The sequence below is a fragment of the Mesorhizobium sp. GbtcB19 genome, assembly GCF_019091085.1.
Taxonomy (GTDB): domain Bacteria; phylum Pseudomonadota; class Alphaproteobacteria; order Rhizobiales; family Rhizobiaceae; genus Mesorhizobium.
The window spans coordinates 1-55,963 of the sequence record NZ_JAGXJY010000005.1; the positions used below are offsets into that span (position 1 = coordinate 1).

Genomic DNA, 55,963 nt, shown 5'->3' on the forward strand with positions numbered 1-55,963 from the left:
AACCAAGGGCACTCTTAGAAGCGAACTTCTTCGTCGCCAGCGGCGCACCGCCCTCGTTCGTGGGGCGTATATAGTCGGAGCTCCCTCGACGCGTCAACACCGATTTCGAACTTTTTTGAATTTTTTGCGACGAATTTTTCGGCCAGCTTTTTCCGATAGCCGACTGCCCTGGCGGCAGCCCTTGGGTCATCCACAACGAGGCCCTATTGCCGCCGCATTGAGGCGTGAAACCGGCCCTTATATGGAAGGCGCGCGCGTATATACGAGGCACGCCGGCGACAGACGACAGGGCGTCCTGCACAAGGGGCGCATGATTGGGGATATCGGCCCCGGCCTGCCGCTTCGTTGACTTCAACCGCCGTGACAGGCAATTGTCATGGCCGCAACGACAACGACAAGCCGTTTCGCCTGGGGAAGAAGCAGCCTTTCTGGATGCCAGACACCGAAGAGGTCATAGCCGAACTCGGCAACGAGCCGCCGCTGATCGCGGACGGCCGCAGCGGTCCGCCTGACCGCCGCGAGGTCTCGGCGCGCTGGCTGTCGGGCACTTTCCTCACCGGTGTGACCTCGAGCGTGTTGATGGGCGTGGCGCTGTTTGCGGCGCTCGACGGGCGCCAGCAACTGGCAACGCCGCCCGAGATTGCCGAGCTCATCAGCCTTGCCGGCGGCGGCGATGATTCCGGCGAGCAGGCAAAGACCACAAGGCTGGTCGCGCCGCGCCAGATCGCCAGGGCAAAAGACCGGCGCCGCATGGAAGTGTCGATGGTCACCAAGGTCGGTGACCGCGACGTTATCCACACCATGCCTTTCGTACAGATCAAGATGGCCCTGGCGGCCGGTCACACCACCAACCGTCCCTACCCGCCTTTCGACCCGATGCAGGTCTTCGGCGACGACGGTGACGACAATCCGCAGCCGGCAACGGCCGCCGCCGTCGCCGGCCAGATCTACGGCGCCAAGGTCGAAAGCGAGATGAGCCTGAAGACGGTCGACTTCCCGGTCGAGACGGCCTCCTTCGACGAAAAGAGCGACCTTTCCGCCGACGAGGTGGAAAAGGTGGTGCGGGACGCCCGCAATGGCCTGAGCGACGGCGCCGTCCAGGTGGCGGCATTGCATTATGTCGATCCGCAGCGGTTCGGCGATGCCTTCGCCGAATCGATGGCCGGCTCCTATGACGTGAAGATCACGCAGGAAAACGTTTCGGTCGCGCCGCGCGCCACGCCGGACGACCAGGCGCCCGCCTTCGCCGAGGAAATCATTCCCTTCACCAAGGACACCGACATCGCCGAGGCCTATGCCGATTCGGGTTATACCGGCGAAGACGCCACCGGCATGGCGGAGGCAATCAGCAAGCTGTTGAACGCGCCGGCGCTGAAGGCTGGAACGGTGCTGCGCGTCGGCCTCGAAGTGCGCGGCGACATCGCCAAGGTCGTGCGCACCAGCGTCTACGACAAGACCACGCACATCGTGACCATCGCGCTCGACGACCGCGGCCAATATGTGCCGGCGCAGGAGCCGGAGGCCAACCCCGAGCTTCTGACGGCGTTCGATGATTCGCAGCCCGTCGTGGTGCGTGGCAACCTTCCCAACGTCTATGACGGCATCTATCGCGCCGCCTATTCCTACGGCATGTCGAAAGCGATGACGCAGAAGCTGATCAAGCTTCTCGCCTCCGACGTCGATTTCCAGTCGCGGCTTTCGCCGGCCGACCGGCTCGAGGTCCTGTTCTCGCAGCCCGACGGCGAAGACCAGACCTCCGACGATTCTGACCTTCTCTACGTGTCGTCAACCTTCGGCGGGCAGGTGAAGAACTTCTACCGCTTCCAGATGCAGGACGGCAGCATCGATTATTTCGACGAAAATGGGAGCAGCGCCAAGCAGTTTCTGTTGCGCAACCCGCTGCCCAACGGCCGTTTCACTTCGGGCTTCGGCGCACGCCGGCACCCGATCCTTGGCTATGTGCGGATGCATACCGGCACTGACTGGGCAGCGCCGATCGGAACACCGATCATTGCCGCCGGCAATGGCGTGGTCGAGAAAGCCGGCTGGGCCGGCGGCTACGGCAAGCAGATCATCATTCGCCACGCCAATGGCTATGAGACCTCCTACAATCACCAGAGCGCTTTCGCCAAAGGCATCGAGCCGGGCGTTCACGTCCGCCAGGGCCAGACGATCGGCTATCTTGGCCAGACCGGCCTCTCCACCGGCCCGCATCTTCACTACGAGCTGATCGTCAACGGTACCAAGGTCGATTCGATGCGCGTGCGCCTGCCGGTCGGCAAGGTGCTGAAGGGCGACGATCTCGTCGCCTTCAAGCGCGAGCGCGAGCGAATCGACGATCTTTTGAAGCAGGAAGACGGCAACTCACTGAAAGTTGCCAGCGCCAAGACCGATTCGCAGCTTCCGAACTGAGCAGTTCCGGGAACCGCTCGATCGCTTTGTCTTGACGCAATTCCGGACGGAAAACCGCTTCACACTTTTCCTGGAATTGCCCTAGTCACGCGAATCGTTTGACTGCCGCGGCCAGGGCGACGCCTGCCCGGGCACGGTGAACCACGCGATAACTGAAGAAAGCACGCAAAGCAGCGTCGTGATCGCCGCGACTGCTGTGAAGGCCGCATCGCTTGCCGCGACCCTCACCGCGTCGGCATTGGCCGCAAGGCCGGACGCGGGCGGCTCACCGAAACCCGGCACCCCAGAAGCATTACCGGTGATCCGCGCATAAACCCAGGCCGCCAGCGAGCCCATCGCCGCCACCGCGATCAGGCCGCCGACACGCGAGACCGCATTGTTGATGCCGGACGCCGCCCCGGTGTCCTTGTCCTCGACGGACGTCATGACCGCGGTCGACAATGGCGAAACGACCTGCGCCATGCCCAGCCCCATCAGCGCCATCAGCGGAAAGGTCCCGGTCCAGAAATTGTGGACGCCGAAATGCGTGAGCATAGTGAGGCCGGCGAAGGCGATGGCGACAACCAAGCTGCCGCTGGCGATCGGAAAACGCGGACCGATCCGGTCCGACCATTGGCCGACCGGTCCGGACAAAAGCGCGATCGACGCCGACAGCGGCAGGAAAATGAAGCCGACCTCTGCCTCGCTCAGCCTCCAGCCGGCGATCAGGAGCATCGGCAGATAGAACAGATTGGCCGACAACGCGAAGTAAAGGAAGAATGTCGCCAGATTGGCGCCGGCAAAGGCGCGGATGCGGAACAGGCCGAGATCGATCATCGGGTCGCGCTGCCAGCGCTCATAAGCGATGAAAACGAAGAGCAGAATCACACCGACAATGATCGAAGGCGTCGACAGCATTCCGCCGCCTTCGGCATTCATTGCCGTCAGCCCGTAGGCCAGCGAGCCGAAAGCCAGCGTCGCCAGCGCGGCGCCGCCGAGATCGAGGCTGCGTTTTTCGGTCGGCTTGTCGGCCGGCACCTTGGCCAAAAGCAGATAGATCGAGATCAGCCCAAGCGGCAGGTTGATGGCAAAGATCGCGCGCCAGACCCCATTGCCGAAAGTCGTGAGCACGAAGCCGCCGAGCACTGGCCCGAGCGCCGTGGTCAGCGCCGAAGCGGCGGCCCAGATGCCGATCGCCCGGCCGCGCTCTATCTTCGGATAGGCTTTGGCGATGATGGCAAGGCTGCCGGGCACCATGATCGCCGCACCGATGCCCTGGATGGCGCGGAAGGCGATCAATACAGCCGGATCGGGGGCGACCGCGCAGGCGAGCGAGGCCGCGATGAACAGCGCAATGCCGGTGACGAAGGCGCGCCGCAGCCCAAACCGGTCGCCGGCGGCGCCGCCGGCCAGGATCAGCGCCGAGAGCGTCAGCGCATAGGCGTTGGAAATCCACTGCGCTTCCGCCAGGCTGGCGCCGAGATCGGCACGCAGTGCCGGCATCGCGATCGCCAGGATCGAACCGTCGATGAAGCCGAGCGCCGAGGCAAGGATTGCCGCGACCAGCACGAATTTGCGCTGCGTCTGCGGGCAGAACGTACCGTTCGCTCGCGCGGGCGAGTGCGAATCAACAGTCGTTTCGTTCGCGGATGACATGATCCCTGCTTAGTCCTCTGGCGTGAGCACAACAACAAGCCAGAGCATCGTTGTTCTTGAACCCAGACCACACTGGCCGCATGGCGAGGTAAGGTCCAATCCTGATGCAAACCGCCAATCGCGTGCTAGGTTCCAGCATTACGTGTGGAGGGGGAAACCATGAAGCGGCCGCTCGAACCGTCGGCGGAAGGACGCGGACGCATCGTCGGCATAACCGACGGCGTCTTCGCCATCGCGCTGACCTTGATCGTGCTGGAGATCCGGGTGCCGTCGCATGAGGCAGTGCATTCGGAAGGCGAGCTGCTTGCCGCCATCCTCGCGCTGGCGCCGCGCTTCCTGACCTATGCGCTGAGCTTCCTGACGCTGACCATCTTCTGGTTCGGCCAGCAGGCGCAGCATGGCCTGATCGCGAAGTCGGACCGCAGGCTCGCGACATTGAACCTGTGCTTTCTCGCCTTCATCGCGCTGCTGCCCTTTTCCACCGACCTCCTTGCCGATTTCCTCGCGTTCAGGATCGCGGTGCTGGTCTACTGGCTGAACCTGCTGATGCTGGGCGCGACGCTGTTTTCAAGCTGGTGGTATGCCGACAGGAACGGCATGATCGCCGAGGACGTCGACGCTGAAACGCGGCGCACCGTCTACACTCGCATCGTCAAGGCACAGGCGCTGTGGGCGGTCGGCGCAGCACTTTGCCTGATCACGCCACTGCTCAGCATCGGCTTCATCCTGCTGGTGCAGCTCATCTATGCCGCCGCGCCGCGCGCCTCACTGCTGCGTAAACTCATCGGTTGAGGTCCCGCCGACTTCCGCGATTGTTGGTCCGCCGACGAATTCCACGGTGACGCCCGGCGACACCAGCTTGGCGAGTTCCCGCGCGTCCCAGTTGGTCAGGCGCACGCAGCCATGGCTCTCGGTCTTGCCGATCTTGGAGGGTTCAGGCGTGCCGTGGATACCGTAGGTCGGCTTGTCGAGCGCGATCCAAACCGAGCCGACCGGACCGTTCGGCCCCGGCGGGACGGTCAGGATCTTGTCGTTCTGACCCTGCTTGAAGTTTATGTTCGGGTTGTAGGTGTAGTTCGGGTCGAGCGCGATGCGCGACACGGCGTGGACACCGGTGGGCGACGGCGTGTCGGCCGAACCGATCGTTGCCGGATAGGCCGCGACCAGCTTGCCGCCGGCATCATAGGCGTAGACTTCCTTCTTGGTCTTGTCGGCGACGATGCGCGCCACAGGCGTCGAGACCAGCGTGCCGAAATTGGCGACCTTGATCGTCGTGCCGGGGCGGTTGAAGTCAACGCCCTTGTTGATCGACTTCAGATAGGTCTCGTCCATGTGGAAACGTTCGGCCAGCGCCTCGGTGACCGAGGTGTAGCACATGCAGTCAAGCTTGGCCTTCTGGCTATAGTCCTCCGGGATCGACGCCACGTAGTGGCCAGCCACATCTTCCGGCGTGATCGTGTATGAGGCGAAGGCGTCGCCGCCGGACTGGGCAAGCGCCGCTTGGATGCCAACGGCATCGGTCGATTTCAGATTGGTGCCGTTAATCTCATTGTAAGCGGCCAGCGCCTTGTCGACATTCGAGCCGAAGCGCCCGTCGATCACGCCCGGCGAAGCGCCGCCGCGGTCGAGCAGCACCTGCAGCGCGGCAACATCCTGGCGCACCCCGAGCGACAGCGATGGATCGACGGTCGCCTTGCCGCCTGTGTTCGGCGGCAATGACGCCTCCGGATTGGTCTGCAGCACTTCGCCCTGGCCCGGCTGTCCCGGATCGATCGCCGCCTCGTTCAGCGGCTGGCGCTTGATCGTGTCCGACTTCGGCGCTTCCGGATAGGTGGTCGCATAGCCTTGATCATTATCGGGCGCCGGCGGATATGCATCGGCGGAATTGTCGTTGCCGTTCGGGTCATATTCGTCGACCGGCGGCGGGATGACCCGGCCATTCTCCTCCAACTGCCGGCGGCGGAAGCGCGCCATGTCTTCGGGGTTGTCGAGGTAGTAGCGGTCGTCATCGGCCGGCGCGCGGCCGAGTTCCTGCATGCGCATCTGCCGACGCAGCGCACGGCGGTCGAGCCTGCTCCCCGGCGGCTGGATAGCGATCACCTTGCCGGTGTCGGCATCGACCAGCACCCGGTTGCCCCTGGCGTCGTAATAGATGTCGATATTGCCTTCCTGCGCCAGCATCAGCGCGCCACGCTGGGCGGGCCGTGTCGCCTGCGGCGCGCCACCCACACTCGGCGTTGCGAACGCACTGGAAGACACCAGCCCGGCCGCGAGTGCCGAAAGGGTAAAAATCAAGCGCAGCATGGCGGTCGAGCTCTCCGGTCCACTAGGCCCCTGCGGGCGAACCCTTCGCCAGCAAACCAGTTACCAAAATTAAGGTTCCAATATGAACCGGGCATGAAGATGGCGGCTTTCCGGCGTTTCACGATGATCCCGAACGAATGTCAGCGCAGCCCTAACTCGCCGCGCACCAGTTTCGTCAGCTTCAGCACCACCAGGCGATGGCTCTCGCGCAGATAGTCTTCGAGCGCGGCATCATCCATGCTTTGGCTTGTCTGACGCTGGATCCATTTCATGCCGCGCGAGGCAAGGTAGGGCGCCGGCCGGCAGCCCGGCTGATCCTTGAGCACGTCAAAAGCAATGTCGGAGCATTTGAAGGTGACGAATAACTGGCCGCCTTCGTTCCAGCCGCCAATGGCAAACACCTTGCCGCCGACCTTCCAGACATGGGCGCCGCCCCACTGCACCACATGCGTTGTCGCGGGCAACGAAGCGCAGAAGCCGTTATAGTCGTCGAGCGTCACCGGGGCCCCCCAGCATTTCCGAATCGGCAGTCGATTATGCGCAGCCGCCGCAAATAACAAAGCGCGCCGCACCGGTCCGGTGCGACGCGCTTGCCTTCATTCCAATTTGTCCCGAGGTCAGGCGGCGGCTTCCGTCGCCACCACGGTCGGCTTCGAGCGGAAGTTCAGCCGGTCGGAGCCCGCGGTGACCTTGACGGTCGAGCCGTCGAGAACCTCGCCGAGCAGGATCTTCTCCGCGAGCGGATCCTGCAGTTCCTTCTGCATCACCCGCTTCAGCGGCCTGGCGCCATAGGCCGGGTCGTAGCCCTTCGAGGCCAGCCACTCGATCGCGTCATGATCCAGCGACAGCGCGATCTTGCGGTCGACAAGCAGGTTCTCCAGCCGCTTGAGCTGGATTTCGACGATGCGGTCCATGTCCTGCCGGCGCAGCCGGTGGAACAGGATCACCTCGTCGACGCGGTTGAGGAACTCCGGCCGGAACGAGGCCTTCACCACGGCCATCACCTCGTCGCGCACGGCATCGACATCCTGGTCGTCGTTGAGACCGACCAGATATTCGGCGCCGAGGTTGGACGTCATGATGATCAACGTGTTGCGGAAATCGACCGTGCGGCCCTGGCCATCGGTCAGGCGGCCGTCGTCGAGCACCTGTAAGAGCACGTTGAACACGTCCGGATGCGCCTTCTCGATCTCGTCGAACAGCACGACCTGGTAGGGCCGGCGCCGCACCGCTTCTGTCAGAGCGCCGCCTTCCTCATAGCCGACATAGCCGGGCGGCGCGCCGATCAGCCGGGCGACGGAGTGCTTCTCCATGAACTCCGACATGTCGATGCGCACCAGCGCCGTCTCGTCGTCGAACAGGAAGCTGGCCAACGCCTTGGTAAGTTCGGTCTTGCCGACGCCGGTGGGGCCGAGGAACATGAACGAGCCGATCGGCCGGTTCGGATCCTGCAGCCCGGCGCGGGCGCGCCGCACGGCCTTGGACACCGCCTGCACGGCTTCGCCCTGGCCGACGACCCGCTTGCCGATCTCGTCTTCCATGCGCAGCAGCTTCTCGCGCTCGCCTTCCAGCATCTTGTCGACCGGGATGCCGGTCCAGCGCGACACGATATGGGCAACGTGGTCGGCTGTGACCACCTCTTCCACCATGCCGGCCTTGCCGTCCTGCGCTTCGGCTTCCTTGAGCTTCTTCTCGAGCTCCGGGATCTTGCCGTAGGCAAGCTCGCCGGCACGCTGGAACTCGCCCTTGCGCTGCGCGATCGCCAACTCGTTGCGCGTCTCGTCGAGCTGCTTCTTGAGGTCGGCGGCGAGGCCGAGCTTCTGCTTTTCGGCCTGCCACTTCGTGGTCAGCTCGGTCGATTCCTCTTCGAGGCCGGCGAGTTCCTTTTCCAGCCGGGCAAGCCGGTCCTTCGAGGCCTCGTCCTTCTCGACCTTCAGCGCCTCGCGCTCGATCTTGAGCTGCATGATGCGGCGGTCGATCTCGTCCAGAGCCTCGGGCTTGGAATCGACCTGCATCCTCAGCCGCGACGCAGCCTCGTCAACCAAGTCGATCGCCTTATCCGGCAGGAAGCGGTCGGCGATGTAGCGGTTGGACAACGTCGCCGCCGACACCAGCGCGGAATCGGAGATGCGCACCTTGTGATGCTGTTCGTACTTCTCCTTCAGGCCGCGCAGGATCGAAACCGTGTCTTCCACTGTCGGTTCGTCGACGAAGACGGGTTGGAAACGGCGGGCAAGTGCCGGATCCTTCTCCACATGCTTGCGGTATTCGTCGAGCGTGGTGGCGCCGACGCAATGCAGCTCGCCGCGCGCCAGCGCCGGCTTCAAGAGGTTCGAGGCGTCCATCGCGCCGTCGGCCTTGCCGGCGCCGACCAGCGTGTGCATCTCGTCGATGAACAGGATGATGTTGCCGTTGGCCGACGTGACTTCGTTGAGCACGGCCTTCAGCCGCTCCTCGAACTCGCCGCGATATTTGGCGCCGGCAATCAGCGCGCCCATGTCGAGCGCCATCAATTGCTTGTCCTTCAGCGATTCCGGCACGTCGCCATTGACAATGCGCAGCGCCAGGCCCTCGGCGATCGCCGTCTTGCCGACGCCCGGCTCGCCGATCAGCACCGGGTTGTTCTTGGTGCGCCGCGACAGCACCTGGATCGTGCGGCGGATCTCGTCGTCGCGCCCAATCACGGGATCCAGCTTGCCCGCGCGGGCATCGGCCGTGAGGTCGCGCGCGTATTTCTTCAGCGCGTCATAGCCCTGCTCGGCGCTGGCCGAGTCGGCGGTGCGGCCCTTGCGGATATCGTTGATAGCCTGGTTGAGCGCCTGCGCGGTGACGCCAGCCTTGGACAGGATGTCGGCGGTCTTGGCCGACTTCTCCATGACGAGCGCCTGCAACAGCCGCTCGACGGTGACGAAGCTGTCTCCGGCCTTCTTGGCAAGGTCCTCGGCGGTCGAGAACACCTTGGCGAGCGGCTGGGCAAGATAGAGCTGGCCATTGCCACCTTCGACCTTGGGCATGGCTTCGAGCGCCGCCTCGACGCCGAGCTTGACGTCACGAGCGTTGCCGCCGGCACGCTCGATCAGGGACGCGGCAAGGCCCTCGTCATCGTCGACGAGCACCTTCAGCATATGTTCAGGCGTGAATTGCTGGTGGTTGCGCGAGAGCGCCATGGTCTGCGCGGACTGGATGAAGCCGCGCACGCGCTCCGAGTATTTTTCAAGATTCATATCTGTCTCCTTCCATCACCGGCCCGCTTTGCGGCACCGGATCAGATTGCGGTGACGGACCCGCCCATAAGAGCCGAGCCCAGTTTCCTGGCGAGATATGGTGCGCGGGCGGCAGGCTCTCAAGACGTCTTTCTATCGGTGGGGCATATTATTCCACCCTCCCCAAAAACAAAAACGGCGGAGAAATTTCTCCGCCGTCTGCAATGCCTGGAATGGCGTTTCGATCAGTTGTCCGCGTCGGCGGCGACAGGCTCGCTGGGAGCTTCGCTGGCGACCGGCTCGCTCGCCGGCCTCACCGCTTCGACGGGCTTGGCGCTGGCCTCATCACCATTGCTCACGCCTGAATTTTCGGGATTCGACCCTTCGGGGCTCGCGGCTTCCGCCTGGTCGCCCTGCTCGCCATTGCCGGCCTGGTCGGCATAATTGCCGCGCGGGCGACGCGGACGCCGCGGCCGGCGACCGCCGCCATTATCCATGGCGGCTTCGTTGAGCTCGGCCTGGGCGGCAAGCGCTGCCGGCGAGAAACTGTCGAACTGCGGCGCGGCCTGCTCGGCCTGGGAACCCGCCTCGCCGGCGGCCTCGGGCTGCGCCTGCGCCTCGTTACGGCGGTTCTGATCGAACTGCTGGCCGCCATGATCGCCGCGCTGGCCGTTTTCGCCACGCTGACCGTTCTGGCCATACTGGCCGTAGCCGCCATTGCGGCGGTCACGATGCCGGTCGCGGCCGTTGTTGTCACGCTGGTTGTTGTCGCGGCGGTTGTTGTTGTCGCGGCCGTTTTCCTGGTTGTAGGCGAGTTCCGCCGGCGTGCCTTCGATCACCGGCTGCGGCCCGGAGCCGTTCGCCGCGGCCGGCGCCTCGGCGCCATTGCCGCCGGTGTTGCCGGCATTGTCGAACTCGTCGCGATCCTCGTCGAGATCGTCGTCGAAGTCGTCGCGGTTCTGCTGGGTGTTCTGGATCGGCATCTGCGCCTGCGCGGCGGCAATGATGCGATTGTAGTGTTCGGCGTGCTGGAGATAGTTCTCCGCCATCACCCTGTCGCCGGAGCTCTGCGCGTCACGGGCGAGTGTGGCGTATTTTTCGGCGATCTGCTGAGCCGATCCGCGGATCTTCACGTCCGGGCCGTTGCTCTCGTAGGTGCGGGTCAGGGGGTTCGGCCCCTTGCGGTTGTTGTTGTTGCCACCGCCGCCGCCATTGTTGTTGCGACCGCGCATGCGCCTGTTCTGCTGTTGTGGCCTCATTAGACTCTCTTCATAGTGAAATTTTCGAAAAACTCTTCGCGAACGGAGGCGCTCATGCAGCCAGCCGTTTCGTTTCTTCACCGGCGTTCGCCCGCATCAATTGCGTTGGCGCCACGTGCCATCCTGTTCCGGTTACATCACTTGCCGGACGATTCCCGCACGAAGCTTGGGCGTCGTTTGCGCAAGAAGGCAGCTATTTCCAAGGAAAACCGAATCGCTGGGAGCACTGCCTGCTTCGTCTCATCCGGTTGAGCCGGACCCTAACTGCATTCCCCGGTGTTGCCAAGCGGTTTTTTCGCACTGCATCAGGGCTTTCACCGCTCGAACACCAGAACTCTGTCGTTGCCGCCGAGGTCGCTATGGGCGCCTGCCAGCCGATAGCCGGCTGCCGCGAATATCCCGGTGACCTCGTTTTTCTGCGTGTGGCCGATCTCGACCGCTACCTTGCCTTGCGTTTCCAGAAATCCTGCCGCCTCTGCGGCGATGACCCTGTAGGGGTCCAAACCATCCGCACCGCCATCAAGGGCCTGGTGCGGGTCGAAATCGCGGACCTCGTCCTGCAGATTTCCGATGTCTCGACTGGATATATAGGGAGGGTTCGAGGCAATTACATGGTAGGACCCCGAAACTTTTTCGAACCAGTTGGAATGCAAGGCTTTGAAGCGCCCGCCGAGCCCCAGATTCCGGGCGTTTCCGACTGCCGTTGCCAGCGCATCGAGCGAAATGTCGACGCCTGTCGCGGTGGCTTGCGGGATAGAATGCAGCAACGCCAGCGCGATGGCGCCGGTGCCGGTGCCGAGATCGAGAAGGCGGCATTCGCCCAGCCTTTCGGCGGTTGCCCTGGCAAAGGGCAGGACGGCGTCAACCAATGTCTCGGTATCCGGGCGCGGCTCCAGCGTCTCCGGCGAGAGCGACAGGCGCAAGCCGTAGAATTCCCGATAACCGAGGATGCGGTGCACCGGTTCGCCTGCGACGCGACGCCTCAGGGCCGTTTCGATGACCGAAAGCGCCGCGGAAGCCACCTGTTGCCCCGGTTCGGCAATAGCCTGGGTGCGGGTCGTGCCGGAGAAATGTTCGACGATCAGCCGCGAATCGAGCGCGGGGTCGGCAATGCCGGCGGCGGCCAGCCGCTCGCGCGCTGCCCTGAGCAGCGGCCCGAGCGCGGCGGGCAGATGGTCAGCCATCGAGGCTCATATCGGCAAGCAGCTTCGACTGATGGTCGGCGATCAGCGCGTCGACCACCTCGTCGAGTTCACCCATCATCACCCGGTCGAGCTTGTAGAGCGTGAGGTTGATGCGGTGGTCGGTGACCCGCCCCTGCGGGAAATTATAGGTGCGGATGCGCTCCGAACGGTCGCCCGAGCCGACCTGCGATTTGCGCGATTCCGAGCGTTCTTCGTCCGCCCGGCTGCGTTCGAGATCGTAGAGCCGGGCGCGCAGGATCTGCATGGCCTTTGCCCGGTTCTGGTGCTGCGACTTCTCCGCCTGCACCACCATGATGCCGGTCGGCAGATGCGTGATGCGGACCGCCGAATCGGTGGTGTTGACGTGCTGGCCGCCGGAACCCGAGGCACGCATCGTGTCGATGCGGATATCCTCGGCGCGGATTTCGATGTCGACCTCTTCGGCTTCCGGCAACACGGCAACCGTGGCGGCCGATGTGTGGATACGTCCGCTGGCCTCGGTCGCCGGCACGCGCTGCACGCGATGCACGCCCGACTCGAATTTCAGATGGGCAAAGACACCCCTGCCTGAAACCGTGGCGATGATTTCCTTGAAGCCGCCGGCATCGCCGTCGCTGGCCGACACCGTTTCGAACCGCCAGCCGCGCTCGGCCGCATAGCGCTCATACATGCGGAAAAGGTCGCCGGCGAACAAAGCCGCCTCGTCGCCGCCGGTGCCGGCGCGGATTTCGAGGATGGCGTTCCTTTCGTCGGCCGCGTCCTTGGGCAGAAGCAGTATCTGGATATCCTTCTGCAGCGCCTCGATGCGCTCCTCGACCGCCGGCAGGTCCGCTTCGGCCAGCGCCCGCATGTCGGCATCGGTCGCCTTGTCGGCGAGCATCGCCTCGAGGTCCGCCTGCTCCTGTTCGGCGGCGCGCAGCGCCCGGATCTTGCCCACCATCTCCTGGATGTCGGCATATTCGGAGGCCATCTTCACATAGGCATCGGCGGCAGGTCCGGCCGCCATCTGCGCTTCGAGCATGTCGAAACGCTTGACGACTTGATCCATGCGGTCGCGGGGTAGATTGATCATGAGGCGATGCTACAGCGGAATGGAGCGGTCGTCGGCAAAGGCCTGAAGAAGAGCCCGCATCGGCAGCTTCTGGCTGGGCGCCATCAGATTGTCGTTGAAGAAGCCTTCCAGTTCCTGCAGCGGCAGTTCGGTCAGCATCGCCTTGACCGGGCCGATCGATGCCGGCGACATCGAGATCGAGCGGAAGCCGAGGCCGATCAGCGCCATGGCCGATATGGGTTTGCCGGCGAGTTCGCCGCAGAGCGTCACCGGCGTGTGGTTGCGCGCGCCGGCGTCGGCGATCATCTTCAGCACTCTGAGGAACGGCGTCGACAGGTTGTCGAAGCGGTCGGCAAGCTGGGTGTTGCCGCGGTCGACGGCCATGACGAACTGGAACAGGTCGTTGGAACCGACCGAGACGAAATCCACCGCCTTCATCAATTCGTCGAGCTGGAACAAGAGCGACGGCACTTCAAGCATCGCGCCGAGCTTGAGGCTGGTGGGCAAATGATGGGCAAAGCGCGACAGGTGCCGGACCTCGCGGTCGATGATCTCGCGCGCCTGCGCGATTTCCGACAGCTCGGTCACCATCGGCAGCATCAGCTTCAGTTCGCGGCCGCCGCAGGCCTTCAGCAGCGCCCGGATCTGCGTCCGTAGCAGCCCTGGACGATCAAGTGTCAGCCGGATCGCCCGCCAGCCGAGCGCCGGGTTCTCTTCCTGGATCGCGCCCTTGAAGTAAGGCAGCACCTTGTCACCACCGATGTCGATGGTGCGGAAGGTGACCGGCTTGCCGCGCGCGGCGTCGAGCACGTCACGGTAAAGCCGCTCCTGCGCCTCAGCTCGCGGGAAGGTCGAGGCGACCATGAACTGCAATTCGGTGCGGAACAGGCCGATGCCGGCGGCGCCCGACTCGGTCAGCTGCGGCAGGTCGACGGCAAGGCCGGCATTCATCAGGAGATCGACCGCAACCCCATCCTTGGTCACCGACGGCTTCTTGCGCAGCTCGCGATAGACTTCCTGCCGCCGCGCCCGGAACCGGACTTTTTCGGCGTAGGCGGCCTCCAGGTCGGATTGCGGCCTGAGATGGATGGTGCCTTCCTCGCCGTCGACGATGATGGCATCGCCGTTTTCCGCCATGGAAACAGCGCCCTTTACTTGGCCCGCGACGGGAATACCCATGGCGCGCGCGACGATGACGACGTGGCTGGTCGCGGCACCATCCTCCAGCACCAGGCCGCGCAGCTTGTCGCGCGGATAGTCGAGCAATTCGGCCGCGCCCATCGAACGGGCGATCAGGATGGCGTCCTTGGGCAGCGAAGCCGCGACATCCTCAGGACCGCGCCCCATCAGCTGGCGCAACAGCCGGTTGGCGAGATCGTCGAAATCGCTCATCCGCTCGCGCAGATAAGGGTCGGTCATATGCAGCATGCGCGCGCGCATGTCGCTCTGCACCTTTTCCACCGCCGCTTCCGCCGTCAGGCCGTTGCGGATCGCCTCTTCCAGCCGCCGCACCCAGCCGCGATCGTTGGCGAACATGCGGTAGGCCTCGAGCACCTCGCGATGCTCGCCCTCGAACGCGACGTCGCGGCGCTCCAGCATGTCGTCGATCGACAGTCTGAGCGAACCCAGCGAGCGGTCGAGCCGGCGCACCTCCTCCTCGCTGTCCTCGTTGAACAGATTGGTGACGACGATGCGCGGCTCGTGCAGCACGACATGGCCGAGCCCGACGCCGTCATTGAAAGAAAGGCCGGTGAAGCTCACCGGGCGGCGCAGATCGAGCTCCAGCCCCGGCTTGGTCAGGCGGGCGAGATCGCCGGTGGCGATCATCTCGGCGATCACCATCGCCGTCGTTTCCAGCGCCTCGATCTCGTCTTCGCGATATTGCCGCATCGTCTTGTTCTGGACGACCAGGACGCCGAGCGTGCGCCCTGCCCTCAGCACGGGGACACCGAGGAAAGAATGGTAGATCTCTTCGCCGGTCTCCGGCAGGTAGGCGAAGGCCGGGTGCTCCTGCGCGTTGGACAGGTTGAGCGGCCGCGCGCTGGCGGCGATCGTGCCGACCAGGCCCTGACCGAGCCTCAACTGTGCCAAGTGCACGGAGGTCGGGTTCAGACCTTCGGTGGCGTAGAGTTCGAGCACCGAGTCGGCGCGCAGCACATAGAGCGAGCAGACTTCGGCGACCATGTTGGAGGCGATGTCGCGCACGATGCGGTCGAGCCGCTCCTGCGGCTCCAGCGGCTCCTGCATGAGCTCGCGAAGCCGTTTGAGCAGAACGCGCGGGCCACTGGCCGTATCACGCATCGCGGCTTGTTCTCCAATGGGCATTCCGCCCGCCGCAGTTTCTCCCGCGGCCGGCGCTCACGCAACAACTGACTCAGTTCTTGCTATTGCTTATCGAGCCCGTAGACGGAATGCAAAGTACGAACTGCAAGTTCCGTATAGGGACCGTCGATCAGTATCGAGATTTTGATCTCGGAAGTGGTGATGGCGCGGATGTTGATCGCCTTGTCGGCCAGCGCCTTGAAGGCGGTGGCGGCAACGCCGGCATGGCTGCGCATGCCGATGCCGATGACCGAGACCTTCGACATGCCGGCTTCCGACTGCACGACATCATAGCCGACTTCGGGCTTGAGCTTTTCCAGGACGGCAAGCGCCTTGTCGACGTCGCCGGAGGGCACGGTGAACGTCATGTCGGTGAATTTGCCGTCCTCGGAGATGTTCTGGACGATCATGTCGACATTGATGTTGGCCTCGGCCAGCGGCCCGAAGATGCCGGCGGCAACACCTGGACGATCGCCGACGCGGCGCAGCGAAATCTGCGCTTCGTCCTTGGCGTAGGCAATTCCGGTGACGACCTGCTGTTCCACGATCTCTTCCTCGTCGCAAATGAGCGTTCCGGGCGGATTGAGCAAATCCCCCATTCCGGGCGCATCGGGATCGTCGAAGGACGACCTCACGAAGGTACGCACCCTGTGTACCATGGCAAGCTCGACCGAGCGCACCTGTAAGACCTTGGCGCCGAGCGAGGCCATTTCGAGCATTTCCTCGAACGAAATCTTGGCCAGCCGACGGGCTTTCGGCTCGATGCGCGGATCGGTGGTGTAGACGCCGTCGACATCGGTATAGATGTCGCAGCGGTCGGCCTTGACCGCGGCCGCGATCGCCACGGCGCTGGTGTCGGAGCCGCCGCGGCCGAGCGTGGCGATGCGGTTGTCGGGGCCGATGCCCTGGAAACCGGCGATCACCGCCACCTGGCCTTCGCCGAAGCGCTTGATCAGGAAGGCGCCGTCGATGTCGAGGATGCGCGCGGCGCCATGCGCGTTGTCGGTTTTGATCGGGATCTGCCAGCCCTGCCAGGATCGTGCATGAATGCCCATGTTCTGCAGCGTGATCGCCAGAAGACCGGCGGTGACCTGCTCGCCAGAAGCGACAACGGCGTCATATTCGCGCGCGTCGTGCATCGGCGAGGCTTCGCGCGTCCAGGCGACCAGTTCGTTGGTCTTGCCGGCCATCGCCGAGACCACGACGGCGACGTCGTGGCCGGCATCGACCTCGCGTTTCACATGCCGCGCCACATTGCGGATGCGGGCGATGTCGGCGACCGATGTTCCGCCGAATTTCATCACGATACGCGCCATGGGAGCGAAATGCCTTTGACTGAAGCCGGCTCAAGGCCGGAACGGAAGAAAACGCCCGTATGACCGAGCGCGGAAAATGCGCGGCCTCCTTAGCCAAAACAGCAAGGCTTCGCAAGCGAGCGCGGCAATGGCAGGCCCGATGCCGCTCATCCTGACGCATTCCTGCCGCCGATCATGCCATAAGACGGCCGAAACACCCTTTGGAGATTCTCATGGCCGAAACCCTGGAAATCGTCACTTTCCGGCTCAAGCCCGGCACCGAAGCCGGCTTTGTCGGCAATAACGGGATCATGAGCGACTGGCTTGCCCGGCAGCCGGGCTTTCTCAGCCGCGATCTCGGCAGGCGCGAGGATGGAAGCTGGGTGGATGTCGTGCGCTGGCAAAGCATGGAACAGGCCCGCGCGGCGGCGGACCGCATCATGACCGAGATCGGCGACAGCGAAGCCTTGCAAGCTATCGAGCCCGCCAGTATCGACATGAAACATGCCGAGGTCGCCCTCTCGCGCTGAAATTAACCGGTCCTTTGATCCGCTGTCGAAATATCCCACTCCGGATCGACCTTGCCCAGCCCGGCCACGACCCGGTCGCGGCCGTCCGCCTTCGCCTGATAGAGTGAACGATCGGCCGCGTTGACGATCTCGACCCATGAGGCGCCGAGTTCGGGGAAGGCTGACACTCCGAACGACGCGGTGATGGTGCCCAGGGTGCGGCCGCGATGCGTCAGATGCAGATGCTTGATGGCCTTGCGCAATGCCTCGGCCCGCTCGGCGGCATCGGCGAGAGTGGTTCCCGGCATCATCAGCGCGAACTCCTCGCCGCCGTAACGCGAGACCACGTCGCTTTCCCTGGCATGGTCGAGCAGCGTGGCGGCGACCTGCTTGAGCACGAGATCGCCGGCCTCGTGACCGAAGGTGTCGTTGAACTGCTTGAAATGATCGACATCGAGCATGATCATGGCCATGGGGTGGCCCGAGCGCTCCAGGCGCCTCAGTTCGCGGGCGCTGGTTTCCTCGAGATAGCGGCGGTTGTAGAGGCCGGTGTTCGGATCGCGGATCGATTGCTGCCGCAGCGTCTCGCGCAGGCGCAGATTGGCGAGCGCCAGCGCCAGCGTGTCGACGACGCCGCGCAACACCTGTTGCCGCCGGGAAACCCAATCCGGCCTGTCGGCGGCATTGGGCTCGCATAGATGCACGATGCCCAGCGTTTCGCCCTGCGCCGCCAGCGGCACGCAGACATAGCCGCGACCGCCATTCTCGCTGATGTGGTTGCAACGCGGTGTCAGCATGCCCGGACCTGCGGCATGCTCCTGACCACGGCGCAGGGCCCAGCAGTCTTCAGGCGCGAATTGCCCGACGCTGGAGCGGATTTCGCCCCAATGCGCCATCTCCTCGACCAGGTTGCGCGAGGCGCTGGTCAGGTGGACGCTTCCGCTCAAGCCGCCGAAAAAGTCCGGCATTGCCGAACCGACGACCGAAAACGCCTCCTGAAAGGTGACGCAGGCCTGCAGCAGTTCACCGAGCTTGACCAGGCGGTTGGTGGCTTCCGAGGTTTGTTTCAGCTCCCGGTTCAGCACTGCCAGTTCCTCCGCGCGGTCATTGACCGCCCGCTCGGCGCTGCGCAGCTCGCTGATGTCGCTGAGCGTCAATACGATGCCGCCGCCGGCCCGGTTGAGCGGGTTGCAGCTGGCGATCACCGGCAGTTGCGAGCCGTCGGGCTTCACCAGCCGCACCTCTCCCTGATGCCGGCGGCCGGTGGCAAGCGTCAGGTCGACCGGGGAGGTTCCGGGCGGAAGCCTGTCGCCGGACATTCCCCGCATATCCAGGATCGAGCGCCACTCCTGCCCCTCGATCCGGCTGGCGTGCCGCCCGGCAAGGTCGGCCGCGGCCGGGTTGACGGACACGATCCGCCCCTCGCCATCGATGACGGCGATGCCTTCGGCGACGGTGCGCACGATATCCTCGATATAGGCCTTCTGGTCGACGAGCTGCAGCCGCGAGGATTCCAGCTCCGACGCCATGCTGTCGAAGCCTTGCGCCAACTGCCCGAACTCATCCCTGGAGATGAGCCCGATGCGGGCCCCGGCGTCGCCGCGCGTCAACGAGCCGATGCCCCGGTTGAGGCTCGAAAGGCCGGCGCCGAAACGATTGAGCAGCAGGACAGCCGAAAACGCGGCGATCAGCATGGCCGCCGCAGTGCAAAGGCCGACAAGCCAGAGCATTGCGTTGGTGCGGTCCTGGGCGGCGCGCAACAGTGGCGTGTACTCGAACAGGACCGCGCCGACGGTCTTGCCGAGCGTATCCTTGATTGGCACCGCGACCAGGTTGATCGGCTCCGGCACGTCGGCGCTGTCCTCGACGAAGGCAAGCGGCTGATTGTCCTCGAGCACGCGGCCGACTTCATTGTCGTGATCGTGACCGAACGGCTTGCCGACATTGTCTTCCTCGCCCGGTATGTCGGCAAGGATGGTCTTGTTGCGGTCGACGACGACGAGATCGCGATTCGAACTACGGTGCTGCAAGGCCACGAAGTCCCGTAACGCATCGGGCCTCTCGAACAAGGACCGTGGCGCATCGGAAGCCTTGAAGGCTATGGCGTCGGCCAGTTGCCGCCCCACACTCGTCGCTTCGGCGAGCGCCGCGGACTTGGTCAGCGACATCTGGGAGACGACCGCGACAGCACCCACAAGGCCGATAAGGGCCGCGGCGCTCAGCAGCGTGGCAATGATCTGGGTCTTGATGCGCATCAAGCCCTCTCTCTCGACACACGGCCGGCAATGTACATGCCAAAGGGCGGCCATGTCCGTGGAAATCGTCAATCCAGTAAATTTGATGTTAAAGGCCGCCGAATCCGGCTCGTCACAACCCGGTTACGCCACACCCGGGCGATTTGTTTCGACGGCGCGGCAACCAAGCTGCCAGGTGCTGACTGAATGCGGGACCGCGCTCTCCGCATCACCTGGTTGCCGGCGCACATGGCAGCAGCCAAAAAAACCTGCCTTGACTTTCTTGGGCCGGGACCCGAGTTCTTGGCGTTCGAGGAGACCCGCCATGCCAGAGCCCCGCCGATCGACCATCGACGCCGGAGAAGTCGAGCGCTTCTCCGCCCTTGCCGCCGAATGGTGGAATCCGAACGGCAAATTCCGTCCGCTGCACAAGTTCAATCCGGTGCGGCTTGCCTATATCCGCGACCAGGTGGCGGCGCGCTTTGGCCGCGATCCGCGCGCGGCGCGGCCTTTCGAAGGCCTGCGCTTCCTCGATATCGGCTGTGGCGGCGGTTTGCTGTGCGAGCCGATGGCCCGGCTCGGCGCCGAAGTGGTCGGCGCCGACGCTTCCGCCACCAACATCGAAGTGGCGAAGCTGCATGCGGCGGAAGCCGGCGTCGGCATCGACTATCGCGCCACCACGGCCGAAGCGCTGGCGGATGCCGGCGAGACCTTCGATGTCATCCTGAACATGGAAGTGGTCGAGCATGTCGCCGATGTCGACCTGTTCGTCGCCAAATGCGGCCAGATGGTCCGCCCCGGCGGCATCATGTTCGTCGCCACCATCAACCGCACGCTGAAAGCGCTCGGGCTTGCCATCATCGGCGCCGAATACGTGCTGCGCTGGCTGCCGCGCGGCACGCATCAGTTCGGCAAGCTGGTGCGACCGGAAGAGCTTGGCAAGGCGCTGGGCGCCGCCGGTCTCACGGTGATCGACCGCACCGGTGTCATCTACCATCCGCTGGCCGACCGCTGGCAGCGCTCGAAGGACATGGACGTCAATTACATGGTGCTGGCCGAGAAAGCTTCGGTCTGATGCGCCCCCTCCCGGAAGGGAGTGCCGAGATTCAGGTCAGGCCGAGTCGAAAATTGTGACTTCCGAGAACCGGAGCGGAGCGTACTTGACGTACGCGAGCACCGGAAGCGCAGGAAGTCACAATTTGCAGGCCGGCATCACCTGATATTGGCATTCCCTAAGCATCCAATGGTCTGTAGCCGCCCCGCCAGTAGATCAGCGCCTGGCCGGCATCCTGGGTCCTGACCGCCTCGACCGAGCCGATGACGATCGAGTGCGTGCCGCGGTCGATCATCTCGTCGAGACTGCAGTCGAAGGCGGCCACCGCGTCGGTAAGCAGCGATGCGCCGGTCTTCAGCGTCGTCCACTCGGCACCCTCGTAGCGGTCCTTGCCCTTGACGCCGCCGAAGCCCGAGAACCGCTCGGCGATCCGCTGATGCTGAGGCCCAAGCGAGTTGACGCCGAAATGCCGGTAGCGCTCGATGATCGGCCAGGTCGACGAAGAGCGGTTGACGCAGGCGATCACCTTCGGCGGCTCGGCCGACAGCGACACCACAGAAATGACGACGAGGCCGGAACGGTCATCGCCGACGCCGGCGGTGATGACGCTGACATTACCGACGATGAGCCGCATGGCGGCGCGGAAGTCTGTGACGCTGACCGTAGCTTCTGGCGTGGACATGGCCTTCTCCTCTTTCGCCGAAAGCAATCCCGGCAAGAATGCGCAGCGGTTTTCCGTCCGCAATAGCGTCAAGACGGACTTAAGACTGGGTCAGCGAAGAGCTGAGCCGCTCTACGCCGCCGACTGCATCGCCGCCGGCGCAATGCGAATGCCTCTTTCTTCGAGAATGGGCAGGACCGTGTCGCGGAAATAGGGAAATTCCTCGACATAATCGACGAAGGACAAGGTCGAGCCGCGGAAACCGGCCTCGTGCAGTTGCGTGATGCCGTCAGCCACCTGCTCGGGCGTGCCGGTCAGCGGGAAACCGCCATGGCCGGCCGCCATGCGGTCGCGGATCAGCGCCAGAAGGTCGTGCGGAAAGGACTGCGCATGCGCGAATTGCAGCCGCACCAGATTGTCGACGGCCGCCCAATCGGCATTGGCGCGGCCGAAATGTTCGAGATAATCTTTTGCCTCCTTCTCGGTCGGCCGGCAGACGACATGGGCGAAAGTCAGCACGTCGACAGCCCTGCCCGCCTTATTGCCCTGTTCTTTCAGCGCCGAGATCTCATCCTTTGAGCGCGACAGGTCGATGGCCGGCGTGAACAGGAAATCGGCATTGCGCACGGCGAATTTGCGGCCTTCTTCCGAGCCGGCCGCGTTGAGGATCGGCAGCGGCGAGGACGGACGCGGATCGCCGAGCACATCCTTGAGCTTGAACCAGGTGCCGTCCCAGTCGAAGGCTTCCGCGCGGCTCCACAAGGCGCGCACGATATCGAACCATTCCTGCGCGTAGCCGTAGCGCGTCGTATGGTCGTCGGGCAGCGTCAGCCCAAGTGCCTCATATTCCGGCTTGTTCCAGCCGGCGACGATGTTGAGGCCGATGCGGCCGCGGCTGATCCGGTCGATGGTCGCCAGTTGCTTGGCCACGACCACCGGATGGTTCGCCGCGGTATGGGTGGTGGCAAAGACGGTGATGTTGCGTGTGAGCGCGAGCAGCCCCGCCGCCCAGGTGATCGTCTCCAGCACGTTGCCGTGGAAGTTGGTCTCCCCGCCATAGCCGATCCAGCGCGCGATCGGCAGCATGAAGTCGATGCCGGCATCGTCGAGAAGCCGGGCGAGCTTGAGATTGTTGTCCCAGGAATTGTCCCAGCGCTCGGCGACTTTCGTGACGGTCATGCCGCCGGAACAGTTGGATGCGAAGGTGCCGAGAAAGAAGGGCTGCGTGCCAGGCGCGGACTTGTCGAGCATGCCCATGACGATGTTCTCCTCCGTTTTTCATTATAATTTATGATAGAAAGTCTATCATAAATTCATGTGGACGCAATCGCCTCGCTCAGCGCATGCTGTCGGTGAAGGACAGGCGGATGACCGAACGGCGCAGATCTTTGGAAACACAGGACAAGTTGCTGGACCGCGGCTGGCATCTGGCGCGCACGCCGCTGGAAATCGACGTCACCGAGGTCGAATATGCGCTGATGCGCTCCTACGAGGCGTTCGGCCACTGGCAGGCGGAGTGCCTCGCCACGGTGATCGAGTTTTCGGCCAGCGGCCCGGAAAACGCGCTGCTCCACATCATCAGGATGAACGACCGCCCGAAAAGCGTCCGCGATCTCGCCCAGATGACCAATCGCGACGACGTTCCCAACATCCAGTACAGCCTGCGCAAGCTGTTGAAGGGCGGGCTGATCACGCGCACCGGCAGCGGCAGGGCCGGCGTGACCTATGAGGTGACGCCGCTCGGCCATCGGGTCACCGAACGCTATGCCGATATCCGTTCGGTCCTGCTCATCGAGGCGGTGAAGCGCATCCCCGAAATGGCCGAAAAGCTCGAGGATGTCGCGCGCACCCTGGAACTGATGACGGGCATCTACGAGCAGGCGGCGCGCGCCGCCGCCACTCATCGCCGGCGCCATCCGCGGCCGGAACCCGCCGGCAAAGAGGATTAGCTGCGCGACGACGCAGCCTCGATCCGAACCGGCGCCGCCGCGCCATTCTGGCTCTGCGCCTTGGTCGTGATGAAGACCCCGGCGGTGATGATGGCGGCGCCTGCCCAAGTCAGCAAATGGTAATGCTCGCCGAGGAAGATCGTGCCGGCGAACAGGCCGACCGCTGCCGCGACATAGCCGATCTGGCTGAGATAGACCGGGCCGCCGACCGCCTGCAGGCGGAAGAAGAAGGCAAACATCGCCGAGGCCGAGGCGACCTGTCCAACGATCACCAGAGGCACGCCGGCGAGCGGCACAAAGGCCTGCCAGCCCAGAAGCGCCAAAATACCGATAAGCAGAAGCGTGGCCGAGGCCAGATGGCTGCCGACGGCGAGTTCGATCGGGCCGGTGCCTTCCGGCCAGTCGACGGTGCGGTAGATGTTGCCGGCGGCAAGGCTGACCGGGATGAAGAGCCCGATCGCGACCCAGAAATAGTCGGCCGGCTGGCCGGCCTCGCCGCGGGTGAGCGCGACCATCACCGCACCGACGAAGCCGACGGCGATGCCGATGACGCCGAGCAGATTGGGGCGCCTGACGCCGAGCAGGATCGAGAACACCAGCGTGACGACCGGCGACAGCGTGAACATGATGCCGGTGTAGCCGGCGCCGAGATGCGGAATGGCCGAGAACATCAACAAATTGGGGATCGCATAGGAAATCGCGGCGGTGATGATGAAATAGCGTAGCTTGCGCGGCGTCAGCCGGATGCGCTCGCCGCGCAGCAGAAGCGCCAGCAACAGCACGCCGCCGGCGCCCAGCGAAATGACGAAGGCCCAGACCATGGCCGGCACTCCGGCGGCGGTCGCAAGCTTGCCGAACGGCAGCGTCATGCCGAGCAGTCCGCCCGTCACGACCAGAAGTCCGATCGCCGAATCCCAGAGAAATTTCATCGAGCTGTCCTGTCGCTGCATGACCGCTTGGCGGTCGGTTCTTCTTGCGATAAGATAGCGTAAAGATTCTTTATGTCAAGATACTTTGCGGTGAGCAATATGGATCGAGCGGGCAGGGCCATGGAACAGTGGCGGCGGGAGCGGCCGGATCTCGACGTGTCGCCAATGGGCGTCATCGGGCGCTTGAACGAGGCCTCGGCACTGATCGCCCGCGACCGCCTTGCGCCGGTCTTCGGCCGCTTCGGGCTGCAGTCCGGCGAGTTCGACGTCCTGGCGACATTGCGCCGTTCCGGCGCGCCCTACGCGCTGACGCCGACCGAACTCTACGAGGCGACGATGGTCACGTCCGGCGCCATGACCGCCCGCCTCGACCGTCTGGAAAAGGCGGGACTGATCCAGCGCGCGCCGCACCCCAGCGACCGGCGCGGCGTTGTCGTGCAGCTCAGCGCGAAAGGTCGCGAGATCACCGACGAGGCGCTCACCGCCCACGTCGCCAACGAGCATGATATCCTTTCCGGTCTGACGCGCGAGGACCGGGAAATGCTGGCGAAACTGCTGGAAAAACTGATCGGCAGCCTTTGACCGGAAGCAATTCCAGGAGAAGTGAAGCGGCGCTCACCCTCTTCCTGGAATTGCTCTAACGATGGGCTGCAAGCCCCAGCCGGTCGGCCATCCATGGCCGATCAGCCGCCTGCGCGCTGTGCGACCCATCGCTTATGTTGCCATCGCCGATACGATACCATCAGACTGACCAGCCAAGCCGGCATGTTGAGGTAGAGCAGCGCGTCTCGCAAGCCATCGAGGTGGCGCTCGCTCATTGCCTTGTCCGAGAAATCCGGCATCGCTTCAAGTGTCGCTTCGGCTCGCTGACCCGTGTCCGCCCCTGTCGGCAACCTGGCTGCAAAGGCGATCTCTCGACGAAGACAGACCCGCTCGACGCGGTCCCTGATCTCTTCTTCGTACCCGACTCCGCATCGCATCAGTCGCGCATGCGTGGCTTCATGGACAATGGTCGAAGCGACATGTTTGGCCGTCATTGCGTCATCGATGAGGTAGCGTTCGTCCAGCTCGCAAGCCTTTGACGCCTCTGCCCACTGAGCTACCGAGGCCGGGAGGACCGTGACCAAAATCTGCCTGACATCGCGCAGCAAACGCCTGTATCGCACGGGGTCGAAATCTCGAATGAGCCCAAGCGCCTCGACTATTTTATCCGCGCCCTTGTCGGCGACGACTTGCAGGCCATCGATTGTCAGTTTGCGGCTGAGTTTGACAGCTCCTTGTCGCGCCAAGCGATCTACGAACGAGCGCATATCGCGTTGCGGCTCGACCGCTCTCTTTTGGCGCAAGGTTTCTTCGGAACTCAGTTGCGGTCGTCCGGAAAGCTTGGGATCGGCATGAACTCGACGCCGTCCTCGACGAGGCTCTGCGCCTCTTCCGGCGTCGCTTCGCCATAGATGCCGCGCGCATCGGTTTCGCCGAAATGGATCTTGCGCGCTTCCTCGGCGAATTTGTCGCCGACATAGTCGGCATTCTCGCGCACCTTCTCGGCCAGCACCTTCAGTTGCGCCAGCGCCTGCTTCTGCGCCTCGCCCATGGCGAGCGCGACCTTTTCCTGTTTGCGGGAGGTCGAGACCGCAGGCGCCATCAGCGCCTTTTCGACCTTGTGCGAGCCGCAGCTCGGGCAATCGACGAAGCCGCGCTTCTTCTGGATATCGAAGTCGTCATTGCTGCGGAACCACGCCTCGAATTCGTGCTCGTGCTCGCAGATCAGGGAAAAACGGATCAAGAGGCTGCACCCCTGAGACGCGGCGCCTCGCCGGCATTGACTGTGAAGTCGCGCGCGTTCTTCAGATTGGGGATCTTGCGGCGCGCGGCGAGCGACTGCGCGGGATCGATCTCGGCGACGATTACGCCCGGCTCGTTATGCGCCGCCTCGGCAATGACGCGTCCCCACGGATCGACGATCAGCGAATGGCCATAGGTCTCGCGGCCGTCCTCATGCAGTCCGCCCTGCGCGGCGGCGACGACATAGGCGCCGTTCTCGATGGCGCGGGCGCGCAGCAGCACGTGCCAATGCGCCTCGCCGGTCTGGCGCGTGAAGGCGGCAGGCACCGTCAGCACCTCGGCCCCGGCCATCGCCTCGGCACGGAACAGCTGCGGGAAGCGCAGGTCGTAGCAGACGGCAAAGCCCAGCTTCGTGCCGTCGATATCGGTCACGACCGCCTCCGTTCCCGGCTCGTAAGCAGCGGATTCGCGCCAGCTCTCGCCATTGTCGAGATCGACATCGAACATATGGATCTTGTCGTAGCCGGCGATCATGGCGCCGTCGGGCGAAAACAGGAAGGCGCGGTTGGCGAGCTTGCCGTCGGCGCGGCGGATCGCCGTCGAGCCGACATGCAGGTGGATGCCGAGCTCCTTCGCCAGCCGGCGCGCCGTGGCGACGACGATGTCCTTGTCCTCGGTGGTAAAGGCGGCCGCGCCCGCTTCCTTGTCGCGCACCAGTGCACCGGTCATTTCCGGCGTCTGGACATAGGTTGCGCCCTGGCCGGCGGCCTGGCGGACGAGGATCTCCATGTCGGCGGCGTTGCGCTCCGGGCTGGTGCCCGAACGCATCTGCACGGCGGCGGCCTTGAAAATACCCATGATCAGCTCCCGTTGACGAGCATCGCGTCCAGCCGGCCCTGCGACTCCAGTTCGTGGAGGTCGTCACAGCCGCCGACATGCGTGTCGCCTATGAAAATCTGCGGAAAAGTGGTTCGCCCATGCGCCTTCGAAATCATTTCCTGGCGCAGATCAGGCGAAAACGAGGCATCGTGCTCGGTATAGGCTACGCCCTTGCGGTCGAGCAGCCGCTTGGCGGCATTGCAATAGCCGCACATCATGCGGGTATAGATCGTCACATCAGCCATTGGCCGGCAATCCTCGCGCATGCCGTCCAGTGAGGTACGAAAACGACGTGCGGCAAACAACAAACTCAAACCTATATAGTCGTGGACTCATCGGGCCGAAAGTCCCCAGGCAGGACGCGGGCGAAAGTGAGGATGTCGACCGCTCCGGCGCCGCCCTTTTTCAGCGCCTTGGCGACCGCCCGCACCGTGGCGCCGGTGGTGTAGACGTCGTCGACGACCAGCACCCGGCGGCCCGAGATTTCGATTTCGGCCTCCGGCGGCACGCGGAAAGCGGCGCGCACGTTCTCCTCGCGCTCATGCCGTTCGAGCCCGACCTGCTGGCGCGTCAGCTTCACGCGCCTGACCGCCGATGGCGAGAAAGGCAGCCCGCCGAGCTTTGAAACGGCGCGTCCGAGCTCGGCCGATTGGTTGAACTGGCGCCGGAAGAAGCGCCGCCAATGCAGCGGCACCGGCACGACAAGGTCGGCCTCCGCGATCAACTCTGCTCCGGCGCGGACCATCCAGTTGGCCATCCACGGCGCGAGATCGGTTCGGTCCTGATATTTCAGCCCCTGCACCATCTGCCGCGCGACGCCCGAATAGAGGACGGCGGCCCGCGCCCGCTCGAAGGGCGGCGGATCGGCAATCGCCTCCGCGGACAGAAAGCCCTCGCCCATGTCATGCGTGAAAGGCGTGCCCATCACCGGGCACCAGGGCTTCTCCAGCAGCCTCAGCTTCGGCCAGCAGGCGCCGCACAGCACGCCAGGTTGCGACACATGGCGGCGGCAGCCGGCGCAAACCGGCGGAAACAACAGCCGCGCCGGCCAGGCAAGCGCCTGCCGCGTCATATCCTGGACCGCGCTGGTCTTGATCTTGCGCACCGGATCGGCCACGTGATTGGAACCCCCGCGCCACCTTAACACCACAGCGGCACGCAGGGACAACAGGAAGCTTTTCATTGCAGCCCTTGGTCGACACAGAGCTCTGGCTCGCGCGCAAGCGCCGCGCGCTCGCCCACCCCGTCGAAGGCGCCGATTTCCTGATGCGCCGCGTCGCGGAAGATCTTGCCGACCGGCTGGACGCAGTCGAACGCCGCTTCGGCAAGGCGGCCGCGCTGTTTTGCCAGACTTCGGCGACCGCCGAGGTGCTCGCCGGCAGCGGCAAGGTCGGCGAAATCGTGCGCGTCGAGATGGACGAAACGCTTCTGGCCGGCGACCCGGGCCTGGTGGTGCCGCCCGAGACGGTGCCCTTCGAGGATGCCAGCCTCGATCTCGTCGTCTGCCTGCTCTCGCTGCATGCGATGAACGACATTCCCGGCGTGCTCGCGCAGATCCGTCGGGCGCTGAAACCCGACGGCCTGTTCCTCGGCGCCCTCGCCGGCGCCGGCACGCTGGCGGAATTGCGCGAAAGCATGCTGGCGGCCGAGACGGAGCTCTACGGCGGCGCGAGCCCGCGCATCCTTCCTTTCACTGACGTGCGCGACGCAGGCGCGCTGTTGCAGCGCGCCGGCCTTGCATTGCCCGTCGCCGATGTCGAAACGGTCACGGTGCGCTACGATACGCTGTTCGATCTCGCCGCCGATCTGCGCGCCATGGGCGAAACCAGCGCGCTCGTCGATCGCAGCAGGCGGCCGGCAGGCAGGCGCCTGTTTGCCCGCGCCGCCGAAATCTACGCCGAACGGTTCGCGGACCCGGACGGCCGTATCCGCGCGAGCTTTTCGATTGTCTGGATGTCCGGCTGGGCGCCGGATGCCTCGCAGCAAAAGCCGCTCAAGCCCGGATCGGCCAAGGTCTCGCTGAAGGCGATCCTGGAGAACCCGCCGAAGAGCTGAACTGCGCCAGGTGAACCCTCTAGGCTAATGAGCGAAGGCGTTGGCCAGCTTGCTGTTGTTGTCGCTGAACAGCCACACCAGCCCGTCGGCGGCCTGTTGGACGCCGGCGATGATGGCGAGCGACAACACCACGACGATCAGGCCATATTCGATGGCCGTGGCGCCCGTCTCATCTTCAATGAATTGCTGCAACAGGTTTTTCATGGTCATCGATCCCTCATGCAGAAATTCTAATGTCCCACCCGTTAAGAAAGGTTAACGGTAAAAGCTTAACAGCGAGTGAAACGCCGCTGTCCCTGAAAATCATTAACCACGTCAGCACTCGCCGCTGCGGCTGCCGTCATTGCGGATGACGCAGACTGAACTGGGCATTGGCTGCAGAACGCTGCGGCGCACCGTATATGTATTGGTGCGATGGCCGATCGATCCGGTCGCGGTCATGTCGAGCCCGCCGACGAAGCCGTCGCGGGCACTCTGCGGCCTTGTCTGATTGTCCAGGAAGGGCGTTGCGATCAGGGCCAACGCCACCGCGGCCGAGCCGAACAGCAGCGTGATCCGCAGAATGCCCATGCCGGCGTCCATCGCGCGAAAGCCGCGGTCGGACCGGATCGAGTCCCACTCTCTTTCAAGGCTCATGCCTGTGTTTCCCAGTCGTCGACGGTCTCGCCGCGCGAGACGGCTCCGCGCAATTTTTCACGCCGAGATAAATCTTCCATTAACGCTGGCTAAAGCACCTGCAGGAAAAAGCGTGAACACTCACCGTCTTCGGGAAACGCTGAGTTGCCGCAAAGGCAGGTCGCGAAATTACAAAAGGTCGATGAGGAACTGGATCAGCGGCGCGTCGGCCGGCGGCATCGGATAGTCGCGCATCTGTTTTGGCCGGACCCACTTCAGCCCCTGGCCTTCCTTCGGCTGGGCGATGCCGCGGAAGCGGCGGCAGACATAGAGCGGCATCAACAGATGGAAATCGTCATAGGAGTGGCTGGCGAAGGTGAGCGGCGCCAGGCACGGAATCTCGGTCTCGACGCCCAGTTCCTCCTGCAGCTCGCGGACCAGGCACTCTTCCGGCGTCTCGCCGGGCTCGACCTTGCCGCCTGGAAACTCCCACAGGCCGGCAAGCTGCTTGCCCTGAGGACGCTGCGCCAGAAGCACGCGCCTGTCGGTGTCGACCAGCGCGCAGGCGGCGACCAGCAGCAGGCGCTTCCCGGTTGGCTTGACCTCGCTCATGCGCCTGGCGGCCGTCGATAGTGGTAGCGATAGACTTCCTCGAAGCCGAGCGACCGGTAAAGCGCGAGCGCCGGCGCGTTGCTGGCTTCGACCTGCAGCCAGGCCTCGCGCGCGCCGCGCAGCCGCGCCCACTTGAGCGCGGACAGAATGAGGTTGCGGCCATGGCCCTTTTTGCGCGCCGACTTTTCGGTGGCGACTTCGAACAGCCCGGCAAGGTCGCCGTCGTGAACGCAGATCAGCGTCGCCAGCGGCTCATTCCCGTCCTCGAGCGCGAACAGCCCTGCTTCCGGCTGGATCGCGCCGATGACCTCGGACAGGCCGGGCCGCAGCGAGGCGTCCGCGCCGCCGGTCTTGAGCGATGCGCCGATGAAGCGGCTGATGTCCTTGAGCGGGATCTGATCCATGGCCGCGCCGAGCTCGAGCTCTTTCAGCGGCAGCCGCATGACCAGGGATTCGTCGAACCTGTTCCATCCGGCCTTGTCGAGGTGGGTGGACAGCACCTGCCCCGACAGCGGCGACATGCGGAAGGTCAGCGGCCGGCCATAGGCGTCGAAGCGCCGCGCGGCGCGGCCGATACGCTCCTCGATGGCATGCGTGTCGCCGGGATCGAGCGGATTGACCGAGTTCAGGCGCTTGGCGGGGTGCCCGGCGGTGAGCCGCACCACCCAGGTCCCGTCATAATGGACGGCCGCCGCCGGCCAGGCGCGAAATCCCGCCGCCTCGTAGCGGCGCACGACCGCCAGCACGCTTGCCGGATGCCTCGACACCGGCGCCATCAGCTCCGGTAATCGCCGTTGATGGCGACATATTCCTTGGTGAGGTCGCAGGTCCACACCGTTGCCTTGCCGCGGCCGATGCCGATGTCGGCGCGGATGCGGATATCGTCGCGCTTCATATAGGCCGACGTCGCTTCCTCGGAGTAGGCCGGATCGCGCTCGCCCTCATGCGCGAGCCGATTGTCGCCGAACCAGATCGACAGCCGGTCGCGGTCGGCCGGCTCGCCGGCCTTGCCGACGGCCATGACGACGCGGCCCCAATTGGCGTCCTCGCCCGCGACCGCCGTCTTGACCAGCGGCGAGTTGGCGATCGAAAGTGCGATGCGCTTGGCCGAGCGCGCCGACTTGGCGCCGGTCACCGTGACCTCGACCTGCTTGCGCGCGCCCTCGCCGTCGCGCACCACCTGCAGCGCCAGCGACTTCAGCACCTTGCCGAGCGCCCGGCGGAACGCGCCGAGCCGCGCATCCTTTGGATCGCTGATTGTCGGGGCGCCGCGCGCGGCGGCCTTGCCGGTGGCGAAGAAAAGCAGCGTGTCGCTGGTCGAGGTGTCGCTGTCGACGGTAACGGCATTGAAAGTCTTGGCCGTGCCGCGCGACAACAGGTCCTGAAGCACGGAAGCCGCGATCGGCGCGTCGGTGGCGATGAAGGAGAGCATCGTGGCCATGTCCGGCGCGATCATGCCGGCGCCCTTGGCGATGCCATTGATGGTGACGTCGGCATCGCCGAGCTTGACCGTCGCCGTCGCCACCTTGGGGTAGGTGTCGGTGGTCATGATGGCCTTGGCCGCCTCGGTCCACAGGTCGGGCTTGCCGTCCTTGACCAGGCCGGCGAGCAAATGGCTGAATTTGTTGGTGTCGAGCGGCTCGCCGATGACGCCGGTCGAGGCCAGGAACACTTCGTTCTCGGAGCATTCCGCGGCCTTGGCCGCCGCCTCGCCGGTCAGCGCGGTCGAAGCCTTGCCCTTCTTGCCGGTGAAGGCATTGGCATTGCCGGAATTGACCACCAGCACGCGCGCCTTGCCGGCGGGCAGGTTCTGGCGGCAAAAGTCGACCGGAGCCGACGGACATTTCGACCTGGTGAACACACCGGCCACGGCGGTGCCCGGATCGAAGACCATGGCGAGCAGGTCGGTGCGGCCCTTGTACTTGATGCCGGCTTCCGCGGTCGCGATGCGGACACCCTCGATGACCGGCATCTTCGGATATTTCTTCGGTGCGAGCGGCGAAATCGTAGCGGACATCATGACCCCGGAGCGGCAATAAAGCGAAAGGAAGGCCGGTTTGCCCGATAGCGCGCCCCGGCGCAAGGGCGTTCTGGCCGCGCCTCACCGGCCGGACCAAGCGCCTCGCGACCGAAAACGCATCGTTTCGTTTCACCGGCGAAGTCAATATGATTGGCGACAGATTCACCGGCTAAGGAAGAACGGAATGGGCGAGGCCGCCGCTCGCGGGCGCAAGTCGATCGGCGCGAAACGCAATCCCGAGAGCGCCGACGCCATTGTCGAGGCGGCCGAGGCGGTGCTGCGCGAGGCCGGCTATGCCGGCTTCTCGATCGAGGCCGTTGCCCGGCGGGCGCGGGCGGGAAAACCGACCATCTATCGCTGGTGGCCGAGCAAGGCGGCGCTGCTGATCGAGGTCTACCAGCGCCAGAAGCGCGTCGAGACGCCCGACACCGGAAACGTCGAGGATGATCTGGCCGGCTTCCTCAGAAACCTGTTCGCGCATTGGCGCGACACTCCGTCCGGCAACATCTTCCGCTCGCTGGTCGCCGAAGCGCAGTCGGACGAGACGGCCGCGGCCGCGCTTGCCGAATATTCTTGGGCGCGCCGTGGCCACACCGGGCTGATGATCGAGCGCGCCAAGGCGCGCGGCGAGGTGGCGGCGGATATCGATGCCGGGATCGTCGCCGACCTGATCGCTTCCTACGCCTGGCGGCATCTGCTGAGCAATCGCCTCGATGAGGATGAAGCCGCTATCCGCGCCGCCGTGCGCTATGTGGTGCGAGGGATAAGCCGGGCCTGATAACGAAAGGGCGCCCACAGGCGCCCTTTGCAGAACTGTCAGCCGGCGGCGATTACTTGCTGCCTTCCAGCGCGTCGATGTCCTTCTTGAGCTTCGCGTCCGGGATCTCGACCTTGGCGGCGGCGCGCAGGTCCTTGACCATGGCGAAATATTTGTCGCGGATCACCGCCTGCTTGGCCTGGTCCTTGACGTCGTCGAAGGCCGGCGGCTGCTTGGCGCGCTTGTCCTCGACCTTGATGACGTGCCAGCCGAACTGCGACTGCACCGGCTCCTTGGAATATTTACCGACCTCGAGCGCGAAGGCCGCCTTGTCGAATTCCGGCACCATCTGCCCCGGGCCGAACCAGCCGAGGTCGCCGCCGTTGGTCTTGCCGCTCGGATCGCTGGTATGCTCGTTGGCTAGCTTCTGGAAATCGGCGCCGCCGTCGAGCTGCTTGATGATCGCGTCCGCCTCTTCCTTCGTCTTCACGAGGATGTGACGGGCGTGGATTTCATTGACCGGCGGCGTGTTGGCGATTTCCTGGTCGTAGCGGGCGCGCACTTCGGCGTCCGTCACCTTGTCGACCACTTCCTTCTCGACGACTGCGCCATGCAGGGCGCGCGCCTGCAGGAAAGCCATGCGGCGCTGGAAGTCCGGATCCTTGTCGAGGCCTGCGTCGACCGCCTTCTTGGCCATGACGCGGATTTCGATCGCCGCCGAAAGGGCGGCCGCGCGGCGCTGCTCGGCCGGCAGCTGCGCGAACTGTTGCGACAGTTCGCCTTCGGCGAGCTGCAGGTCGGCCTCGGTCAGCTTCTCGCCATTGACGGTGGCAACCACGGCATTGGGATCGACCGGAGCCGCGGGAGCAGCAGCAGGCGCTGCGGCATCCGGCTGGGCCGGCGCGGTCTCCTGTGCCATCAGCGGCGACAGGCAGAGAGCCGAGAGCCCGAAGGCCAGGCCGAGGCTGGCGAGCGAGGCACGGCGGAACGACAAGGACATCAAGATAACTCCAATGGGATTGCCAATAAGGATCGCGTGAGCGAAAGGATTCCAGATCAGTCGGATTGTGGCGGAATTTGGCGCTGCCCATAGGGCTAACGCGGCGTTGACATCGATTGAGCCCCCTCTTATCTGTCCAACGACTTGGCGTCCAGAACCGTTTTCCGGGCGCTTTTTGCGTTTGTCCGCATTCACGCGGATTTGATGGGCCCGCCCGGTGCCTGTCGCAAACGGCTAAAATTGCTATCGAAAGGGCCATTGGATGGTCAGTCTCGGCGGTCTCGCCCGTAAGGTTTTCGGTTCCTCCAACGACCGCCGTGTCAAGTCGACCCGGCCCCGCGTCGAGGCCATCAACGCCATGGAAAACGAGATGCGGGCGCTTTCCGACGCCGATCTCAGGGGCCGAACCGAAAAATTCCGCCAGGATCTCGCCAATGGCGCTTCGCTCGACGACCTGCTGGTCCCGGCCTTCGCCACCGTGCGCGAAGCGGCCCGCCGCGTGCTCGGCATGCGGCCTTTTGACGTGCAATTGATCGGCGGCATGGTGCTGCACAATGGCGGCATCGCCGAGATGCGCACCGGCGAGGGCAAGACCCTGGTCGCCACCTTGCCGGTCTATCTCAACGCATTGGCCAGCAAGGGCGTGCATGTCGTCACCGTCAACGACTACCTCGCCAAGCGCGACGCCGAATGGATGGGCCGCGTCTACAAGTTCCTCGGCCTGAGCGTCGGCATCATCGTCCACGGCCTTTCCGACGACGAGCGCCGCGATGCCTACGCCTGCGACGTCACCTATGCCACCAACAATGAGCTCGGCTTCGACTATCTGCGCGACAACATGAAATATGAGCGCGCCCAGATGGTGCAGCGCGGCCATTCCTACGCCATCGTCGACGAGGTCGATTCCATCCTGGTCGACGAGGCGCGCACGCCGCTGATCATTTCCGGTCCGCTCGAGGACCGCTCGGAAATGTACAACACCATCGACGCCTTCATGCTGAAGCTCGGCCCGGCCGACTATGAGGTCGACGAGAAGCAGAAGACGACGATCTTCACCGAGGACGGCACCGAGAAGCTGGAGAACATGCTGCGCGACGCCGGCCTCTTGAAAGGCGAGTCGCTCTACGACGTCGAGAACGTCGCCATCGTCCACCACGTCAACAATGCGCTGAAGGCGCATCTGCTGTTCCAGAAGGACCGCGACTACATCGTGCGCAATGGCGAGATCGTCATCATCGACGAGTTCACCGGCCGCATGATGCCCGGACGCCGCTATTCGGAGGGCCTGCACCAGGCGCTTGAAGCCAAGGAGCATGTGCAGATCCAGCCGGAGAACCAGACGCTGGCCTCCGTCACCTTCCAGAACTACTTCCGCCTCTACAAGAAGCTCGCCGGCATGACCGGCACGGCGCTGACCGAGGCCGAGGAGTTCGGCAACATCTACGGCCTCGAGGTCACCGAGATCCCGACCAACTTGCCGGTCGTCCGCAAGGACGAGGACGACGAGGTCTACCGTACGGTCGAGGAGAAGTACAAGGCGATCGTCAAGGAAATCCGCGAAGCCAGTGCCAAGGGCCAGCCGACGCTGGTCGGCACGACCTCGATCGAGAAATCCGAGCAGCTGGCCGAGCGCCTGCGCAAGGACGGCTTCAAGAACTTCGAAGTGCTGAACGCCCGCCATCACGAGCGCGAGGCGGCCATCGTCGCCCAGGCCGGCAAGCCCGGCGCCATCACCATCGCCACCAACATGGCCGGCCGCGGCACCGACATCAAGCTTGGCGGCAACGCCGAAATGCGCATCGCCGAGGAATTGGGCGACATGCCCGAGGGCCCCGAGCGCGCGGCGCGTGAAAAGGAGATCAATGACGACGTCGAGCGCCTGAAGGAAAAGGCGCTGGCCGCCGGCGGCCTTTATGTTCTGGCCACCGAGCGCCATGAATCGCGCCGCATCGACAATCAGCTGCGTGGCCGCTCCGGCCGCCAGGGCGACCCGGGCCGCTCGAAGTTCTTCCTGTCGCTGCAGGACGATTTGATGCGCATCTTCGGCTCAGAGCGCATGGACGGCATGCTGCAGAAGCTCGGCCTCAAGGAAGACGAGGCGATCATCCATCCCTGGATCAACAAGGCGCTGGAGAAGGCGCAGAAGAAGGTCGAGGCGCGCAACTTCGATATCCGCAAGAACCTGCTGAAGTATGACGACGTCTCCAACGACCAGCGCAAAGCGGTGTTCCAGCGCCGCATCGAACTGATGGACGGCGAAGGCCTGTCGGAGACGATTACCGAGATGCGCGAAGGCGTCATCGAGGAGATCGTCGCCAAGAACATCCCCGAAAACGCCTATGCCGAGCAGTGGAACGTCGCCGGCCTCAAGGAGGAAGTGGCGCAGTATCTCAACCTCGACCTGCCGGTCGAGCAATGGGTCAAGGAAGAGGGCATCGCCGAGGACGACATCCGCGAGCGCATCACCACTGCCGCCGACGCCGCCGCCAAGGAGCGCGCCGACCGCTTCGGTCCAGACGTGATGAACTATGTCGAGCGTTCGGTCGTGCTGCAGACGCTCGACCACCTGTGGCGCGAGCACATCGTCAATCTCGACCATCTGCGCTCGGTCGTCGGCTTCCGCGGCTACGCCCAGCGCGACCCGCTGCAGGAATACAAGGGCGAAGCTTTCGAGCTGTTCCAGGGCCTGCTCGGCAATCTCGGCCAGGCCGTGACCGCGCAGCTGATGCGCGTCGAGCTGGTGCGCCAGGCAGCGGACGCGCCTCCGCCCGAAGCCCCCGAGATGTTCGGCAGCCATATCGACGGCACCACAGGCGAGGACGACTTCCAGGGCGGCGAGACGGCGCTTCTGATGCGCCAGGAAACCAGCGCCGTCGTCGCGCCGGAAAACCGCGACCCGAAGAACCCGGCGACCTGGGGCAAGATCGGCCGCAACGAAGCCTGCCCTTGCGGCTCCGGCAAGAAATACAAGCACTGCCACGGCGCCTTCACCTGACCCTTTTCCTTCTCCCCGATTGCGGGGAGAAGGTGCCCGAAGGGCGGATGAGGGGCAGCGCCAACGTTCCGCCATATCAGCGGAACGCCGGACTTGTTCCAGGCTTTCCTATCGACTGACCGTCACACCAGCCCCGACGCCCGCGCCGCCGCGGCCGCCTCGCCGCGCGAAACAGCCTCCAGCTTCTCCAGCACCGCCGAAACATGGTGATCGACAGTCTTCGGCGAGATCGCCATGTGCGCGGCGATCTTCTTGTTGGAAAAGCCCCGCTCGATCAGCTGCAGAACCTCCATCTGGCGCTGCGTGAGGCCGGCCTGGTTGGCGCGTGTCGCCTGCCTCGGTCCCCTGGCGATGTGGATCAGCCCGCTCTGCCGCATCAGGCCGCGCACATGCTGCGCCACCGGCCTTGCGCCGAGCGCCTCGAAAATGTCGAGCGCCGCGCGCCGCGCGGCCTCGTCGCCCATGAGCAGGGCAAGCGCGCGTTCGAAGGGCGCGTCCATGTCCGCCCAGAGCGCCGCGGCATCGCGCCAGTCGCCAGCCAGTTGCAGGCGGTGAGGTTCCGCCATGCCGTCGATGTCGCCGGGATCGCTGTCGGGCGATAGAAGCTGTCGCCATATCGCCAGTTCGCCGAACACCGCCCGCGTCGGCGCAAGGCTTTCGGCAAGGGCGATCAGGCGCAGTGCTTCGTCCCTGTCGCCCTCGCCCAGCCACGCCAGTTCGGCCATCACCGCGGCGAAGGGCACGAGCCGCTGCAACTCCATGCCCTTGTCGAGGAACAGCTTCATCTCGTCGAGAACCGGCTCGGCCGATGGATCTCCCCGCCGGATGCGCAGCCGCGCCAGCGCGACCAGCGACGGATAGCGCACCAATGGCGTCGTTGCCTCGTCGTCGACGACCTCATGCGCCATGGCCGCGGCGTCGTCCCAATGGCCGAGCCGCAGCAGAAGCTGCGCCTGCACGCCGCGCATGTAATCGCGCCAGGTCGCGAGATCGTTCTCGACGCAATAGCCGATGCCGCGATCCAGGAACGCCGCCGCTTCGTTGAGGTTGAACCTGTTCATCTCGACACAGGCGCAGTTGGTGAAGGCGCGCGCGGCATGCTCCTGAAAGTTGCCCGTAAGCGCAAGTCCAAGGCTGCGGGCGAGATCGCGCCGCCCCTTGGCGAAGTCCAGCCATTGCCCGGCCGCTCCGACATTGTTGAGGGCATGGCAAAGGATGTCCGGCCGGTTGAGCCGCTCCGCCAGTTCGACGGCTTTGCCGCCGAACACAAGCGTCTCGTCGAGCCGCTCGGCCAGCATCGCCAGCTGCGAGAGATTGGAATAGGCCATGGCGAGTTCGGCACTGTCGGGCGCCGTTTCCAGAAGCTCCACGGCCTGTGCTCCGAACCGGTCCGCGGCCGCGCGATCGCCGAGCAGATAGGCAAAGCGCGACAGGCATCTCAGAGCGTCGCCCTCCTTGATCCGGTCGCCCAGCGCCTGGCGCAATTGCCGCGCCTGTCCCTGCGCCTCGATGGCAGCATCGACCCGGCCGATCAGGTGGCACTCGAACGCATGACCTTCATAAAGCTCCGCCCGCTCCTCGGTCGGAAGCACATCCGCGTGCCGCAGGGCGACTTCATAATAGCCGACGGCGTCTCGGTGCGCGCCGACGCGCGAGGCTTCGCGCGCCGCGACCGGCGCGAGCTCGCGCACCGCTTCGATGTTCTGTGCTTCGACCGCATGATGCACCAGCCTTGCCTTGGCCACATCCGGGTTTTCCCGCAACGCCGTGAGCGCCCGCTCGTTATACGCGCGGCGCTGGCTCGGCGTCAGAGCCATCTCGATTGCCGTGCGGGCGATCTCGTGTCGGAACGCATAGGCATCGCCCATATCCTCGAGCAGGCCGTTGGCGACGCATTCGGCGAGTTGGCCGGCGGCGGCAATTCCGCAAAGCCCGCTGAGCGCCCAGGCATCGGCGCGGCGCGGAAACACCGAGACAGCGTCGAGCATCGAGCGGGCGCCCGGCGACAATCTTTCGGCCCGCGCCAGCACGGCGTCGCGCACGCTGGCCGGCAATGCGCCATCGCCCTCCGCGGCGAGCAGCTCGGTGACGAAGAAGGCGTTGCCGGCGCTCGCCCGGTAGATGGCGTCGCCGTCGCGCTCGGCTGCCGCCGCAAGCGAGAGCACCGCGCGTTCGCTGAGCAGCGGCACGTCGATGCGCTGGATATTGCCGGCAGGGATCTCGCCGAGCGCGCGGCGCACGCGCATCTGCCCTTCGCTGCGGTCGGTGCGTGCCGTAACCAGAAGCAGGATATGCGTGTTTGCAATGCGCCGGCCGAGGAAGCGGACGAAATCGAGCGTCGCGTCATCCGCCCAATGCAAGTCTTCGATGACGAGCAGGCAAGGGCCTTTCGCCTCGAACACCTCGAGCGCCTCGGAAAACAGCGGCAGTCGATGCACCTGGCGGTCTTCGATCGCCCGCGGCGGTTCCCACCGCGCGTCGCGTGCCAGGTCGTAAAGCGGTCCCAGCGGATCGGGAATCGAGAGGTCCTCGCAGGCACTGCGAAGCACGCCAAGGCCGTCGTCCAGCCGGCTTGCAAATGCCTCGGCCAGCGCCGTCTTACCGGCGCCTGCCTCACCCGACAGGACCACAACGCGGCCGCGGCCCGCTGTTGCGTCCGCCAGCAAGGCATCCATCTGCTGCAACTGCGTCTGTCGTTCCAGAAGCATCGTCACTCTCGCGAAATCGGAATTTCCATCGTGGCGGCCCGCCGCCGCGATAGCCTGGGATCGGGCACCGCAATGTGACCTTCCACACATTGAGGTGTCATCTTCCACATAAAACGTCGCGAAGATAGGGAATCGTCCCGGCCAATATGGGGAATGGCTCCGATGCGCGGCCTTTCCGGACATGGTGGTATCCGCCTCGCTCGAAACGAGCGCAGAGCAATTCCAGGAAAACCGCGTAGCGGTCGGGGCTCGGCGACTTCGCCGTAGCCTTCCGTCCGGAATTGCGGAGAACTAGAAACCACGAAAGGAACGACAATCGTGCCACGTTATCTCGTTGAACGCACCTTCCCGGAAGGCCTGCACGTACCGATGAACGATGCCGGCGCCACGGCGATGGGCGGCGTCATCGCCCGCAATGCCGAGAAAGGCGTCACCTGGGTGCAGTCCTTCGTCTCGCCCGACAAGGGCAAGAGCTTCTGCATCTACGATGCGCCCTCGCCGGAAGCGATCCGCAGCACGGCGCAGAAGAACGCGCTTCCCGTCGACAAGATCACGGAGGTGCGGGTCCTCGACCCCTACTTTTATCGCTGACCGGGCAGATCATGTCGGGCAGACCATACCCGTCGCCGGCGGACCTGACGCCGTGCCAGGCAGCGAGACTGTACCCGCCGCGGCGGATACCGTCCCGCCACGGCGCGGCTTCATGCGGCGGGCCGTGTCGGCATTGCTTTCGCGCTTGCGAAACCGGCGCCGCCTTCTGCCGCCGCAGGACGATTTTCTGAGGCGCGATATCGGCCTCAGGGAGCGGGAAAACCCGCGCGAATATTGGGAATATTGGTGGCATCACCGCTGATCCCTCGCGTCGGGACAAGCGATCATCCCTTTTATCGACAGGCGCCGCCGGCGTGCGGAGTTGGCTTTGACTGGCCGACTCCCGCCGCTTGCGTGCCGCAACCGAATTGGAGAGACAAATGAACTTTCAGACCTTGACCAGATGCGCTGTCGGCGCTTCTGCCTCGATCATCATGCTGATGGCGAGCGCCGCTGCCGCGGAAACCGTCAATCCGCTCGCCGAAAAGGTGCGGGCACTCGACAGCCGCTTCGAGGACGTGGCAGTGGCGAAAGCCGAAGGCTATGCGCCGATCCCCTGCGCCAGCGGCCTTACCGGCGGCGCCATGGGCGTCCACTACGTCAACGCCGCCTATCTCAAGGACGACGCCGTCGACGTCGCCAAGCCGGAAGCGGTGATGTACGAGCCTATGGCCGACGGCACGCTGAAGCTGATCGCCGTCGAATACATCACCTCGAAGGGCCCGGCCTCGCTCGAAGGCCATCTGTTCAACTTCAACACCGCGCCCAACCGCTACGGCCTCGGCCCGTTCTACGAATTGCATGTCTGGGCCTGGAAGCAAAACCCGACCGGCGCCTTCGCCGACATGAACCCCAACGTGTCCTGCGACGCGATGCAGGGGATGTAAGGGCACCCTCTTCCTTCTCCCTTGTGGGAGAAGGTGGATCGGCGCGCAGCGCCGAGACGGATGAGGGTGCTCCAGCGGAGTGCGACCTCCAAGATCAAAGGAATCCGGTGCTCAATCTGCTGTGCCGCGATCCTTCCAACACCCCTCATCCGTCACCTTCGGTGACACCTTCTCCCACAAGGGGAGAAGGAGAACGCCGCACCCCGCCCACCCTTTCTTAAGGTGTTTCGGATAGACCCGAACGCTGGAAAAAGGGCGGAAAACGGAGAGTTGTGGGTGCGCTTTTCCGCGGCAACGACTGCCGGGCGGTTCCTGCCGCAGCGCTGGGCGCTGCGCATGCGGCCGTTGCTTGGCCGCATCGATGCCGTGCTCTTCACCGCCGACGAGCGCGGCGAAGCCGGGCGCATGTCGCTGATCGCCTTCTCCATCCGCATCATCAGCGCCTTCATCGCCTTCGTCAGCCAGGTGCTGATGGCGCGCTGGATGGGCTCGTTCGAATACGGCATCTCGGTGCTGGTCTGGGTGACGATGGTCATCGTCGGCAATCTCGCCTGTCTCGGCTTCCACACCTCGGTCATCCGTTTCATTCCCGAATATCGCGAGCGCGGCATGCTGGCCGAGCTGCGCGGCATCGTGCTCGCCAGCCGCCTGTTCGTGCTGGTCGCCTCGACGCTGATCGCGGGCCTTGGCGCGCTGGGCGTGTGGCTGGCCTCGGACTGGATCGAGAACTACTACGTCATCCCCTTCATCCTCGGCGTCATCTGCCTGCCGATGATCGCGCTGGGCGATCTCCTGCAAGGGCTGGCACGCGCCAATTCCTGGGCGCTGCTGGCGCTCTCGCCCACCTATCTGGTGCGGCCAGTGCTGATCCTGGCGTTCCTGGGGCTGATGCTCGCCCTGCATTACGTGCCCGACGCCAAGACCGCGATCTTCGCCTCGATCGCCGCCACCTATGTCACGACGCTCGGCCAGCTGATGGCCGTCACCTCGCGCATGGACAAGAAGATCCCGGCCGGACCGATAGCGGTGCATTTCGGCCGGTGGATCCTCGTTTCGCTGCCGATCTTCCTGGTCGAGAGCTTCTTCTTCCTGCTCACCAATGCCGACGTGCTGATGGTGGGCGCCTATCTCGATCCCAATGATGTCGCCGTCTATTTCGCCACGGTGAAGACACTGGCGCTGGTGCATTTCGTTTATTTCGCGGTCAAGGCCGGCGTTGCCCAGCGCTACGCCCAGTTCACCCATGGCGAGCCGGACAAGCTCGCCGCCTTCGCCCGCGAGACCGTCTCCTGGACCTTCTGGCCTTCGTTGCTGATGGCGCTGCTGGTGCTGGCGCTGGGCGAGCCGATGCTGGTGCTGTTCGGCCCGGAATTCACCGCCGGCTATCCGCTGCTCTTCCTGCTGGTGCTGGGCGTCGTGGCGCGCGCCGCCGTCGGCCCCTGCGAAAGCCTGCTCACCATGAGCGGCAACCAGAACATCTGCGCCGCCGTCTATGCCATGACGCTTGCCCTCAACATCGGCCTCAACGTGCTGTTGATCCCGCTGTTCGGGCTCTGGGGCGCGGCAATCGCCACCAGCCTCGCCATGGTGTTCGAGGCCAGCGCGCTCTCCTTCACCGTCTGGCGCAAGCTCGGCATCGTGATGGCGATCTTCGTGCCTGCAAAAAAGGAAGTCGCCTGATGGCTGCCGTTCCGTTGCTCGAAGAGACCAGCGGCGGCCCCGCCGGCGCCATGGTCTCCAACCTTGCCGGCCTGGCGCGCGAGGTCGACCCCGCGCATATCGAGCTCTTCGCCAGCAACCGGCCGGAGCGCAAGCTCGCCATCTACCCGGCTTCGGCCGGCTTCGACCTCGTCGAGGAGCTCGACTATCTCAGCGCCCGCACCGTCGAGCCCAATGTCTTCTTCAACCCGCGCTTCCTGGCCCCGGCGATGCCCCGGCTGGAAGACCGCGAGGTGCGCCTGGCCGTGATCCGCGACGGCGACGAATACCGCAACCGGCTGCGGCTCCTGGTGCCGTTCTCGGTCGAGCGGCCGGCGATGCCGCTCGGCGTTCCGGTGATGCGCACATGGTCGAGCCCGTTCGGCCCGCTCGGCACGCCGCTGGTCGACCGCGACGATCCGGTCGGCGTCATCGAGGATTTCTTCTCGATGCTGTCGCGGCCGCATCTCAAGCTGCCAAAAGTCTTCGTGTTGCCCGACATGCGCCTCGACGGTCCGGTGGCGAGCCTGCTCACCTCCTTTGCCGACAGCCGCGGCCTGACCATGGTGACCACCGGCAAGGTCGACCGCCCGGTGCTGGAAAGCGATGCCGAGGGCGAAGCCTATCTCAAGGCCTCGCTGCGTTCGCATCACTACCGCGAATTCCGCCGCCTGAAGCGGCGCCTTGCCGATCACGGCAAGCTCGAACATCTCGTGGCGCGTGGGCCGGACGAGATCCGCCATGCCATCGAAAGCTTCCTGACGCTGGAGGCCGCCGGCTGGAAGGGCCGCGAGCGCACCGCCATGGCGATCGACCGCTACCGCGCCGCCTTCGCCCGCGAGGCCGTGCACCGGCTGGCCGAGCAGGATATGTGCCGCATTCATCTCTTGACGCTCGACGGCCGCGCCATCGCCTGCCTGGTCGTTTTCGTCGAGGCCGGCGTCGCCTACACCTGGAAGACGGCCTATGACGAGGCGCTCGCCGCCTATTCGCCGGGCACGCTTTTGATGATCGAGGTGACCAGGCAGCATCTCGACGATCCCAACATCGGCATGACCGATTCCTGCGCGGTGCCCGACCATCCGGTGATGAGCCGGCTGTGGGCGGAGCGCAAGCCGATGGGCACGCTGGTGATCGGGCTGACGCCGGATGCCGACCGGCTGGCCCGCCAGGCGGCCTCGCAACTGCACCTCTACCGCGAGACCCGCAACATGGCGCGCATCCTGCGCAACCGCATGCGGAGCCTGTTGAAAAGGCGCTAGATCAAGGGCGGGACACAAGCTATGGGTCCGGGCGGCAATTTCAGCCGGCCTTCACGAAACATCCAGATGATCAGAAGCCTTTTGCGTCACACCAGTCTCCGTGCGGCACTCCTGCTGCTGGCGCTCTCGTCTGTCCAAGCCTGGCCCGCCCGCGCCTTGGCAGATACCTGCCCCGAGGATTGCTCCGAACCGCCGCCGCCCGCCGTCAACATCTACAAGCACACCGCCGCCGGCCATCTCAGCCCCGTGACGACCGGCGCGCTGCCGCGCGTCTATGTGCCCAACCGCTCTTCCAACAGCGTCTCGGTGATCGACAGCGTAACGCTCAAGGAAGTCGACCGCTTCAATGTCGGCAGCAAGCCGCAACATGTCGTGCCATCCTGGGATTTGAAGACGCTCTGGGTCGCCAACAACGGCACCGGCAAGAATGGCAGCCTGACGCCGATCGACCCGATGACGGCCAAGCCCGGCCCGCAGGTCCCCGTCGACGACCCCTACAACCTCTATTTCATGCCGGACGGCAGCGCCGCCATCGTCGTCGACGAAGCACTGCAACAGCTCGATTTCCGCGACCCGCACACCATGGCGCTGAAATCGAGCCTGCCGACGCCGACCTGCCCCGGCATCAACCACGCCGATTTTTCGGTCGACGGCGCCTATGCGATCTTCACCTGCGAGTATGGCGACGGCGGTCTGGCCAAGATCGACCTCAAGAACCAGAAGGTGCTCGGCCATCTCGATCTCTCGAAGATGGGCATGCCGCAGGACATCCGCCTGTCGCCCGACGGCAAGGTCTTTTACGTCGCCGACATGATGAATGACGGGGTCTTCCTGATCGACGGCGACAGTTTTCGGGAGATCGGCTTCATCCCGACCGGCATCGGCACGCATGGCTTCGTCGTCAGCCGCGACGGCAAGCGCCTCTACGTCTCGAACCGCGGCTCGCACAAGATGGAGCAAGGCAAGGCGAAGGGTCCGGGCAGCGTGACGGTGATCGACTTCGCCACCCGCGCGGTGGTCGCGCAATGGCCGATCCCCGGCGGCGGCAGCCCCGACATGGGCAATGTCAGCGCCGACGGCAAGCAGCTATGGCTCTCCGGCCGCTTCGACAGCGAGGCCTACATGATCGACACGACGTCAGGCGCGGTGACGAAGATCCGCGTCGGCGTCGAGCCGCACGGGCTCACCGTATGGCCGCAGCCGGGGCGATACTCGCAGGGGCATACGGGGAATATGCGGTAAGACATTTGGGACGGCCTGCCATCCAAAGCTCGAAGAGCGAACGATGGTGCCCCTAGCCGGGATCGAACCAGCACTCCTTGCGGAACTCGATTTTGAGTCGAGCGCGTCTACCAATTCCGCCATAGGGGCTCAGGCCGGACGGCCTGAATGGGCGCGGACTATACGGTCGGACGGGCTTTCGTCAACTGGCCTGTTGCCGATTTGCCGGTGCCGCTTCGGTCAAAAAGCGTCTTGCGGTTTCGTGTGGGCCCCCGCCATTGTGCGACGCGGAAAATCTTTCTACAGAAACGAACCTTTGCCGCGTCCGGCTGAAAACGCCGGCTGCGGCGCTTTGGGTCCTTGTTTCGCGCACGTCCGTGCCCGACAACCGCTCCGCCGTTCGGAGCCAAATCAGGAGAGCCGATGCTTCGCGGACTTTACGACTGGACGCTGTCTCTGGCGGCGCGCAAATCCGCCGAATGGTGGCTGGCCTTCATCGCCTTCGTCGAAAGCTCGGTGTTCTTCATCCCGGCCGACGTGCTGTTCCTGCCCATGGCGCTGGCGCGGCCCGAACGCAGCTATCGCTACGCGCTGACCGCCACGGCGGCGTCCGTGCTGGGCGGCATTGCCGGCTGGCTGATCGGCTACTACGCCTACGACACGATAGCGCGGCCGATGCTGGAGCATTTCGGCGGCCTTGCCACATTCGAGAAGTGGCAGTCCTCGGGCGCCGGGCTGATGCTGGTGCTGCTGGTCACCTCCGGCGCCGCGCACCTGCCGCCGATCAAGGTGGTCACCATTCTGGCCGGCGCGCTTCACGTCAATCTCTTGGTCTTCATCGTCTCGGCCATCGTGGCGCGCGGCGCTCGTTTCCTTTTGCTTGCCTGGCTGCTGCGCCGCTACGGCGAAGAGATCAGGGAGTTCATCGAAAAGCGCTTGGGATTGATCGTCGGCGCCGGCGCGGCTGCCCTGATTTTGCTCTATATCCTCGTCAGATACGCCCACGGATAGCGACGCAACAAACGGACCCGATCGATGACCGCGACCATGAATGCCGACACCGGACGCCAGCGCACGCGCGCGGCGCTGTTTCTTGCCGTCGCCATGGCCGCGACCGTCGGCTCGGCGCTGGCTTTCCAATATATCGGCGGCTACATCCCCTGCCATCTCTGCCTCGAGCAGCGCACCCCCTATTATATCGGCGCGCCGCTGATGCTGCTGGCGGTGATCGCCTCGATACTCGGCGCGCCGGCCTGGGTGACGCGTGGCCTGCTCGCGATCGGTGGCCTTTTGATGCTCTACGGCCTTTATCTCGGCGTCTACCATTCCGGCGTCGAATGGGCCTGGTGGAAAGGTCCGGCCGACTGCACCGCCGGCGCCGGCCCGGTCGACACCGGCGGCAAGGGCGTGCTCGACGCGCTCGACAAATTCGTGCCGCCGTCCTGCGACAAGGCAGCACTTCGCATCCTGGGCCTCTCGCTCGCCGGCTGGAACGCGATTGCCAGCCTCGTGCTGGCCGCCGTCGCCTTCCGCAGCGCGCTGTCCCGCGACTGAGCTATTCGGCAGCTTCAGGCCTGTTCGACGCGGAGAATACGCATCTCACCGTGCTCACCGAGATATGCGGCGAGACAGTCCCAGAACTCCTCGAGAAGCGCCCTGCCATCGACGTCAAAGTCGTTGCGCGCAACGAGTAGGAGGCTTCCATCGGCGTAGGTGCAGCTTGGCTCCTTGTGCCAAGTTCTATGGACGCGAAACTCTTGCTCGATGTCGATGGCTGCCTGCGGACCCAGATGAGGCACCACATCGAGGCACTCGATCGTTATCCTGTACATAACTGATAGCCAATCGGCTCCGATCGCCGAGAACAGCCTACGGCTCCAACTCAACATCCCAGTAGAGATAATCCATCCAGCTTTCATGCAGATGGTTGGGCGGGAACAGGCGGCCGTTGTTGTGCAGGTCGTGCACCGTCGGCTGATAGGGTTTTTGCAGCGGCCACATCTTGGCCTGCGCCGGCATCATGCCGCCCTTCCTGAGATTGCAGGGCGAGCAGGCCGCGACGACATTCTCCCAGGTCGTCGCCCCGCCGCGATGGCGCGGGATGACGTGGTCGAAGGTCAAATCCTCCGGCGTGCCGCAATATTGGCACTGGAAACGGTCGCGCAGGAACACGTTGAAGCGCGTGAAGGCGGGATGCCTCGACGGCTTCACATAGGCCTTGAGGCTGACCACGCTCGGCAGCTTCATCGAGAAGGTCGGCGAGGAGACGGCGTGCTCGTATTCGGCGACGATGTTGACGCGGTCGAGGAAGACAGCCTTGATGGCGTCCTGCCACGACCAGAGCGACAGGGGGTAATAGCTGAGCGGACGGTAGTCCGCATTCAGCACCAGCGCGGGAAGCCCATCCGGAGATACGGCAACCGTCACGTCCTTGCCTCCTTGGTTCCAGAACCGAACGGCGCGGATACTGTAAGCCCGACATGACAGGGATGTGAAGCGGATTGTCGCGCGGCCAAATGGTCAAAAACGCATGATTTTCATGCTTTTTTGGCGATTTCCGTTGGCGGTGCCGCGTCCCTGCCCTTCAGTTCCCGGTAATAGGCCCAGAAAAGCCGCGATGCGACCCCTCGCCACGGGCTCCATGATTCGGCCAGCCGGATAAGCATTTTCTCCGGCGGACGCGGGTCGATGCCCAGCGCGTGGCCGACCGCCGTCTGCAGGGCGACGTCGCGCGCGGGGAACACGTCGGGATGGCCGGCGGCAAACAAAAGGTAACATTCGGCCGTCCATGGACCGATGCCGGGCACGGCCGTCATCGCGGCGATCGCCTCGCCAGCGTCGAGGGTGCACAGGTGGTCGAGATCGAGCCCCCCAGCCACGGCTTGCGCGACGGCGAGCAGCCCGCGCTGCTTCGGCCGCGACAGCCCGGCCTCGCGAAAAATGTCCTCGCCGGCGGCTAGGATTCCTTGCGGCGTCAGCGGATCGACCAGCTTGACCAGCCGCCCGAAGATGGCATCGGCGCTCGCGCGCGACACCTGTTGCGAGACGATGATCGAGGCGAGGCTTTGAAATCCCGGTTCCGACAGGCGCAGCGGCACTTCGCCTGCCTTGCCGCGCACTGTTTCCAGCCGTGGATCGATCAGGCAGAGCGCGTCGAGCCCTGTCGCAATGTCGTCGAGCGAGGCGATGCGTTGCACGTTGCTTGTTCCCAGGGCGCCCGCGAAGTGGCAATTGATGGCGTAGAGACTGTTTCGAAATTCGCTCTGGCGAGCCATATGGTGGTGGTTTCGAGAACCGGAGCGCAGCGGACATTCAAGTCCGTGAGCACCGGAAGCGCAGAAAACGCCGGCAGATGGCCGCCGGAGCAAATTTCCAAACAGTCTCTAATTATCAACTGGCGGAAGCGCCCTTCAACCCGAATGCCGCCTGAGACATGACGCTCCTGACATTTCGCTTCGCGCCGAGCCCCAATGGCGAACTGCACCTCGGCCACGCCTATTCCGCCCTGCTCAACCGGCAGATGGCGGCGCAAGCGGGCGGACGGCTGCTGCTGCGCATCGAGGATATCGACATCACCCGCTGCACGCCTGAGTTCGAAGCCGGCCTTTTGCGCGACCTCGAATGGCTGGGGCTGCAATGGGAACAGCCGGTGCGCCGTCAGTCCGAGCACTTTGCCGAATACAAGGCGGTGCTCGACCGGCTGATCGCCGAGGAACTCGTCTATCCGGCCTTCATGAGCCGGGGCGAGATTCGCGCCTTCATCGCCGAGACCGGCGGCCGCGACTGGCCGCGCGATCCGGACGGCGTGCCGCTCTACCCGCCGCTCGACAAGGCCCTGCCGGCCAGCGAGCGCAAGCGGCGGATCGCCAAGGACATGCCTTTCGCCTGGCGGCTGGACGTCGAGGCGGCGATGGCGCGGGTCTCGACCGGCCCGTCATGGTCCGAGTTCACCGATGACACGATGTCGGCGACGCGCGCGATCGAAGCACAACCACAGGCCTGGGGCGACGTCATCCTCGCCCGGCGCGACATCCCGACCAGCTACCATCTCGCCGTCGTTCTCGACGACGCGCTGCAAGGCGTCAGCCATATCGTGCGCGGCCGGGACCTTTATTCGGCGACAAGCGTGCAGCGCCTGCTGCAGGACCTGCTCGGCCTGCCGGCGCCGCGCTATTTCCACCACCGGCTGATCCTCGGCCCGGACGGCAGGAAACTGTCCAAGAGCTTCAAGGACACCGGCCTTGCCGCGCTGAGGCAGGCCGGCCTGTCGCCGCAGGACGTCGAGCGATTGGTCGGACTATGATCCGAGGCGCGCCAGCCCGGCCTTGATCAGCGCCAGCACGCTGATGAAGGCAAAGGCCCCGCCCAGCCCCCAGACAACCGCCATCTTCGGATCGCTCAGGTTGACGCCATGCCTGTTGGCGACCGTCACGGCGGCAAAAAAGCCGAAGATGAACAGCAGCGTGTTGCCGGTCGGACCGAAGCCGCCTTCCTTCATGATCGCGTCGAGCGCGGTGCCGAAGAAAAAGCCGAAAGCGGCAATGATCGCAAAGCCGAACAAAAGCGATGTTGAATCGAGATGCAAAAACATGCCCTCACCATGGCGCGGCAGCGCGCCATGCCCCTGTTGGCACGGTTTGTTGAATTCAACTTAGCTTATGGATCAACCGTTTCGTTTTGCTTGCCGGATTGAACGGCATTAGAGCAATTGCCGTCATCAACCTTTCACCCTCGGCGGCCTCCCCCCATGCACAGCATCAAGCGGTTCATCCCCGCCTCCTTCGTCGTTTTGTGGGCGACGGGCTTCATCGGCGCGCGCTACGCCATGCCATGGGCGGAGCCGTTCACCTTTCTTGCCATTCGCTTCGTGATCGCGGCGATCCTGTTTGCCGGCCTCACCGTGCTGCTTGGCTCGCGCCGGGCGACGCGCGAGGAGGCATTGCACGCGACGGTGGCGGGCGTGCTGATGCATGGCGTCTATCTCGGCGCCGTCTTCTGGGCGATCCACCGGGGCATGCCGGCCGGGTTCTCGGCATTGATCGTCGGCCTGCAGCCGCTGATCACGGCGGTGCTTGCGGGCAGGTTCCTCGGCGAGGCGATCCTGCCGCGCCATTGGGCCGGGCTGGCTGTCGGGCTTTTGGGCGTCGTCATCGTGCTGTGGCCGAAGCTCGGCGCGGTCGGCGGCGGCGTGACCGCGGCAACATTGACCGCCTCGCTCGTCTCGGTGCTCGGCATGAGCGCCGGCACCATCTGGCAGAAGCGCTATGCCTCGGGCGGCGACCTGGTTTCGGCGACGATGTGGCAATATGTCGGCGGCTCGGCGGTGATGATCCTCGGCTCGCTTTTCTTCGAGACGCGCACCATCACCGTCAACGGCGAGTTCGTCTTCGCCATGGCCTGGCTGGTGCTGGTGCTGTCGATCGGCGCCATCTTCCTGCTGATGGTCATGATCCGCGACGGCGAGATGTCGAAGGTGGCGTCGCTGTTCTACCTCGTCCCGGCCGTCACCGCCGTGATCGCATGGCTCCTTTTCAACGAGCAGCTCAACCTGTTGCAGATCGTCGGCATGGCGATCGCCACGCTCGGCGTAGCGCTGGCGACAGCACGGCCGAAAGCGTTACCCGAGACGACCTCCGCCTGAGATGTGTTGAGATTCAGGTCAGGCCGAGTCGGAGTCGAAGACGGGCGCGAAGCGACCAAACAAGGCAGGTTCCGAGAACCGGAGCGGAGCGTACTTTTCGTACGTGAGCACCGGAAGCGCAGGAAGCTGCCGTTTGCAGGCCGGCCTCACCTGAATATCGACACATCTCAGCCGACGCGCGCGCGGGCCTCCAGATACCGGCTGATCGCGGCATTGAGCTCGCCGCCGAGGATGAAGATCGCCGAGATGATGTAGAGGAACACGACCGCGATCATGATCGAGGCGAGCCCGGCATAGGTCGTCACATAGGACGAGAAATGGTCGAGATAGGTGGCGAAGATCGTCGAACCGACCAGCCAGGCAACCAGCGTGAAGACGATGCCGGGGATGATCGAGACGAAGCGGCGATTGCCGGCCGGCAGCCAGATATGCACCGAGAACAGGCCGATGACGATCACGGTCGAGGCGATGACGTAACGCCATATCGTGATCGTACCCATATAGGGCTTTATCCATTCGAACTGCGCCTCGGCCAGCCGGGCCAGCAGCGGCGCGAACACCAGGAGCACGCTGACCGCCAGGAAGCAGGCCGTGGCGATCAGGACGAAGATGATGCTCTGCACCCTGCGATGGATGATGCCGCGCGTCTCGGTCACTCGATAGGCGCGGTTGAGCGAGGTGCGCAGCGCCTCGATGCCGTTCGAGGCGAAATAGGCCGCAAGCAGCACGCCATAGGTCAGAAGGTCGGTGCGCCTGACGGTGAGCACGTTCTGCACCTCATGCGCGATCGGTTTGGCGATCTGCTCCGGCCAGGTGTCGAAGACCAGGTGCACGGCCGTGTCGGCGAAGGCGCGCGCGCCGAGGAAGCTCGCAAGCGTCGTGGCGAAGATCAGGAAGGGAAACAGCGCCATCAGCGAGGTGATCGCCAGATGGCTGGCCATCGCCCAGCCGTCATCGGTGTTGAAATGGCCAATCGCATCGTAGAGCACGCGCTTGAGGGCGACGATATTCCGCAGCAAGGGCTCGCGCTCCGCTCGATTGTGTCAACGCCGCGAATATGGGAAGTGATTGCGGCAAATGGCAACCCCAGGTCTCACAACGCGCCCCGCCGCCGAACAGTTGCGCACCGTCATCGTCACCGGAGCCTCCTCCGGCATCGGCGCCTATTGTGCCCGGGCGTTGAAGGCGGAAGGCTGGCGGGTCTTCGCCACGGCGCGCAAGCCGGCCGATATTTCAGCTCTTGAGGCGGACGGCATAGAGGCCTTCTATCTCGACTATCGTGAGCCGGATTCCATCGCCGCACTGGTCGAGGCCGTGCTGGAGCGCACCGGCGGCAGGCTCGACGCCCTGTTCAACAACGGCGCCTATGCGCAGCCCGGCGCCGTCGAGGACCTGCCCGTGGAGGCGCTTCGCGAGCAGTTCGAAGCCAATTTCTTCGGCTGGCATGATCTCACACGGCGCATCATGCCGGTCATGCGCCGCCAGGGGCACGGCCGCCTTGTCCACTGCTCCTCGATCCTCGGCCTGGCGCCGGTCCGCTTCCGCGGCGCCTATTCGGCGTCCAAGCACGCCGTCGAAGGCCTGATGCTGTGCATGCGCCAGGAGCTCGAAGGCAGCGGCATCCACCTTTCGCTCATCGAACCGGGACCGGTGACGTCGAAGATCGCCAGCAACGGCTTGCCCTGGTTTCTGAAAAACATCGACGTCGAGAATTCCGTCCACCGCGCCGACTATCAGGCGCAGCTTGCCCGGCTTCAGGCCGGCGGCAGCGTGTCGAAGCTGAAGCCCGGACCGGAGATCGTGCACAAGGCGCTCCGTCACGCGCTTCTGTCACAGCGCCCCCGCCCGCACTATGTGGTAACAGTGCCGGCTAAGATCGGCGCGGTGCTGAAGCGCATCCTGCCGGCGTCCTTGCTCTACCGCGTGCTCGCCAGGCGCGCCTGACCGAACCTGAACCGGAGCCAGCCAGATGGTCATCGTCTTGAAGATCCTCGCCGTCATCGCGATGGCCGCCGTGCTGATCGTGCTGGTCCGCGGCCTGATCAACATGATGCGCGGCGGTTCCGGCGTCACCTCGAACAAGCTGATGCAGGCGCGCGTCATGCTGCAGGCCGTGGCCTTGGCGCTGCTGTTGCTGGTGGTCTATTTCACGCGCAAATAGGGGTCTTTTTGGGGGACGTGATGGTCAAGCTCAACAAGATCTACACCCGCACCGGCGATGACGGCACGACAGGGCTCGGCACCGGCGAGCGACGGCTGAAATCCGACCTGCGCGTCGAAGCCTATGGCACGGTCGACGAGGCCAATGCCTGCATCGGCATGGCCCGCATCCACACCGCCGGGGCGCATCCCGCGATCGACGCCATGCTGTCGCGCATCCAGAACGACCTTTTCGATCTCGGAGCCGACCTCGCCGTGCCGGACGAGGGCAAGCCGCTGGACTATGAGCCGCTGCGCATCGTCAGCGCCCAGACCGACCGCGTCGAGCACGATATCGACCTCCTCAACAAGGACCTGCAGCCGCTGAAATCCTTCGTGCTCAACGGCGGCACGCCCGCCGCGGCCGCCCTCCATCTGGCCCGGACCGTGGCGCGCCGCGCCGAGCGGCTCATGGTGGCGCTGGCGCAGGATCCGGCCGAGCATGTCAACCGCGAGGCGCTGAAATACATCAACCGTGTCTCGGATTTCCTGTTCGTCGCCGCCCGTGCCGTCAATGACAATGGAAATGCCGACGTGTTATGGGTTCCCGGCAAGAACCGCTGACTGCAGAAGCGGAAGGATCCGATGTTCATCCCGCTTTACGACACCAACAGGCTGCGTCACATCCGCCTGCAATATGTGACGATCGGCCTGATCGTGGCCAACGCGTTGGTCTTTCTGGCGACGACGATCGGTGGCGAGAACTTCACCAATGCGGCGGTGCTAGGCCTCGGCTTCATCCCGTCGGTGGTTCATGACAAGGCCGAACTGTCGCCCGAATTCGTCGTCATTCCCGAGAGCCTCAGCTACCTCACCTATTCCTTCCTGCATGCCGACATCTTCCATCTCGGCGGCAACATGCTGTTCCTGTGGGTGTTCGGCGACAATGTCGAGGACGCGCTCGGCCACATCCGCTATCTGATCTTCTATCTGCTGTGCGCCGCCGCCGGCGCCTTCTTCCAGGGGCTGGTGGCATGGAATTCGGAAACGCCGCTGATCGGCGCATCCGGCGCCATTGCCGGCGTCGTCGCCGCCTATCTGATCCTCTACCCGCGCGTGAAGGTCTGGGTGCTGGCCTTTGCCCGCATTCCGCTGCGCATTCCGGCCTTCATCCCGCTGATCCTGTGGATCCTGTTCCAGATCGTGATGTTCGCCTCCGGTGGCGAGAACCAGATCTCCTGGGCCTGCCATATCGGCGGCATCATCGCCGGATTGATCCTGGTGCTGGTGCTGCGCAGCCGCGGCGTGCCGCTGCTGGCCGGCGCAGACGGCGAGCCGGACCCGACGCCGAACGTCCAGCAGCCGCCGGTTCCCGTCGAACCGGCCGCAAATGACGGCGCCCCGGCTCAGCCGGCTTCGCAATGGGGCCGTGGAGCAGCAACGCCTCGGGACTGAACCGATTTGGATGCGTCGTGGGATATTGACGCGCCGATTTGCCGCCACTACGGAAACGGCACCGTTGGGCGGATATTCCGCCCGTAATGTCGGCTTTCGACAACTCTGACAGGGCGCACGCTGCTATAGCGCCCCGACTATCTCAGGAGAGGTGACAGGAAATGAAGATCCTTGTGCCCGTGAAGCGGGTTGTGGACGCCAACGTCAAGGTCCGGGTGAAAGCCGACGGACTGGGCGTCGAGCTGGCCAACGTCAAGATGGCGATGAACCCGTTCGACGAGATCGCGGTCGAGGAAGCGATCCGCATCAAGGAAGCCGGCAAGGCGGAAGAGATCATCGTCGTTTCGATCGGCCCGCAGCAGGCGCAGGAGACGCTGCGCACCGCGCTCGCCATGGGCGCCGACCGCGCCATCCTGGTCAAGACCGACGAGCAGACCGAGCCGCTGGGCGTCGCCAAGGTGCTGAAGGGCGTGGTCGAGGCTGAGAAGCCCGGCCTCGTCATCCTCGGCAAGCAGGCGATCGACGACGATTCGAACCAGACCGGCCAGATGCTGGCCGCGCTTCTGGGCTGGGCCCAGGGCACCTTCGCTTCGAAGATTGAGCTCGCCGGCGACAAGGCCAAGGTGACGCGCGAGGTCGACGGCGGCCTGCAGACGGTCGAGCTGAAGATGCCGGTGATCGTCACCGCCGACCTTCGTCTCAACCAGCCGCGCTATGCCTCGCTGCCCAACATCATGAAGGCCAAGAAGAAGCCGCTCGACGAGAAGAGCCCGGCCGACTACGGCGCCGACGTCAAGCCGCGCCTCAAGGTGGTCAAGACCGAGGAGCCGAGTGGCCGCAAGGCTGGCGTCAAGGTCAAGAGCGTCGCCGAGTTGGTCGAGAAGCTCAAGAACGAAGCCGGCGTGCTCTGAGCGGTCAGGAAAGGATCAAGAAAATGGCAATTCTCCTCATCGCCGAACACGACAATGCGAGCCTTTCCGACCAGACCGCCAAGGCGCTGTCGGCGGCCCTCCAGATCGGTTCGGATGTCGACGTGCTGGTGGCCGGCAAGGGCGCCAAGGGCGCGGCCGACGCCGCCGCCAAGCTGAAGGGCGTGCGCAAGGTGCTGCTCGCCGAAGCCGACGAGCTTGCCGAGCGCCTCGCCGAGCCGACGGCGGCGCTGGTCGTCTCGCTCGCCGGCTCCTATGACGCGATCGTCGCCCCGGCCACCTCGTCCGGCAAAAACGTCGCGCCGCGCGTCGCAGCCCTGCTCGATGTCGCCCAGGTGTCGGAGATCATCGAGGTGGTTTCGCCCGATACCTTCAAGCGGCCGATCTATGCCGGCAACGCCATCCAGACCGTGCAGTCGACCGACGCCAAGAAGGTCATTACCGTGCGCACCGCTTCCTTCGCGGCCGCGCCTGAAGGCGGCTCTGCCTCGGTCGAAACGGCCAGTGCCGCCGCCAATCCCGGCCTGTCGTCCTTCGTCGAGAACAAGCTTTCCGAGAACGATCGTCCCGAGCTCACCTCGGCCAAGATCATCATCTCGGGTGGCCGCGCGCTCGGCTCCTCGGAAAAGTTCCAGGAAGTCATCCTGCCGGTCGCCGACAAGCTCGGCGCCGCCGTGGGTGCCTCCCGCGCCGCGGTCGATGCCGGCTATGCG

53 protein-coding genes, 1 tRNA gene and 1 pseudogene (1 of these 55 cut by a window edge) are annotated in these 55,963 nt (G+C 64.7%); 24 read left to right on the forward strand and 31 right to left on the reverse strand.

Annotated features, from left to right (window positions below):
- Nucleotides 1–190, reverse strand: a pseudogene (locus tag KVT37_RS10905) (hypothetical protein); the annotation flags it as partial.
- Nucleotides 191–432: 242 nt separating this feature from the next.
- Between KVT37_RS10905 and KVT37_RS10910 the strand changes: the two are divergent.
- Nucleotides 433–2,412: a M23 family metallopeptidase gene (locus tag KVT37_RS10910; RefSeq protein WP_217572606.1), complete on the forward strand. Its 1,980-nt coding sequence runs from the start codon at nt 433–435 to the stop codon at nt 2,410–2,412.
- Between the two features lie 81 nt (nt 2,413–2,493).
- Here the strand turns inward: KVT37_RS10910 and KVT37_RS10915 are convergent, their stop codons facing one another.
- The gene (locus KVT37_RS10915) at nt 2,494–4,047 is read right to left on the reverse strand and encodes an MFS transporter (protein WP_217572608.1); all 1,554 of its coding nucleotides are present in this window, start codon (nt 4,045–4,047) and stop codon (nt 2,494–2,496) included.
- A gap of 159 nt (nt 4,048–4,206) precedes the next feature.
- On the opposite strand from KVT37_RS10915, the gene KVT37_RS10920 reads away from it, so the two are divergent.
- Nucleotides 4,207–4,839: a TMEM175 family protein gene (locus KVT37_RS10920; RefSeq protein ID WP_217572610.1), complete on the forward strand. Its 633-nt coding sequence runs from the start codon at nt 4,207–4,209 to the stop codon at nt 4,837–4,839.
- Here KVT37_RS10920 and KVT37_RS10925 read toward each other — a convergent pair.
- The 8 genes from KVT37_RS10925 to KVT37_RS10960 form a co-directional block, all read right to left on the reverse strand.
- The gene (locus tag KVT37_RS10925; RefSeq protein ID WP_217572612.1) at nt 4,813–6,351 is read right to left on the reverse strand and encodes a L,D-transpeptidase family protein; all 1,539 of its coding nucleotides are present in this window, start codon (nt 6,349–6,351) and stop codon (nt 4,813–4,815) included. The two genes, KVT37_RS10920 and KVT37_RS10925, sit on opposite strands and share 27 nt — an antisense overlap.
- Nucleotides 6,352–6,491: 140 nt before the next feature.
- Entirely contained in the window at nt 6,492–6,851 is a 360-nt protein-coding gene (locus tag KVT37_RS10930) for an MmcQ/YjbR family DNA-binding protein (RefSeq protein WP_217572614.1), read from the reverse strand.
- Between the two features lie 117 nt (nt 6,852–6,968).
- Nucleotides 6,969–9,575 (reverse strand): ATP-dependent chaperone ClpB, encoded by a 2,607-nt coding sequence (gene clpB, locus KVT37_RS10935; RefSeq protein ID WP_217572616.1) that lies wholly within the window; start codon nt 9,573–9,575, stop codon nt 6,969–6,971.
- Between the two features lie 224 nt (nt 9,576–9,799).
- The gene (locus tag KVT37_RS10940; RefSeq protein WP_306796841.1) at nt 9,800–10,786 is read right to left on the reverse strand and encodes a DUF4167 domain-containing protein; all 987 of its coding nucleotides are present in this window, start codon (nt 10,784–10,786) and stop codon (nt 9,800–9,802) included.
- Nucleotides 10,787–11,127: 341 nt separating this feature from the next.
- Nucleotides 11,128–11,997 (reverse strand): peptide chain release factor N(5)-glutamine methyltransferase, encoded by an 870-nt coding sequence (prmC, locus tag KVT37_RS10945; protein WP_217572620.1) that lies wholly within the window; start codon nt 11,995–11,997, stop codon nt 11,128–11,130.
- Nucleotides 11,990–13,069, reverse strand: coding sequence for a peptide chain release factor 1 (gene prfA, locus KVT37_RS10950; RefSeq protein ID WP_217572622.1), 1,080 nt, complete (start codon nt 13,067–13,069; stop codon nt 11,990–11,992). Before prfA ends, prmC begins: the two co-directional genes overlap by 8 nt.
- A 9-nt stretch (nt 13,070–13,078) precedes the next feature.
- Nucleotides 13,079–15,349 (reverse strand): phosphoenolpyruvate--protein phosphotransferase, encoded by a 2,271-nt coding sequence (gene ptsP / locus KVT37_RS10955; protein ID WP_217572624.1) that lies wholly within the window; start codon nt 15,347–15,349, stop codon nt 13,079–13,081.
- 83 nt (nt 15,350–15,432) lie between these two features.
- On the reverse strand, nt 15,433–16,686 hold the full coding sequence (locus tag KVT37_RS10960) for an aspartate kinase (protein WP_140836204.1): 1,254 nt from the start codon (nt 16,684–16,686) through the stop codon (nt 15,433–15,435).
- A gap of 212 nt (nt 16,687–16,898) precedes the next feature.
- On the opposite strand from KVT37_RS10960, the gene KVT37_RS10965 reads away from it, so the two are divergent.
- Nucleotides 16,899–17,195, forward strand: a complete 297-nt coding sequence (locus KVT37_RS10965; protein WP_217572626.1) for an antibiotic biosynthesis monooxygenase — start codon at nt 16,899–16,901, stop codon at nt 17,193–17,195.
- Between the two features lie 2 nt (nt 17,196–17,197).
- On the opposite strand, the gene KVT37_RS10970 is transcribed toward KVT37_RS10965, so the two are convergent.
- Nucleotides 17,198–19,429 carry a diguanylate cyclase gene (locus KVT37_RS10970; protein WP_217572628.1) on the reverse strand — a complete coding sequence of 744 codons (2,232 nt, stop codon included), beginning with the start codon at nt 19,427–19,429 and terminating at the stop codon, nt 17,198–17,200.
- 304 nt (nt 19,430–19,733) lie between these two features.
- Between KVT37_RS10970 and ubiG the strand changes: the two genes are divergently transcribed.
- Nucleotides 19,734–20,483, forward strand: coding sequence for a bifunctional 2-polyprenyl-6-hydroxyphenol methylase/3-demethylubiquinol 3-O-methyltransferase UbiG (ubiG, locus tag KVT37_RS10975; protein ID WP_217572630.1), 750 nt, complete (start codon nt 19,734–19,736; stop codon nt 20,481–20,483).
- Between the two features lie 157 nt (nt 20,484–20,640).
- On the opposite strand, the gene KVT37_RS10980 is transcribed toward ubiG, so the two are convergent.
- Both KVT37_RS10980 and KVT37_RS10985 read right to left on the reverse strand, forming a co-directional pair.
- Nucleotides 20,641–21,144 carry a flavin reductase family protein gene (locus KVT37_RS10980; protein ID WP_217572632.1) on the reverse strand — a complete coding sequence of 168 codons (504 nt, stop codon included), beginning with the start codon at nt 21,142–21,144 and terminating at the stop codon, nt 20,641–20,643.
- Between the two features lie 111 nt (nt 21,145–21,255).
- On the reverse strand, nt 21,256–22,380 hold the full coding sequence (locus KVT37_RS10985) for an LLM class flavin-dependent oxidoreductase (protein ID WP_217572634.1): 1,125 nt from the start codon (nt 22,378–22,380) through the stop codon (nt 21,256–21,258).
- Nucleotides 22,381–22,490: 110 nt separating this feature from the next.
- On the opposite strand from KVT37_RS10985, the gene KVT37_RS10990 reads away from it, so the two are divergent.
- Nucleotides 22,491–23,072, forward strand: a complete 582-nt coding sequence (locus KVT37_RS10990; RefSeq protein WP_217572636.1) for a winged helix DNA-binding protein — start codon at nt 22,491–22,493, stop codon at nt 23,070–23,072.
- On the opposite strand, the gene KVT37_RS10995 is transcribed toward KVT37_RS10990, so the two are convergent.
- Complete coding sequence (locus KVT37_RS10995; RefSeq protein ID WP_217572638.1) at nt 23,069–24,001, reverse strand: DMT family transporter; 933 nt, start codon at nt 23,999–24,001, stop codon at nt 23,069–23,071. The two genes, KVT37_RS10990 and KVT37_RS10995, sit on opposite strands and share 4 nt — an antisense overlap.
- 99 nt (nt 24,002–24,100) lie before the next feature.
- Here KVT37_RS10995 and KVT37_RS11000 point away from each other — a divergent pair, with 99 nt between their 5' ends.
- Nucleotides 24,101–24,583 carry a MarR family winged helix-turn-helix transcriptional regulator gene (locus tag KVT37_RS11000; RefSeq protein ID WP_217573265.1) on the forward strand — a complete coding sequence of 161 codons (483 nt, stop codon included), beginning with the start codon at nt 24,101–24,103 and terminating at the stop codon, nt 24,581–24,583.
- A gap of 101 nt (nt 24,584–24,684) precedes the next feature.
- Here the strand turns inward: KVT37_RS11000 and KVT37_RS11005 are convergent, their stop codons facing one another.
- The 5 genes from KVT37_RS11005 to KVT37_RS11025 form a co-directional block, all read right to left on the reverse strand.
- Nucleotides 24,685–25,311: a hypothetical protein gene (locus KVT37_RS11005; protein ID WP_217572640.1), complete on the reverse strand. Its 627-nt coding sequence runs from the start codon at nt 25,309–25,311 to the stop codon at nt 24,685–24,687.
- Nucleotides 25,312–25,361: 50 nt separating this feature from the next.
- Nucleotides 25,362–25,787 carry a DUF1178 family protein gene (locus KVT37_RS11010; RefSeq protein ID WP_217572642.1) on the reverse strand — a complete coding sequence of 142 codons (426 nt, stop codon included), beginning with the start codon at nt 25,785–25,787 and terminating at the stop codon, nt 25,362–25,364.
- The gene (locus tag KVT37_RS11015) at nt 25,784–26,644 is read right to left on the reverse strand and encodes a carbon-nitrogen hydrolase family protein (RefSeq protein WP_217572644.1); all 861 of its coding nucleotides are present in this window, start codon (nt 26,642–26,644) and stop codon (nt 25,784–25,786) included. The genes KVT37_RS11010 and KVT37_RS11015 overlap by 4 nt, the downstream gene beginning before the upstream one ends.
- A gap of 2 nt (nt 26,645–26,646) precedes the next feature.
- On the reverse strand, nt 26,647–26,910 hold the full coding sequence (gene grxC, locus KVT37_RS11020; RefSeq protein WP_217572646.1) for a glutaredoxin 3: 264 nt from the start codon (nt 26,908–26,910) through the stop codon (nt 26,647–26,649).
- Between the two features lie 71 nt (nt 26,911–26,981).
- The gene (locus KVT37_RS11025; RefSeq protein WP_217572648.1) at nt 26,982–27,782 is read right to left on the reverse strand and encodes a ComF family protein; all 801 of its coding nucleotides are present in this window, start codon (nt 27,780–27,782) and stop codon (nt 26,982–26,984) included.
- 65 nt (nt 27,783–27,847) lie between these two features.
- Here KVT37_RS11025 and KVT37_RS11030 point away from each other — a divergent pair, with 65 nt between their 5' ends.
- Entirely contained in the window at nt 27,848–28,720 is an 873-nt protein-coding gene (locus KVT37_RS11030) for a methyltransferase domain-containing protein (RefSeq protein ID WP_217572650.1), read from the forward strand.
- A 24-nt stretch (nt 28,721–28,744) separates the two neighbouring features.
- Here KVT37_RS11030 and KVT37_RS11035 read toward each other — a convergent pair whose 3' ends face one another.
- The 5 genes from KVT37_RS11035 to argJ form a co-directional block, all read right to left on the reverse strand.
- A complete protein-coding gene (locus KVT37_RS11035) occupies nt 28,745–28,930 on the reverse strand; it encodes a Flp family type IVb pilin (protein WP_217572670.1) in 186 nt (61 codons plus the stop codon).
- Nucleotides 28,931–29,035: 105 nt separating this feature from the next.
- A complete protein-coding gene (locus KVT37_RS11040) occupies nt 29,036–29,356 on the reverse strand; it encodes a hypothetical protein (protein WP_217572672.1) in 321 nt (106 codons plus the stop codon).
- A 168-nt stretch (nt 29,357–29,524) separates the two neighbouring features.
- Entirely contained in the window at nt 29,525–29,947 is a 423-nt protein-coding gene (locus KVT37_RS11045; RefSeq protein ID WP_217572674.1) for a (deoxy)nucleoside triphosphate pyrophosphohydrolase, read from the reverse strand.
- Nucleotides 29,944–30,723: an N-acetyltransferase gene (locus KVT37_RS11050; RefSeq protein ID WP_217572676.1), complete on the reverse strand. Its 780-nt coding sequence runs from the start codon at nt 30,721–30,723 to the stop codon at nt 29,944–29,946. Before KVT37_RS11050 ends, KVT37_RS11045 begins: the two co-directional genes overlap by 4 nt.
- The gene (gene argJ / locus KVT37_RS11055) at nt 30,723–31,964 is read right to left on the reverse strand and encodes a bifunctional glutamate N-acetyltransferase/amino-acid acetyltransferase ArgJ (protein ID WP_217573267.1); all 1,242 of its coding nucleotides are present in this window, start codon (nt 31,962–31,964) and stop codon (nt 30,723–30,725) included. Before argJ ends, KVT37_RS11050 begins: the two co-directional genes overlap by 1 nt.
- A 187-nt stretch (nt 31,965–32,151) precedes the next feature.
- On the opposite strand from argJ, the gene KVT37_RS11060 reads away from it, so the two are divergent.
- Nucleotides 32,152–32,745 carry a TetR/AcrR family transcriptional regulator gene (locus tag KVT37_RS11060; RefSeq protein WP_217572677.1) on the forward strand — a complete coding sequence of 198 codons (594 nt, stop codon included), beginning with the start codon at nt 32,152–32,154 and terminating at the stop codon, nt 32,743–32,745.
- Between the two features lie 52 nt (nt 32,746–32,797).
- On the opposite strand, the gene KVT37_RS11065 is transcribed toward KVT37_RS11060, so the two are convergent.
- Nucleotides 32,798–33,724 (reverse strand): peptidylprolyl isomerase, encoded by a 927-nt coding sequence (locus KVT37_RS11065; RefSeq protein WP_217572679.1) that lies wholly within the window; start codon nt 33,722–33,724, stop codon nt 32,798–32,800.
- 262 nt (nt 33,725–33,986) lie between these two features.
- Here KVT37_RS11065 and secA point away from each other — a divergent pair, with 262 nt between their 5' ends.
- Nucleotides 33,987–36,719 (forward strand): preprotein translocase subunit SecA, encoded by a 2,733-nt coding sequence (secA, locus tag KVT37_RS11070; protein ID WP_217572681.1) that lies wholly within the window; start codon nt 33,987–33,989, stop codon nt 36,717–36,719.
- 122 nt (nt 36,720–36,841) lie between these two features.
- Here the strand turns inward: secA and KVT37_RS11075 are convergent, their stop codons facing one another.
- On the reverse strand, nt 36,842–39,427 hold the full coding sequence (locus tag KVT37_RS11075; RefSeq protein WP_217572683.1) for a LuxR family transcriptional regulator: 2,586 nt from the start codon (nt 39,425–39,427) through the stop codon (nt 36,842–36,844).
- A gap of 318 nt (nt 39,428–39,745) precedes the next feature.
- Here KVT37_RS11075 and KVT37_RS11080 point away from each other — a divergent pair, with 318 nt between their 5' ends.
- The 5 genes from KVT37_RS11080 (at nt 39,746) to KVT37_RS11100 (ending at nt 45,107) form a co-directional block, all read left to right on the forward strand.
- Complete coding sequence (locus tag KVT37_RS11080; protein WP_126081070.1) at nt 39,746–40,018, forward strand: DUF4242 domain-containing protein; 273 nt, start codon at nt 39,746–39,748, stop codon at nt 40,016–40,018.
- A 434-nt stretch (nt 40,019–40,452) separates the two neighbouring features.
- Nucleotides 40,453–40,905 carry a hypothetical protein gene (locus KVT37_RS11085; RefSeq protein ID WP_217573269.1) on the forward strand — a complete coding sequence of 151 codons (453 nt, stop codon included), beginning with the start codon at nt 40,453–40,455 and terminating at the stop codon, nt 40,903–40,905.
- Between the two features lie 276 nt (nt 40,906–41,181).
- Nucleotides 41,182–42,585 carry an oligosaccharide flippase family protein gene (locus KVT37_RS11090; RefSeq protein ID WP_217572685.1) on the forward strand — a complete coding sequence of 468 codons (1,404 nt, stop codon included), beginning with the start codon at nt 41,182–41,184 and terminating at the stop codon, nt 42,583–42,585.
- A complete protein-coding gene (locus KVT37_RS11095) occupies nt 42,585–43,865 on the forward strand; it encodes a GNAT family N-acetyltransferase (RefSeq protein WP_217572687.1) in 1,281 nt (426 codons plus the stop codon). Before KVT37_RS11090 ends, KVT37_RS11095 begins: the two co-directional genes overlap by 1 nt.
- A gap of 66 nt (nt 43,866–43,931) precedes the next feature.
- Nucleotides 43,932–45,107, forward strand: a complete 1,176-nt coding sequence (locus KVT37_RS11100) for a YncE family protein (RefSeq protein WP_217572689.1) — start codon at nt 43,932–43,934, stop codon at nt 45,105–45,107.
- A gap of 44 nt (nt 45,108–45,151) precedes the next feature.
- Here the strand turns inward: KVT37_RS11100 and KVT37_RS11105 are convergent.
- Nucleotides 45,152–45,236: transfer RNA gene (locus KVT37_RS11105), tRNA-Leu, on the reverse strand.
- A gap of 273 nt (nt 45,237–45,509) precedes the next feature.
- Here KVT37_RS11105 and KVT37_RS11110 point away from each other — a divergent pair.
- Together KVT37_RS11110 and KVT37_RS11115 are read left to right on the forward strand one after the other, a co-directional pair.
- Nucleotides 45,510–46,097, forward strand: a complete 588-nt coding sequence (locus tag KVT37_RS11110; protein WP_217572691.1) for a YqaA family protein — start codon at nt 45,510–45,512, stop codon at nt 46,095–46,097.
- 24 nt (nt 46,098–46,121) lie between these two features.
- Nucleotides 46,122–46,640 (forward strand): disulfide bond formation protein B, encoded by a 519-nt coding sequence (locus KVT37_RS11115; RefSeq protein WP_217572693.1) that lies wholly within the window; start codon nt 46,122–46,124, stop codon nt 46,638–46,640.
- A gap of 315 nt (nt 46,641–46,955) precedes the next feature.
- Here the strand turns inward: KVT37_RS11115 and KVT37_RS11120 are convergent, their stop codons facing one another.
- Nucleotides 46,956–47,513: an HNH endonuclease gene (locus KVT37_RS11120; RefSeq protein WP_027167440.1), complete on the reverse strand. Its 558-nt coding sequence runs from the start codon at nt 47,511–47,513 to the stop codon at nt 46,956–46,958.
- Between the two features lie 110 nt (nt 47,514–47,623).
- Nucleotides 47,624–48,283: a DNA-3-methyladenine glycosylase gene (locus KVT37_RS11125; protein WP_217572695.1), complete on the reverse strand. Its 660-nt coding sequence runs from the start codon at nt 48,281–48,283 to the stop codon at nt 47,624–47,626.
- Nucleotides 48,284–48,519: 236 nt separating this feature from the next.
- On the opposite strand from KVT37_RS11125, the gene gluQRS reads away from it, so the two are divergent.
- On the forward strand, nt 48,520–49,389 hold the full coding sequence (gene gluQRS / locus KVT37_RS11130; protein ID WP_217572697.1) for a tRNA glutamyl-Q(34) synthetase GluQRS: 870 nt from the start codon (nt 48,520–48,522) through the stop codon (nt 49,387–49,389).
- Here the strand turns inward: gluQRS and KVT37_RS11135 are convergent.
- Nucleotides 49,384–49,677 carry a hypothetical protein gene (locus KVT37_RS11135; RefSeq protein WP_217572699.1) on the reverse strand — a complete coding sequence of 98 codons (294 nt, stop codon included), beginning with the start codon at nt 49,675–49,677 and terminating at the stop codon, nt 49,384–49,386. The genes gluQRS and KVT37_RS11135 overlap by 6 nt on opposite strands.
- A gap of 156 nt (nt 49,678–49,833) precedes the next feature.
- On the opposite strand from KVT37_RS11135, the gene KVT37_RS11140 reads away from it, so the two are divergent.
- Nucleotides 49,834–50,727, forward strand: a complete 894-nt coding sequence (locus KVT37_RS11140; RefSeq protein ID WP_217572701.1) for a DMT family transporter — start codon at nt 49,834–49,836, stop codon at nt 50,725–50,727.
- Between the two features lie 167 nt (nt 50,728–50,894).
- Here the strand turns inward: KVT37_RS11140 and KVT37_RS11145 are convergent, their stop codons facing one another.
- Nucleotides 50,895–51,746, reverse strand: a complete 852-nt coding sequence (locus KVT37_RS11145) for a YihY/virulence factor BrkB family protein (RefSeq protein ID WP_217572703.1) — start codon at nt 51,744–51,746, stop codon at nt 50,895–50,897.
- A 58-nt stretch (nt 51,747–51,804) separates the two neighbouring features.
- Between KVT37_RS11145 and KVT37_RS11150 the strand changes: the two genes are divergently transcribed.
- The 6 genes from KVT37_RS11150 to KVT37_RS11175 form a co-directional block, all read left to right on the forward strand.
- Nucleotides 51,805–52,671 (forward strand): SDR family oxidoreductase, encoded by an 867-nt coding sequence (locus tag KVT37_RS11150; protein WP_217572705.1) that lies wholly within the window; start codon nt 51,805–51,807, stop codon nt 52,669–52,671.
- A gap of 25 nt (nt 52,672–52,696) precedes the next feature.
- Entirely contained in the window at nt 52,697–52,888 is a 192-nt protein-coding gene (locus tag KVT37_RS11155; protein ID WP_042641360.1) for a twin transmembrane helix small protein, read from the forward strand.
- A 20-nt stretch (nt 52,889–52,908) separates the two neighbouring features.
- A complete protein-coding gene (locus KVT37_RS11160) occupies nt 52,909–53,490 on the forward strand; it encodes a cob(I)yrinic acid a,c-diamide adenosyltransferase (protein ID WP_217572707.1) in 582 nt (193 codons plus the stop codon).
- Nucleotides 53,491–53,511: 21 nt separating this feature from the next.
- Nucleotides 53,512–54,321: a rhomboid family intramembrane serine protease gene (locus tag KVT37_RS11165; RefSeq protein ID WP_217572709.1), complete on the forward strand. Its 810-nt coding sequence runs from the start codon at nt 53,512–53,514 to the stop codon at nt 54,319–54,321.
- A 161-nt stretch (nt 54,322–54,482) separates the two neighbouring features.
- Nucleotides 54,483–55,232, forward strand: coding sequence for an electron transfer flavoprotein subunit beta/FixA family protein (locus tag KVT37_RS11170; protein ID WP_217572711.1), 750 nt, complete (start codon nt 54,483–54,485; stop codon nt 55,230–55,232).
- 23 nt (nt 55,233–55,255) lie between these two features.
- Nucleotides 55,256–55,963: the 5' portion of an electron transfer flavoprotein subunit alpha/FixB family protein gene (locus KVT37_RS11175; RefSeq protein WP_217572713.1), read on the forward strand. Its footprint extends 222 nt past the window's final position; only the first 708 of its 930 coding nucleotides appear in the window; the start codon lies at nt 55,256–55,258; its stop codon lies beyond the right edge, outside the window.

Excerpts from the sequence above, each read along its gene's own strand:
- KVT37_RS10910 (WP_217572606.1), top strand. The coding sequence starts at position 433 with ATGCCAGACACCGAAGAGGTCATAGCCGAACTCGGCAACGAGCCGCCG.
- KVT37_RS10915 (WP_217572608.1), bottom strand. The coding sequence starts at position 4,047 with ATGTCATCCGCGAACGAAACGACTGTTGATTCGCACTCGCCCGCGCGA.
- KVT37_RS10920 (WP_217572610.1), top strand. The coding sequence starts at position 4,207 with ATGAAGCGGCCGCTCGAACCGTCGGCGGAAGGACGCGGACGCATCGTC.
- KVT37_RS10925 (WP_217572612.1), bottom strand. The coding sequence starts at position 6,351 with ATGCTGCGCTTGATTTTTACCCTTTCGGCACTCGCGGCCGGGCTGGTG.
- clpB (WP_217572616.1), bottom strand. The coding sequence starts at position 9,575 with ATGAATCTTGAAAAATACTCGGAGCGCGTGCGCGGCTTCATCCAGTCC.
- KVT37_RS10940 (WP_306796841.1), bottom strand. The coding sequence starts at position 10,786 with ATGCGCGGTCGCAACAACAATGGCGGCGGCGGTGGCAACAACAACAAC.
- prmC (WP_217572620.1), bottom strand. The coding sequence starts at position 11,997 with ATGGCTGACCATCTGCCCGCCGCGCTCGGGCCGCTGCTCAGGGCAGCG.
- prfA (WP_217572622.1), bottom strand. The coding sequence starts at position 13,069 with ATGATCAATCTACCCCGCGACCGCATGGATCAAGTCGTCAAGCGTTTC.
- ptsP (WP_217572624.1), bottom strand. The coding sequence starts at position 15,349 with ATGCGTGATACGGCCAGTGGCCCGCGCGTTCTGCTCAAACGGCTTCGC.
- KVT37_RS10960 (WP_140836204.1), bottom strand. The coding sequence starts at position 16,686 with ATGGCGCGTATCGTGATGAAATTCGGCGGAACATCGGTCGCCGACATC.
- KVT37_RS10965 (WP_217572626.1), top strand. The coding sequence starts at position 16,899 with ATGGCCGAAACCCTGGAAATCGTCACTTTCCGGCTCAAGCCCGGCACC.
- KVT37_RS10970 (WP_217572628.1), bottom strand. The coding sequence starts at position 19,429 with ATGCGCATCAAGACCCAGATCATTGCCACGCTGCTGAGCGCCGCGGCC.
- ubiG (WP_217572630.1), top strand. The coding sequence starts at position 19,734 with ATGCCAGAGCCCCGCCGATCGACCATCGACGCCGGAGAAGTCGAGCGC.
- KVT37_RS10980 (WP_217572632.1), bottom strand. The coding sequence starts at position 21,144 with ATGTCCACGCCAGAAGCTACGGTCAGCGTCACAGACTTCCGCGCCGCC.
- KVT37_RS10985 (WP_217572634.1), bottom strand. The coding sequence starts at position 22,380 with ATGGGCATGCTCGACAAGTCCGCGCCTGGCACGCAGCCCTTCTTTCTC.
- KVT37_RS10990 (WP_217572636.1), top strand. The coding sequence starts at position 22,491 with ATGACCGAACGGCGCAGATCTTTGGAAACACAGGACAAGTTGCTGGAC.
- KVT37_RS10995 (WP_217572638.1), bottom strand. The coding sequence starts at position 24,001 with ATGAAATTTCTCTGGGATTCGGCGATCGGACTTCTGGTCGTGACGGGC.
- KVT37_RS11000 (WP_217573265.1), top strand. The coding sequence starts at position 24,101 with ATGGATCGAGCGGGCAGGGCCATGGAACAGTGGCGGCGGGAGCGGCCG.
- KVT37_RS11005 (WP_217572640.1), bottom strand. The coding sequence starts at position 25,311 with ATGCGCTCGTTCGTAGATCGCTTGGCGCGACAAGGAGCTGTCAAACTC.
- KVT37_RS11015 (WP_217572644.1), bottom strand. The coding sequence starts at position 26,644 with ATGGGTATTTTCAAGGCCGCCGCCGTGCAGATGCGTTCGGGCACCAGC.
- grxC (WP_217572646.1), bottom strand. The coding sequence starts at position 26,910 with ATGGCTGATGTGACGATCTATACCCGCATGATGTGCGGCTATTGCAAT.
- KVT37_RS11035 (WP_217572670.1), bottom strand. The coding sequence starts at position 28,930 with ATGACCATGAAAAACCTGTTGCAGCAATTCATTGAAGATGAGACGGGC.
- KVT37_RS11040 (WP_217572672.1), bottom strand. The coding sequence starts at position 29,356 with ATGAGCCTTGAAAGAGAGTGGGACTCGATCCGGTCCGACCGCGGCTTT.
- KVT37_RS11045 (WP_217572674.1), bottom strand. The coding sequence starts at position 29,947 with ATGAGCGAGGTCAAGCCAACCGGGAAGCGCCTGCTGCTGGTCGCCGCC.
- KVT37_RS11050 (WP_217572676.1), bottom strand. The coding sequence starts at position 30,723 with ATGGCGCCGGTGTCGAGGCATCCGGCAAGCGTGCTGGCGGTCGTGCGC.
- argJ (WP_217573267.1), bottom strand. The coding sequence starts at position 31,964 with ATGTCCGCTACGATTTCGCCGCTCGCACCGAAGAAATATCCGAAGATG.
- KVT37_RS11060 (WP_217572677.1), top strand. The coding sequence starts at position 32,152 with ATGGGCGAGGCCGCCGCTCGCGGGCGCAAGTCGATCGGCGCGAAACGC.
- KVT37_RS11065 (WP_217572679.1), bottom strand. The coding sequence starts at position 33,724 with ATGTCCTTGTCGTTCCGCCGTGCCTCGCTCGCCAGCCTCGGCCTGGCC.
- secA (WP_217572681.1), top strand. The coding sequence starts at position 33,987 with ATGGTCAGTCTCGGCGGTCTCGCCCGTAAGGTTTTCGGTTCCTCCAAC.
- KVT37_RS11075 (WP_217572683.1), bottom strand. The coding sequence starts at position 39,427 with ATGCTTCTGGAACGACAGACGCAGTTGCAGCAGATGGATGCCTTGCTG.
- KVT37_RS11085 (WP_217573269.1), top strand. The coding sequence starts at position 40,453 with ATGCTGATGGCGAGCGCCGCTGCCGCGGAAACCGTCAATCCGCTCGCC.
- KVT37_RS11095 (WP_217572687.1), top strand. The coding sequence starts at position 42,585 with ATGGCTGCCGTTCCGTTGCTCGAAGAGACCAGCGGCGGCCCCGCCGGC.
- KVT37_RS11100 (WP_217572689.1), top strand. The coding sequence starts at position 43,932 with ATGATCAGAAGCCTTTTGCGTCACACCAGTCTCCGTGCGGCACTCCTG.
- KVT37_RS11110 (WP_217572691.1), top strand. The coding sequence starts at position 45,510 with ATGCTTCGCGGACTTTACGACTGGACGCTGTCTCTGGCGGCGCGCAAA.
- KVT37_RS11115 (WP_217572693.1), top strand. The coding sequence starts at position 46,122 with ATGACCGCGACCATGAATGCCGACACCGGACGCCAGCGCACGCGCGCG.
- gluQRS (WP_217572697.1), top strand. The coding sequence starts at position 48,520 with ATGACGCTCCTGACATTTCGCTTCGCGCCGAGCCCCAATGGCGAACTG.
- KVT37_RS11135 (WP_217572699.1), bottom strand. The coding sequence starts at position 49,677 with ATGTTTTTGCATCTCGATTCAACATCGCTTTTGTTCGGCTTTGCGATC.
- KVT37_RS11140 (WP_217572701.1), top strand. The coding sequence starts at position 49,834 with ATGCACAGCATCAAGCGGTTCATCCCCGCCTCCTTCGTCGTTTTGTGG.
- KVT37_RS11150 (WP_217572705.1), top strand. The coding sequence starts at position 51,805 with ATGGCAACCCCAGGTCTCACAACGCGCCCCGCCGCCGAACAGTTGCGC.
- KVT37_RS11155 (WP_042641360.1), top strand. The coding sequence starts at position 52,697 with ATGGTCATCGTCTTGAAGATCCTCGCCGTCATCGCGATGGCCGCCGTG.
- KVT37_RS11160 (WP_217572707.1), top strand. The coding sequence starts at position 52,909 with ATGGTCAAGCTCAACAAGATCTACACCCGCACCGGCGATGACGGCACG.
- KVT37_RS11165 (WP_217572709.1), top strand. The coding sequence starts at position 53,512 with ATGTTCATCCCGCTTTACGACACCAACAGGCTGCGTCACATCCGCCTG.
- KVT37_RS11170 (WP_217572711.1), top strand. The coding sequence starts at position 54,483 with ATGAAGATCCTTGTGCCCGTGAAGCGGGTTGTGGACGCCAACGTCAAG.